Origin of the sequence: Aliivibrio sifiae (assembly GCF_002954705.1) — a bacterium.
GTDB classification, from domain to species: Bacteria; Pseudomonadota; Gammaproteobacteria; order Enterobacterales; family Vibrionaceae; genus Aliivibrio; species Aliivibrio sifiae_A.
Genome location: NZ_MSCO01000001.1, coordinates 2,031,248 through 2,088,918, shown reverse-complemented (window position 1 = coordinate 2,088,918; position 57,671 = coordinate 2,031,248). Strand labels below are relative to the sequence as shown.

At 40.3% G+C, this 57,671-nt stretch carries 56 protein-coding genes and 2 pseudogenes; 50 read left to right on the top strand and 8 right to left on the bottom strand.

The features are described 5' to 3' along the window. The first annotated feature begins 127 nt into the window (after window positions 1–127). The 26 genes from BTO22_RS09290 (at window position 128) to flhB (ending at window position 26,025) form a co-directional block, all read left to right on the top strand. A complete protein-coding gene (locus tag BTO22_RS09290) occupies window positions 128–1,261 on the top strand; it encodes a flagellin (protein WP_105055231.1) in 1,134 nt (377 codons plus the stop codon). A gap of 347 nt (window positions 1,262–1,608) precedes the next feature. After that, window positions 1,609–2,742 (top strand): flagellin, encoded by a 1,134-nt coding sequence (locus tag BTO22_RS09285; RefSeq protein WP_105055230.1) that lies wholly within the window; start codon window positions 1,609–1,611, stop codon window positions 2,740–2,742. A gap of 400 nt (window positions 2,743–3,142) precedes the next feature. Further along, complete coding sequence (locus BTO22_RS09280; RefSeq protein ID WP_105055229.1) at window positions 3,143–4,270, top strand: flagellin; 1,128 nt, start codon at window positions 3,143–3,145, stop codon at window positions 4,268–4,270. A gap of 244 nt (window positions 4,271–4,514) precedes the next feature. Continuing rightward, window positions 4,515–5,651, top strand: coding sequence for a flagellin (locus BTO22_RS09275; RefSeq protein WP_060991574.1), 1,137 nt, complete (start codon window positions 4,515–4,517; stop codon window positions 5,649–5,651). A 124-nt stretch (window positions 5,652–5,775) separates the two neighbouring features. Beyond that, window positions 5,776–6,195 carry a flagellar protein FlaG gene (locus tag BTO22_RS09270; RefSeq protein WP_105055228.1) on the top strand — a complete coding sequence of 140 codons (420 nt, stop codon included), beginning with the start codon at window positions 5,776–5,778 and terminating at the stop codon, window positions 6,193–6,195. Between the two features lie 24 nt (window positions 6,196–6,219). Continuing rightward, window positions 6,220–8,190 carry a flagellar filament capping protein FliD gene (fliD, locus tag BTO22_RS09265; RefSeq protein ID WP_105055227.1) on the top strand — a complete coding sequence of 657 codons (1,971 nt, stop codon included), beginning with the start codon at window positions 6,220–6,222 and terminating at the stop codon, window positions 8,188–8,190. 60 nt (window positions 8,191–8,250) lie between these two features. Then, complete coding sequence (locus tag BTO22_RS09260) at window positions 8,251–8,541, top strand: hypothetical protein (protein ID WP_105055226.1); 291 nt, start codon at window positions 8,251–8,253, stop codon at window positions 8,539–8,541. Window positions 8,542–8,556: 15 nt separating this feature from the next. Further along, window positions 8,557–8,967 (top strand): flagellar export chaperone FliS, encoded by a 411-nt coding sequence (fliS, locus tag BTO22_RS09255; RefSeq protein WP_060991570.1) that lies wholly within the window; start codon window positions 8,557–8,559, stop codon window positions 8,965–8,967. Window positions 8,968–9,156: 189 nt separating this feature from the next. Beyond that, on the top strand, window positions 9,157–10,638 hold the full coding sequence (locus BTO22_RS09250; protein ID WP_105055225.1) for a sigma-54 dependent transcriptional regulator: 1,482 nt from the start codon (window positions 9,157–9,159) through the stop codon (window positions 10,636–10,638). Window positions 10,639–10,765: 127 nt separating this feature from the next. After that, entirely contained in the window at window positions 10,766–11,809 is a 1,044-nt protein-coding gene (locus BTO22_RS09245) for a sensor histidine kinase (RefSeq protein WP_105055224.1), read from the top strand. Window positions 11,810–11,811: 2 nt separating this feature from the next. After that, window positions 11,812–13,248, top strand: coding sequence for a sigma-54-dependent transcriptional regulator (locus tag BTO22_RS09240; protein ID WP_105055223.1), 1,437 nt, complete (start codon window positions 11,812–11,814; stop codon window positions 13,246–13,248). A gap of 100 nt (window positions 13,249–13,348) precedes the next feature. Beyond that, window positions 13,349–13,660 carry a flagellar hook-basal body complex protein FliE gene (gene fliE / locus BTO22_RS09235; RefSeq protein ID WP_060991566.1) on the top strand — a complete coding sequence of 104 codons (312 nt, stop codon included), beginning with the start codon at window positions 13,349–13,351 and terminating at the stop codon, window positions 13,658–13,660. A gap of 17 nt (window positions 13,661–13,677) precedes the next feature. Next, window positions 13,678–15,411: a flagellar basal-body MS-ring/collar protein FliF gene (gene fliF / locus BTO22_RS09230; protein WP_105055222.1), complete on the top strand. Its 1,734-nt coding sequence runs from the start codon at window positions 13,678–13,680 to the stop codon at window positions 15,409–15,411. Beyond that, complete coding sequence (gene fliG, locus BTO22_RS09225; RefSeq protein ID WP_060991564.1) at window positions 15,404–16,456, top strand: flagellar motor switch protein FliG; 1,053 nt, start codon at window positions 15,404–15,406, stop codon at window positions 16,454–16,456. The genes fliF and fliG overlap by 8 nt, the downstream gene beginning before the upstream one ends. A gap of 118 nt (window positions 16,457–16,574) precedes the next feature. Further along, window positions 16,575–17,372, top strand: a complete 798-nt coding sequence (gene fliH / locus BTO22_RS09220) for a flagellar assembly protein FliH (protein ID WP_105055586.1) — start codon at window positions 16,575–16,577, stop codon at window positions 17,370–17,372. Beyond that, window positions 17,372–18,691, top strand: a complete 1,320-nt coding sequence (gene fliI, locus BTO22_RS09215; protein ID WP_105055221.1) for a flagellar protein export ATPase FliI — start codon at window positions 17,372–17,374, stop codon at window positions 18,689–18,691. The genes fliH and fliI overlap by 1 nt, the downstream gene beginning before the upstream one ends. Window positions 18,692–18,719: 28 nt before the next feature. Next, on the top strand, window positions 18,720–19,160 hold the full coding sequence (fliJ, locus tag BTO22_RS09210; RefSeq protein WP_105055220.1) for a flagellar export protein FliJ: 441 nt from the start codon (window positions 18,720–18,722) through the stop codon (window positions 19,158–19,160). A 129-nt stretch (window positions 19,161–19,289) separates the two neighbouring features. Then, complete coding sequence (locus BTO22_RS09205; protein WP_105055219.1) at window positions 19,290–20,525, top strand: flagellar hook-length control protein FliK; 1,236 nt, start codon at window positions 19,290–19,292, stop codon at window positions 20,523–20,525. A gap of 40 nt (window positions 20,526–20,565) precedes the next feature. Continuing rightward, a complete protein-coding gene (fliL, locus tag BTO22_RS09200; RefSeq protein WP_105055218.1) occupies window positions 20,566–21,048 on the top strand; it encodes a flagellar basal body-associated protein FliL in 483 nt (160 codons plus the stop codon). A gap of 7 nt (window positions 21,049–21,055) precedes the next feature. Continuing rightward, window positions 21,056–22,090: a flagellar motor switch protein FliM gene (gene fliM, locus BTO22_RS09195; RefSeq protein WP_105055217.1), complete on the top strand. Its 1,035-nt coding sequence runs from the start codon at window positions 21,056–21,058 to the stop codon at window positions 22,088–22,090. A gap of 21 nt (window positions 22,091–22,111) precedes the next feature. Next, the gene (gene fliN, locus BTO22_RS09190) at window positions 22,112–22,495 is read left to right on the top strand and encodes a flagellar motor switch protein FliN (protein ID WP_060991557.1); all 384 of its coding nucleotides are present in this window, start codon (window positions 22,112–22,114) and stop codon (window positions 22,493–22,495) included. A 42-nt stretch (window positions 22,496–22,537) separates the two neighbouring features. Further along, window positions 22,538–22,924: a flagellar biosynthetic protein FliO gene (gene fliO / locus BTO22_RS09185; protein ID WP_105055216.1), complete on the top strand. Its 387-nt coding sequence runs from the start codon at window positions 22,538–22,540 to the stop codon at window positions 22,922–22,924. A gap of 40 nt (window positions 22,925–22,964) precedes the next feature. Next, complete coding sequence (fliP, locus tag BTO22_RS09180) at window positions 22,965–23,780, top strand: flagellar type III secretion system pore protein FliP (RefSeq protein WP_374954015.1); 816 nt, start codon at window positions 22,965–22,967, stop codon at window positions 23,778–23,780. A gap of 9 nt (window positions 23,781–23,789) precedes the next feature. Next, window positions 23,790–24,059, top strand: coding sequence for a flagellar biosynthesis protein FliQ (fliQ, locus tag BTO22_RS09175; protein ID WP_105055214.1), 270 nt, complete (start codon window positions 23,790–23,792; stop codon window positions 24,057–24,059). A 22-nt stretch (window positions 24,060–24,081) separates the two neighbouring features. Beyond that, window positions 24,082–24,864 (top strand): flagellar biosynthetic protein FliR, encoded by a 783-nt coding sequence (fliR, locus tag BTO22_RS09170; protein ID WP_105055213.1) that lies wholly within the window; start codon window positions 24,082–24,084, stop codon window positions 24,862–24,864. 30 nt (window positions 24,865–24,894) lie between these two features. Next, window positions 24,895–26,025 carry a flagellar biosynthesis protein FlhB gene (flhB, locus tag BTO22_RS09165; protein ID WP_105055212.1) on the top strand — a complete coding sequence of 377 codons (1,131 nt, stop codon included), beginning with the start codon at window positions 24,895–24,897 and terminating at the stop codon, window positions 26,023–26,025. 28 nt (window positions 26,026–26,053) lie between these two features. Here the strand turns inward: flhB and BTO22_RS09160 are convergent, their stop codons facing one another. Further along, window positions 26,054–26,725: a flagellar brake protein gene (locus tag BTO22_RS09160; RefSeq protein WP_105055211.1), complete on the bottom strand. Its 672-nt coding sequence runs from the start codon at window positions 26,723–26,725 to the stop codon at window positions 26,054–26,056. Window positions 26,726–26,989: 264 nt separating this feature from the next. Here BTO22_RS09160 and flhA point away from each other — a divergent pair, with 264 nt between their 5' ends. Genes flhA through BTO22_RS09100 form a run of 12 tightly spaced genes read left to right on the top strand, consistent with a single transcriptional unit; the run spans window position 26,990 to window position 39,588 of the window. Beyond that, entirely contained in the window at window positions 26,990–29,086 is a 2,097-nt protein-coding gene (flhA, locus tag BTO22_RS09155) for a flagellar biosynthesis protein FlhA (RefSeq protein ID WP_105055210.1), read from the top strand. 34 nt (window positions 29,087–29,120) lie between these two features. After that, complete coding sequence (flhF, locus tag BTO22_RS09150) at window positions 29,121–30,605, top strand: flagellar biosynthesis protein FlhF (RefSeq protein ID WP_105055209.1); 1,485 nt, start codon at window positions 29,121–29,123, stop codon at window positions 30,603–30,605. Continuing rightward, the gene (locus BTO22_RS09145; protein ID WP_105055208.1) at window positions 30,602–31,492 is read left to right on the top strand and encodes a MinD/ParA family protein; all 891 of its coding nucleotides are present in this window, start codon (window positions 30,602–30,604) and stop codon (window positions 31,490–31,492) included. The genes flhF and BTO22_RS09145 overlap by 4 nt, the downstream gene beginning before the upstream one ends. Beyond that, window positions 31,485–32,216, top strand: a complete 732-nt coding sequence (locus BTO22_RS09140; RefSeq protein WP_105055207.1) for an RNA polymerase sigma factor FliA — start codon at window positions 31,485–31,487, stop codon at window positions 32,214–32,216. Before BTO22_RS09145 ends, BTO22_RS09140 begins: the two co-directional genes overlap by 8 nt. A 48-nt stretch (window positions 32,217–32,264) precedes the next feature. Beyond that, window positions 32,265–32,633, top strand: a complete 369-nt coding sequence (gene cheY, locus BTO22_RS09135) for a chemotaxis response regulator CheY (protein ID WP_011262352.1) — start codon at window positions 32,265–32,267, stop codon at window positions 32,631–32,633. Between the two features lie 33 nt (window positions 32,634–32,666). After that, entirely contained in the window at window positions 32,667–33,383 is a 717-nt protein-coding gene (locus BTO22_RS09130) for a protein phosphatase CheZ (protein ID WP_105055206.1), read from the top strand. Window positions 33,384–33,392: 9 nt separating this feature from the next. Next, complete coding sequence (locus tag BTO22_RS09125; protein WP_105055205.1) at window positions 33,393–35,579, top strand: chemotaxis protein CheA; 2,187 nt, start codon at window positions 33,393–33,395, stop codon at window positions 35,577–35,579. A gap of 15 nt (window positions 35,580–35,594) precedes the next feature. Beyond that, window positions 35,595–36,704, top strand: coding sequence for a protein-glutamate methylesterase/protein-glutamine glutaminase (locus BTO22_RS09120; protein ID WP_105055204.1), 1,110 nt, complete (start codon window positions 35,595–35,597; stop codon window positions 36,702–36,704). Between the two features lie 10 nt (window positions 36,705–36,714). After that, a complete protein-coding gene (locus tag BTO22_RS09115) occupies window positions 36,715–37,482 on the top strand; it encodes a ParA family protein (protein WP_105055203.1) in 768 nt (255 codons plus the stop codon). Then, window positions 37,482–38,603 carry a chemotaxis protein CheW gene (locus tag BTO22_RS09110; protein ID WP_105055202.1) on the top strand — a complete coding sequence of 374 codons (1,122 nt, stop codon included), beginning with the start codon at window positions 37,482–37,484 and terminating at the stop codon, window positions 38,601–38,603. Before BTO22_RS09115 ends, BTO22_RS09110 begins: the two co-directional genes overlap by 1 nt. A 29-nt stretch (window positions 38,604–38,632) precedes the next feature. Beyond that, window positions 38,633–39,127 (top strand): chemotaxis protein CheW, encoded by a 495-nt coding sequence (locus BTO22_RS09105; protein ID WP_060991541.1) that lies wholly within the window; start codon window positions 38,633–38,635, stop codon window positions 39,125–39,127. Continuing rightward, window positions 39,127–39,588, top strand: coding sequence for a DUF2802 domain-containing protein (locus tag BTO22_RS09100; protein ID WP_105055201.1), 462 nt, complete (start codon window positions 39,127–39,129; stop codon window positions 39,586–39,588). The genes BTO22_RS09105 and BTO22_RS09100 overlap by 1 nt, the downstream gene beginning before the upstream one ends. A gap of 171 nt (window positions 39,589–39,759) precedes the next feature. Here BTO22_RS09100 and BTO22_RS09095 read toward each other — a convergent pair. Together BTO22_RS09095 and BTO22_RS09090 are read right to left on the bottom strand one after the other, a co-directional pair. Further along, window positions 39,760–40,778, bottom strand: a pseudogene (locus tag BTO22_RS09095) (IS630 family transposase). 26 nt (window positions 40,779–40,804) lie between these two features. Beyond that, window positions 40,805–41,541: pseudogene (locus tag BTO22_RS09090) on the bottom strand (IS6 family transposase). Between the two features lie 196 nt (window positions 41,542–41,737). On the opposite strand from BTO22_RS09090, the gene BTO22_RS09085 reads away from it, so the two are divergent. The 12 genes from BTO22_RS09085 to BTO22_RS09035 all read left to right on the top strand — a co-directional run bounded on the left by BTO22_RS09085 (window position 41,738) and on the right by BTO22_RS09035 (window position 52,828). Beyond that, on the top strand, window positions 41,738–43,339 hold the full coding sequence (locus tag BTO22_RS09085) for a methyl-accepting chemotaxis protein (RefSeq protein ID WP_258132518.1): 1,602 nt from the start codon (window positions 41,738–41,740) through the stop codon (window positions 43,337–43,339). Between the two features lie 193 nt (window positions 43,340–43,532). Further along, the gene (locus tag BTO22_RS20175) at window positions 43,533–44,072 is read left to right on the top strand and encodes a transposase (RefSeq protein ID WP_258132517.1); all 540 of its coding nucleotides are present in this window, start codon (window positions 43,533–43,535) and stop codon (window positions 44,070–44,072) included. A gap of 868 nt (window positions 44,073–44,940) precedes the next feature. Further along, window positions 44,941–45,555, top strand: a complete 615-nt coding sequence (ccmA, locus tag BTO22_RS19950) for a cytochrome c biogenesis heme-transporting ATPase CcmA (protein ID WP_181044585.1) — start codon at window positions 44,941–44,943, stop codon at window positions 45,553–45,555. Further along, complete coding sequence (gene ccmB / locus BTO22_RS19945; protein WP_060991538.1) at window positions 45,556–46,224, top strand: heme exporter protein CcmB; 669 nt, start codon at window positions 45,556–45,558, stop codon at window positions 46,222–46,224. A 42-nt stretch (window positions 46,225–46,266) separates the two neighbouring features. Continuing rightward, on the top strand, window positions 46,267–47,013 hold the full coding sequence (locus BTO22_RS09070; RefSeq protein ID WP_105055200.1) for a heme ABC transporter permease: 747 nt from the start codon (window positions 46,267–46,269) through the stop codon (window positions 47,011–47,013). Beyond that, window positions 47,013–47,219, top strand: coding sequence for a heme exporter protein CcmD (gene ccmD / locus BTO22_RS09065; protein ID WP_005420294.1), 207 nt, complete (start codon window positions 47,013–47,015; stop codon window positions 47,217–47,219). Before BTO22_RS09070 ends, ccmD begins: the two co-directional genes overlap by 1 nt. After that, complete coding sequence (gene ccmE / locus BTO22_RS09060) at window positions 47,216–47,701, top strand: cytochrome c maturation protein CcmE (protein WP_060991535.1); 486 nt, start codon at window positions 47,216–47,218, stop codon at window positions 47,699–47,701. Before ccmD ends, ccmE begins: the two co-directional genes overlap by 4 nt. Next, complete coding sequence (locus BTO22_RS09055) at window positions 47,698–49,656, top strand: heme lyase CcmF/NrfE family subunit (protein ID WP_105055199.1); 1,959 nt, start codon at window positions 47,698–47,700, stop codon at window positions 49,654–49,656. Before ccmE ends, BTO22_RS09055 begins: the two co-directional genes overlap by 4 nt. A gap of 3 nt (window positions 49,657–49,659) precedes the next feature. Next, entirely contained in the window at window positions 49,660–50,211 is a 552-nt protein-coding gene (locus BTO22_RS09050; protein WP_105055198.1) for a DsbE family thiol:disulfide interchange protein, read from the top strand. After that, window positions 50,211–50,726, top strand: a complete 516-nt coding sequence (locus BTO22_RS09045) for a cytochrome c-type biogenesis protein (RefSeq protein WP_105055197.1) — start codon at window positions 50,211–50,213, stop codon at window positions 50,724–50,726. The genes BTO22_RS09050 and BTO22_RS09045 overlap by 1 nt, the downstream gene beginning before the upstream one ends. Then, the gene (gene ccmI / locus BTO22_RS09040) at window positions 50,723–51,937 is read left to right on the top strand and encodes a c-type cytochrome biogenesis protein CcmI (RefSeq protein ID WP_105055196.1); all 1,215 of its coding nucleotides are present in this window, start codon (window positions 50,723–50,725) and stop codon (window positions 51,935–51,937) included. The genes BTO22_RS09045 and ccmI overlap by 4 nt, the downstream gene beginning before the upstream one ends. A gap of 105 nt (window positions 51,938–52,042) precedes the next feature. Further along, window positions 52,043–52,828, top strand: a complete 786-nt coding sequence (locus BTO22_RS09035) for an MlaA family lipoprotein (RefSeq protein ID WP_105055195.1) — start codon at window positions 52,043–52,045, stop codon at window positions 52,826–52,828. A 68-nt stretch (window positions 52,829–52,896) separates the two neighbouring features. Here BTO22_RS09035 and BTO22_RS09030 read toward each other — a convergent pair whose 3' ends face one another. The 5 genes from BTO22_RS09030 to BTO22_RS09010 form a co-directional block, all read right to left on the bottom strand. Beyond that, window positions 52,897–53,496, bottom strand: a complete 600-nt coding sequence (locus tag BTO22_RS09030; RefSeq protein WP_105055194.1) for a DUF2238 domain-containing protein — start codon at window positions 53,494–53,496, stop codon at window positions 52,897–52,899. A 439-nt stretch (window positions 53,497–53,935) separates the two neighbouring features. Then, the gene (locus BTO22_RS09025; RefSeq protein ID WP_105055193.1) at window positions 53,936–54,862 is read right to left on the bottom strand and encodes a N(4)-(beta-N-acetylglucosaminyl)-L-asparaginase; all 927 of its coding nucleotides are present in this window, start codon (window positions 54,860–54,862) and stop codon (window positions 53,936–53,938) included. Window positions 54,863–54,899: 37 nt separating this feature from the next. After that, the gene (locus tag BTO22_RS09020) at window positions 54,900–56,273 is read right to left on the bottom strand and encodes a M17 family metallopeptidase (RefSeq protein ID WP_105055192.1); all 1,374 of its coding nucleotides are present in this window, start codon (window positions 56,271–56,273) and stop codon (window positions 54,900–54,902) included. A gap of 15 nt (window positions 56,274–56,288) precedes the next feature. Then, on the bottom strand, window positions 56,289–57,281 hold the full coding sequence (locus tag BTO22_RS09015; RefSeq protein ID WP_105055191.1) for an ABC transporter ATP-binding protein: 993 nt from the start codon (window positions 57,279–57,281) through the stop codon (window positions 56,289–56,291). After that, window positions 57,281–57,671: oligopeptide/dipeptide ABC transporter ATP-binding protein (locus BTO22_RS09010; RefSeq protein WP_146107532.1), on the bottom strand; the 391-nt coding region annotated here is incomplete at its 5' end. The genes BTO22_RS09010 and BTO22_RS09015, both read right to left, overlap by 1 nt.

Below are 57,671 nucleotides of genomic sequence, written 5' to 3'. Positions count from 1 at the left end.
CTTTTCTACTTACCTCTCAAGTATTGTCTATCCTTTTTCTCTTAAGTTTATTTTTTTTATGCCGATAAAGCGTTATAAGAGTCTGCTTTGCTATATCAGCAAAGAGCTATTTTATTGAGAGGTCATTATGACAGTGACAGTAAACACCAATGTGTCTGCCATGACGGCACAGCGATATTTGAATCAAGCGACGGAGCATTTAAACCAGTCAATGGAACGCCTTTCTTCGGGTAAGCGTATTAATAGCGCGAAAGATGATGCGGCAGGGTTACAAATATCCAATCGACTGCAAGCTCAAATGAGCGGTTTAAATGTTGCTGTCCGTAATGCCAATGATGGGATCTCTATTGCTCAAACGGCGGAAGGGGCGATGAACGAATCGACTAACATCCTTCAGCGTATGCGCGATTTAGCCTTGCAGTCATCTAATGGTTCAAATTCCTTGCAAGATAGACAAGCGATCCAAGAAGAAGCTGATGCTTTAAATGATGAATTAAATCGCATTGCAGAAACAACTTCTTTTGGTGGCCGTCGTTTATTGAATGGCCAATTTGGGACATCAACCTTCCAGATAGGTGCTAATGCAGGTGAAGCGGTTCAACTTACTTTAGGTAGTATGCGCTCTGATACCTTAGCGATGGGTGGTTTTCATTACACCTCACAAAATCAGCTTAATAAAGGTTGGACTGTACCTGAAGGTGAGCAAACTTTAACAATGTCATTTGCTGATGAAAATGGAAAAGCTCAAGAGATTACGATAGAAGCGAAAGCTGGCGATGATATTGAAGAGTTAGCCACTTACATCAATGGACAGAATGATACCGTTCAAGCATCCGTAGATGAAAAAGGTCAGTTGCAGTTATTTACTGCCGGAGATCTAGTCTCAAGTGCAGTGACCTTTGGTGGCTCTTTATCAGCAGAACTTGCTATTGGTGGGGCGGTATTTGATACAGTTAATGATTTAGATTTAACCAGTGTTGGTGGTTCTCAAAAAGCCATTGCAACGTTAGATGCGGCAATGGGGTTTGTTGATAAAGAACGTGCTACTTTAGGTGCTTTTCAAAATCGTTTTGGTCATGCGATTAATAATCTAAATAATATTAATGAGAACATCTCGGCATCGAACAGTCGTATTGAAGATACTGATTTTGCTAAAGAAACAGTTGAAATGATGAAAGCTCAGATATTACAACAAGTGAGTTCAACAATATTGGCTCAAGCTAAGCAAGCACCTGATGTCGCTTTAAAGCTGCTTGGGTAGTTTTAGTTCTTTACGTATAAAAAACCAGCGTTTGCTGGTTTTTTTTCATCTGTAAAAAGGTATTTATTAATGAGAACTTGAGTAGATTTCTTTTATATCAATAGCTTAAGGGGTTTTAATGATAAACATAAAACTTTAGCTATTTTTCTGTCAAATTTAAAAAACTTTGAAGCACGATCATAGTTCATAAAGTAATCGATAATTTTATAAGAAAATCAATAAAGGTTTATTTTTAACCGTCGTTACATTAAGTATCAGGCGCTAATGGCAACATTGTTAGTTCCAAATAATGAAGCTCAGTTTTCCGAAAACGGAAAACAATCGGAAAACTAAACGGAGATACAACTATGTCAATTACAGTAAATACTAACGTATCGGCAATGACAGCTCAGCGTTACCTGAATAGTGCAACGGATGGCGTAAATAAATCAATGGAACGCTTATCTTCTGGCTATAAAATTAACAGTGCAAAAGACGATGCGGCAGGTTTACAAATCTCAAACCGTTTAACGTCACAATCTCGTGGTTTAGATGTAGCAGTACGTAATGCAAACGACGGTATTTCAATTGCACAAACAGCTGAAGGTGCGATGAATGAATCGACAAACATCCTTCAACGTATGCGTGATTTATCTCTTCAATCTTCAAATGGTTCAAATACTTCAGCTGATCGTGAAGCGATTCAACAAGAGGTTGGCGCATTAAATGATGAGTTAAACCGTATCGCAGAAACAACGTCGTTTGGTGGCTCTCGCCTTCTAAATGGTCAATTTGGTACAAAGTCATTCCAAATCGGTGCTGATTCTGGTGAAGGGGTAATGCTTAGTTTAAATAACATGCGTTCAGACTCGGCATCAATGGGCGGAACAAGTTATAAAGCAGAAACAGAGCTGGGCGCTGATTGGTCAGTAAATGCTGAGAAATCAGAACTAACTGTGTCGTTTTTAAACAACGCGGGTGAAGAGAAAGAACTAACGATTAATGCGAAAGCTGGCGATGATATCGAACAAGTAGCGACGTATATTAATGGTCAAACAGATTCAATTAATGCCTCTGTATCAGAAAAGGGTGAGCTTCAAATTGTTACCTCTAATGATAAAGTTCAAGGGGAGGTGAGCTTCGGTGGTTCTCTTGCTGGCGAATTAAATATGGGTACAGCTCAAGCTGAAACCGTAAAAAGCATTGATGTAACGACTGTTGGTGGTTCACAAAAGGCCGTTGCTATTCTAGATGCGGCAATGCAGTTTGTCGATTCTAACCGAGCAGATCTTGGTGCATTTCAAAACCGCTTTAATCACGCAATTTCAAACTTAGATAGCATTAATGAAAATGTATCTGCATCAAATAGTCGTATTAAAGACGTCGATTTTGCTAAAGAAACGACAGAAATGACAAAAGCTCAAATTCTTCAACAGGCAAGTTCATCTATTTTAGCTCAAGCTAAGCAAGCACCTAATGCTGCACTTGGTTTACTGAGATAATTAGCTCGTTAAGAATAATTACTTACTTCTAAGGTAATAGTGCTCTCACACTATACCAAAGCCGGGGCTTGCCTCGGCTTTTTTTGTTTGTAAAACCATCAATAAATATTTATTTCTCTCTAAAGTAAGTGATTTCCCTCACATTTAACCTGATATTTAAATTATTTTCGATTTTTTTGCATTTTTCTCTAAAGAGTTTCCGAACGCGAGCGATAACTTAATTACAAGGCATGACGATTAAGAAAATCGCTTGAAAATTCTTTAAAAAGAAAAACTTAAAAAATTAAAAGTTTTTCTAAAGTAATTCAAAACGCGGTCGTTAAGTTAAGTATCAACGATGATTAATACGGTTTCCGGTCCAGGAGCGGAGTGATTCGGAACCAAAGTGGAGAAATAAATTATGGCTATCAATGTAAACACAAACGTATCAGCAATGACTGCACAGCGTTACTTAAACAGCGCAACGAATGACCTAAACAGCTCAATGGAGCGCTTGTCTTCTGGTCTTAAAATTAACAGTGCAAAAGATGATGCGGCTGGCCTACAAATTTCAAACCGTCTAACTTCTCAAGCTCGCGGCTTAGATGTGGCAGTTCGAAATGCAAATGATGGTATCTCAATGGCGCAAACTGCTGAAGGTGCGATGAACGAAACAACGAACATCCTTCAACGTATGCGTGATTTATCACTTCAATCTTCAAACGGTTCAAATACACATGCTGACCGTACTGCGATTCAAGAAGAAGTGGTCGCTTTGAATGACGAATTAAACCGTATTGCAGAAACAACATCGTTTGGTGGCTCTCGCCTACTAAATGGTCAGTTTGGTACTAAATCTTTCCAAATCGGTTCCGATTCAGGTGAAGCGGTAATGCTAACACTGAATAACATGCGTTCTGATACAACAGCGATGGGGGGACATACTTACTCAGCGACAGAAGGTAAAGATGCAAATTGGTCAGTAAGTGCAGAAAACACAGAATTAACAATGAACTTTGTCGATAAAGAAGGCAAAGAGCAAAATATCTCAATCAATGCAAAAGCAGGCGATGATATTGAAGAAGTAGCGACTTACATCAATGGTCAAAGCAACGCAATCAACGCATCTGTTACTGAAGATGGCAAGCTGCAAGTATTCGCAGCAGCAGAAGCAACAGACATTGAGTTTAGTGGTTCATTAAGCAATGAATTAGGTATGGGTAATAAAGTTGCCGATACAGTGAAAAGCATCGATGTAACTACCGTGGGTGGTTCACAAAAAGCGGTTGCTATTCTTGATTCAGCTATGGAATACGTTGACTCAAACCGTGCTGACCTAGGTGCTTTCCAAAACCGCTTTGGTCACGCTATCAACAACTTAGAAAATATTAATGAGAACGTTAATGCGTCTAACAGCCAAATCAAAGATGTTGATTTTGCTAAAGAAACGACAGCAATGACGAAAGCTCAAATCCTGCAACAAGCGAGCTCGTCTATCCTTGCTCAAGCTAAGCAGGCACCAAATGCAGCATTAGGCCTGTTGGGCTAATAAGCATAGTAAATACTTGTGAGAATGGGAATTTATGCGACACGCTGAGTTCCTTCCCAACAGGTCATAAGTGAGTCTGACTTACCTTTTAAAATTAACTTAGGCTATTCCGCATGTATTTTGTAGAGGTGAGAGTCTACAAAGTGCATAGAGATACGCTTTATAAATATATGTGAGAATCAATAGCTGGTTTGGAGGATGAGACCAAACCACTGTTGTACAATTTTCCTTAGGAGATCTATTTATGTCTATTACAGTAAATACTAACGTATCAGCAATGACTGCACAGCGTTACTTAAACAGCGCAACATCTGACGTTAACCAATCAATGGAGCGTCTGTCTTCTGGTAGCAAAATCAACAGTGCTAAAGATGATGCAGCTGGCCTACAAATCTCTAACCGTCTAAACACGCAAACTCGTGGTCTAGACGTAGCGGTTCGTAACGCAAACGACGGTATCTCTATGATGCAAACTGCTGAAGGCGCAATGAAAGAGACTTCAAACATCCTTTCTCGTGTACGTGATCTTGCACTGCAATCGTCAAATGGTTCAAACACTGATGCTGACCGTAGCGCGATCCAACAAGAAGTAACGGCTCTTTCTGATGAAATGAACCGTATCGCAGAAACAACTTCTTTTGGTGGCACACGTCTACTTAACGGTAACTTCGGTACTAAATCTTTCCAAGTTGGTGCAGATTCAGGTGAAGCAGTAATGCTTACTCTAAATAACCTACGTGCTGACGAAGCAAACATGGGTGGCCAATCTTTCACTGCTAAAGAAGGTGTTGCTGCTGGTTGGACTGCTGGTAAAGACGCAAACATGACTATTTCTTTCACAGACAAAGCGGGTGAAGAGCAATCTGTTTCTATCAACGCTAAAGCTGGCGACGATATCGAAGAAGTAGCAACATACATCAACGGCCAAACTGACAAAGTTAGCGCATCTGTTGGTGAAGATGGCAAACTGCAAGTATTTGCAGCTAAAGGTACAATCGAAGGCGAAATCGAATTCTCTGGTGCTCTAGCTAACGAAACTGGTATGTCTGACGCTGTTCAAGCTCAAAAAACAGTTGGTAACATCGACGTTACAACGGTCGCTGGTTCTCAAGACGCAGTAGCAGTTGTTGATGCAGCAATGAAATTTGTTGATAGCCACCGTTCTGAGCTAGGTGCTGCTCAAAACCGTATGGGTCATACAATCAACAACTTAGACAACATTAACGAAAACGTTTCTGCTGCTAAGAGCCAAATCAAAGACGTTGATTTCGCGAAAGAAACAACTGAAATGACTAAAGCACAAATCCTACAGCAAGCAAGCTCTTCTATCTTAGCTCAAGCTAAGCAAGCGCCTAACGCTGCTCTAGGTCTATTACGTTAATCTACACGATTAATTAATAATACCTAAATAGGTAGGTGGGCGGCTTCATCGTCAACCCACTTACTGAAATATGACAGCAGGGCCGCTCTCCTGCTGTCTTTTTTCGTATTAGGAGGAAAGAGTTATGAACCCCTCATTTGTATCTTCACCAGTCCTCACATCTTCACCTTCCAATAACGGCACGCAAATTGCTAGTTCTAATCAGCAACCGACATCATCTGTCAATACTATAAATAAAATAGCAGCAAGCGAATCGTTAGAAACATTGACGCCAAGCCAAGCGATTGTAGTAGAAGCAGAGCAAAAGCTTGAAACGAAAAAGAAAGAAGAAATTCATCATGCAGTAAAAGAGCTGAATGAATACGTTAAAAGCATGGGACGAGGATTATCATTTCATTTAGATAACGAATCAGGGCGGCAGGTTATTACCGTTCGTGAAATCAGCTCTGGTGAAATTATCCGTCAAATCCCCGATGACAAAATGTTGGAAGTTGCTAGAGAATTAGCTGCCAGTGCCTCTGGATTGATAGCTGAGAGGATATAAAACGTTAACTGAGGAAAATGCTTCATGAGTATGAGCCCGATGGGGATGGGTGGTGGCCTAGATATTAATTCTATGGTGGGTAAAATAGTTGAAAGCGAGCGCTTACCAAAGCAGCAGCGCATCGACCGTGAGCGCTCAGACATAGACACGAATATCAGTGGTTACGGCCGTCTGCAAGAATCGTTAGATACCATGAAAAATCTCATGTCGACTTTTCGCCAAGAGGATACTTTTGCATCTCGAACCATCTCAAGCAGTGATGATGAAGTCGTAAGTGCAACAGCGACTCCTGAAGCCTTGGCTGGTCGATACAGCATTGACGTTTTACAATTGGCTCAAGCTCAAAAATTAGCGTCATCCCCAATTCGTGATGGTGCTAAATTTGGTCCAGGTAAACTTGATATATCGTTAGGTGACAAAAGTTTCACTATCGATGTTATTGGTAAAAATAATAAAATTACCGATTTATTAAGACAAATTAATAGCGCGCCATCTAACCCTGGAGTGCAAGCTTCTATCGTAAAAGACGATGGTGGTTCTCGTCTTATCTTAGCATCAGATAAGCCTGGAGAAAGTCATAAAGTAAAAATTGAAGTTGATGCGGAGTATAACGATCAACTTCATCGTCTTGCCTTTAATCCAAATTTTGATCCTACAGTATCAACTAAGTTCGATATTCCAACACTTCTTCAATACCAAAATACCCCTGAAATAGCGGCGCAACAAGCGGGAGAACCGTTAACTCAAGAACAAGTTCCTGAACTGAGTGATGAAGAAAAATACGCTTATTTTAAACCGTTAATTGATGTTGCGAATAGAGATCTTGCGCGTGAAGAAAAAGCAGCTAAAGAAATCATGATGCAGCAAGAAGCAACAGCGGCATTAGCGACGTTAGAAGATCCAACCGATCCAACATCTGGCATGTCAGGATGGAGTGAGCGTACTGCAGGAACACTGCAAGCGGCACTTCCAAATGAAGATGAAAAGATTGAATTAGCTAAAGCGGCAAAGCAAGGCGATCAAGACGCTGCAGAAGCGCTTGCAGAAATTGGACAAACGCCAGATACGGTGTTCCAAGCTGCTGGCATTACTTACGAAGCGCCTCAGCAAGAAGCACCGAAAAAAGAAATTGTTGATATAGCAAAAGAAAAAGTAGAAAAACTGCCACCAACAATTAAAGAAATAGCAAAAGAAAAATTAGAACCGATTGAAAAGGTTGTAGAGACCATTAAACCTGAAGGTCCACGCAAACCTTTATATTCTGGTCTTCAAGAAGTTCAATCGGCAAGCAGTGCAAAAGTGGTCTTGGATGGTGTTGCAAGAATAAGCAGTGACACCAATGTTATTCAAGATGCGGTTCAAGGTGTTGATATCACTTTAAAAGGTACAACAGCAGAAGCAAGCAAGCATATCGATTTAGACGTGCAATTTGATAGAGATACCGTAAAATCTGCTATCGAACAATTTGTTAATACTTACAATCAGTTCTATGAAACCACCAAAGCATTGAGTGGTTTTGATCCGGCAACAGGTCAAAGTGGTCCACTTGCGGGAGACAGTGTCGTCCGTTCGGCTGAGTCTCGCTTAAAATCTGTATTTGTCGCGCCAGTCGAATCGGCTCCTACAGGAATAAAAACTCTGATAGAGCTTGGTATTTCAACAACTCGGCAAGGCACACTTGAAATAAACCAATCTATGTTAGATCGTCAATTGAATGAAAATTTCAGTCAGTTGCATACTTTCTTTGATGGTTCAAAAGGCTTTGCTAAGAAAGTTGAAGATGTTATTCAAAGCATGACAGGGGTGAGTGGTCCAATTCGTACACGAATGAATACGATGCGAGATCAAAACTATCGCCTTAATGATCAGCAGGTTGACTTAGACCGTCGAATGGATAGCTTACAAGAACGTACTCGTAATAAGTTTGCCAACATGCAAGATGTGACAGGAAAAATGAAAGCCCAGTTGTCAGGCATGAAGAATGCGTTAGGTTAATTAATGCGATTAAGAAAAAATAAACCGATAAATAGCTGTCTTTAATAATAGGTATCTTTGATGGTGTTATTACAACAATTAGCAAAATTAGATCGAGAGCTACAGATCTCATATCGATGTGATGATATTAATTTTGAGCAAGTGGCGGTTTTTTTATCAGATCGGGAACAACTCTTGCATCAATGCATGAAAGTGTCAGAAATAGTGCATTCTACTGAATGGCAAGCTGCAATTGAAAGAACTCAACTAATTATCAATGAGATGAATGGTTTAGGACAACAATTTGCTTTAGATTATCAAAAACTGAACCATGCAAAAAAATCGGTTCAGTTATATAGAAAATTTCAATAAAACTGAGGAAATACGATGAGAGGTTCACTACAAGCATATAAGAAGGTATCAATTGATAGCCAATTAAGTGCTGCATCACCTCATAAGGTCATTCAAATGCTAATGGCTGGCGCTATCGAGCGCTTAATCCAAGGAAAAGCAGCAATGCAGCAAGGCAATACAGCTGTAAAAGGCGAACGTCTTGGTAAAGCATTGGATATCGTGATCAGCTTGCGTTCATGTCTTTCAATGGATGATGGTGGTGATATCGCAAACAATCTTGATTCTTTGTATGACTTTATGATCCGTCAAATTTCACAAGCAAACCAAAATAATGAATCTCAGCCGATTGATGATGTCGTTGATATGTTGCGTGAAATTAAATCCGCTTGGGACCAGATTCCTGCAGAGTTTCATAACCTTACCGCTGATAAAGTTGGCATATAATAAAATATATTTTATAAATCAAATTTATTTTCTGATTTTTATATTAACCTCTCATTTACGGTATGACTGTCTATTAGTTGACAGTCATAGTTGCCTTATTTTTCTTATGCTATAATATGGTTAAATAACTTCGGTGTTGTCCAAGATATAGACCAATTAAATCAAAGAATTAAGGCGCATAACACTTCTATGAAAGGTTTAGCAAAGACTCTAATTATTGAAGATGATGAGCAGAACCGACATAATCTCAAGGTTATTCTTGAGTTTATCGGTGAGCATTGTCATGCTATTTCAACTTCAGAACTGTCTACTTTTGAGTGGAGTGCTCCTTGGAGTGCTTGTTTTTTAGGCCAAGCAACTAATGAATCGCAGAAAGAGCTGATCAAAAAATCATTAATCGATCATAACCATATCCCTGTCGTAATTATGACTGGCGCTATGTACGATCTTGATGATCTTACCAATTATGTTGGTGAATTAAACCAACCTGTTAATTATCCTCAATTAACGGACGCCCTTCGTCATTGCCAAGAATTTATGGGACGTCGTGGTTTGGGGATTCCACACCTAGGTCGAAAAAATACGCTATTCCGTAGTATGGTTGGGCAAAGCTCAGCAATTAGCGCTGTTCGTCATTTAATTGAACAAGTCTCTGGTACCGAAGCAAGTGTTCTTGTTTTGGGGGAATCAGGCACAGGTAAGGAAGTGGTTGCACGAAACTTACATTACCACTCTCCACGTCGTAAGGGACCATTCGTACCTGTAAATTGTGGTGCTATTCCACCTGATCTTTTAGAGAGCGAGCTTTTTGGTCACGAAAAAGGGGCATTTACAGGAGCAATTACCGCTCGTAAAGGTCGTTTTGAACTGGCTCAAGGCGGCACTCTTTTCTTAGATGAAATTGGTGATATGCCAATGCCAATGCAAGTAAAGCTATTGCGTGTATTACAAGAGCGTTGTTTTGAGCGTGTTGGCGGAAATCAAAGTATTAAAGCGGATGTTCGTATTGTTGCCGCAACGCATCGAAACCTTGATTATATGATTGAGAAAGGCACATTTCGTGAAGATTTATATTATCGCTTAAATGTCTTCCCAATTGAAATGCCAGCACTACGTGAGCGTAAACAAGATATTCCTCTGTTATTGCAAGAATTACTTGCAAGAATGGAAGCTGAAGGGAGTATTCGTGTTCGTTTAACTCCTCGTGCAGTTAATTCCTTAATGGAGCATCATTGGCCTGGTAACGTTCGTGAATTAGCGAATTTAATTGAGCGATTGATGATCTTATTCCCTGGTGAATCTGTTGATGTAAATCATTTACCGACAAAATATCGTTATAGTGATATTCCAGAGTTTCAACCTGAGAATTACAACCAACAAACCATTGAAGAGCAAGAACAAGCAGCACTTGCTGATATGTTTGCAAACTTCAGTGACGGTGGCGTCCCGCAAGCGGCAACACCAAGCTTTGGTCCTGCATCAAATGATTTACCAGAAGATGGTTTAAATCTAAAAGAGATGCTGGCTGATGTTGAAGTTAATATGATATGCCAAGCACTTGAGGCGCAAAATGGCGTTGTTGCAAGAGCGGCTGATATGCTGGGCATGCGAAGAACGACATTAGTAGAGAAAATGCGTAAATATAATCTGAATAAAGATGATATTCGTTAATAAGGTCTACTGACAAATAATTGACTCGTCAAACTTGCACTTTGTTGTAAGTTGTTGATAATAATTAATAAAAGGGCTGGCATGTAAAATGCATTAGCCCTTTTGTTGTTTTGGCGGGAATAAAATTATGCAGGGTAATTTAGAGAGTGAGACCAACTCACCTCTTGGTACAGTAGAAGAACAAAATACACGTTATAAGCAAGTATTAGATGTAATGCCAGCAGGCGTAATATTATTGAATACTCAAGGCGTCGTGTGTGAAGTTAACCCAGAAGCGATCAGACTTCTTGGTCCTCCATTATTAGGTGAACGTTGGTTTGAAGTAATTCAACGATCATTTGACCCAAGAGAAGATGATGGCCATGAAATTTCGTTACGTAATGGGCGTAAGGTACGCTTAGCTATTTCTGCATCAGAAACGGGCCAGCTTATTCTTATTACGGATCTGACAGAAACTCGTCTACTGCAATCTAGAGTCAGTGATTTACAACGCTTGTCATCATTAGGAAAAATGGTGGCTTCCCTTGCACACCAAGTAAGAACACCACTATCAAGTGCAATGCTATACGCATCTAATCTGGGTTCTCCTAATTTACCTGCCGCGACACATAAACGTTTTCAAACTAAATTAGTTGACCGTCTTCATGATCTTGAAAAGCAAGTGAATGATATGCTGCTTTTTGCAAAAGGTGGTGATAACAAAGTTGTTAACTCCTTTACGATTGCTGATTTAGTTGCTGAATACCAACCCATGGTTGAAACCGCATTGCAGTCAAACCAAGTTGATTATGCTTTAGAGGTTGAAGAGGAAGATACATTACTCATGGGTAATGCAAACGCCATTGCGAGTGCGATCAGTAATTTGATCATGAATGCCATTCAAGTGATTGGTAAAGAGTGTCAAATCGACGTCTTCTTTAGACCGGTGAACGGATTTTTAAAAATATCGGTACAAGACAACGGTCCCGGTATTCCATTAGAACTACAAGATAAAATTATGGAACCATTTTTCACTACACGCTCTCAAGGCACAGGTCTTGGTTTAGCGGTAGTTCAAATGGTGTGTCGAGCACATAAAGGACAACTTGAATTGTATTCAGAACCGGATGATGGTGCGTGCTTCACCATGTCGATCCCGCTAACAGCAACCCAAACAGAATCTGGAGAATAACCATGGCGCAAAGTAAAGTACTGATCGTAGAAGATGATGAAGGCCTACGTGAAGCGTTGATCGACACCTTAGAATTAGCTGGTTATGAATGGATTGAAGCAGATAGTGCGGAAGCTGCTCTATTGATTTTGAAAAAAGAGCCTGTAGATATTGTTGTTTCAGATGTGCAAATGGCAGGTATGGGCGGCTTGGCATTATTACGTAGTATTAAGCTGAATTGGCCAAATTTGCCCGTTCTTCTAATGACAGCGTATGCCAATATTGAAGATGCGGTTTCAGCAATGAAAGAAGGCGCAATAGATTACATGGCGAAACCTTTTGCACCAGAAGTGCTTTTAAACATGGTAAGTCGCTATGCTCCAGTAAAAAATGAGCAAACGGGCGACGCCATTGTTGCTGATGAGAAAAGTCTTAAATTACTTAAATTGGCAGATAAAGTTGCTCGAACTGACGCAAACGTGATGGTGCTTGGCCCTAGTGGTTCAGGAAAAGAAGTGATGTCTCGTTATATTCATAACAATTCACAACGCAGTGAAGGGCCTTTTGTTGCAATTAACTGTGCCGCAATTCCTGACAACATGTTAGAAGCAACCCTATTTGGTTATGAAAAAGGCGCATTTACAGGCGCAGTTCAAGCGTGTCCGGGTAAATTTGAACAAGCGCAGGGCGGCACTATTTTACTGGATGAGATCAGTGAAATGGACCTTAACCTACAAGCGAAATTACTTCGTGTTCTACAAGAAAGAGAGGTTGAGCGTCTAGGTGGTCGTAAGAGTATTAAGCTTGATGTTCGTATTTTAGCGACAAGTAACCGTGATTTAAAAAAATACGTGGAAGAAGGTAATTTTAGAGAAGATTTATATTACCGTTTAAACGTATTCCCAATTGCATGGCCGCCATTAAAAGAGCGTAAAGGAGACATTAACCCTTTAGCGAAACATTTGATAGAGCGTCACTGTCAAAAACAAGGCTTACCTGTACCAACATTAACCGTTGATGCGATGGCTAAATTAGAGTCTTACCCTTGGCCTGGTAATGTGCGTGAGTTAGACAATGTTGTTCAACGAGCATTGATTTTGGCTGAAGGTAATCAGATCACTTCTGATGATGTATTACTTGAAGGTGTTGATTGGGCTGATGCTAGCAGTTTACAGCAAGTTGTAAGTGGCGAAGCTCCAACAATTAGACCTGAGCAGCAGATACCGTCAATAAATGAGCCATCAACTATTGAACTAGAAAGCACAAATGTTGATGCTATGAGTACATCGACAGGCTTAGGTGGTGAATTGCGTGAGCAAGAGTACATTATTATTCTAGAAACGATAAAAGCGTGTGATGGAAAGCGCAAAGATGTAGCCGAAAAACTAGGGATTAGCCCAAGAACACTGAGGTACAAACTTGCTAAGATGCGTGATGCTGGAATCGATATCCCAAGCTAAAACAGTTAGTTATAGTTATTGATATTTTGGTATGTAAATTGCTTTATATACTTCGGGTCGTAAAATTAAGTCAATTAGTTGACTGGGTCGGAGAATAGAAATGAAGATTGGTGGTTTACAGGACGAAATGCAAGCAATGATGCTTGACGCGTCAAATACAACGCGTCCAGCAACAGGTAAAGAGGTCGGTGCGGACTTCAGTGCTATGTTTGCAAAAGCAGTAAATAACGTGAATGGCTTACAACAAGCATCAAGTGATTTGGCTGTGCGTTTTGATCGTGGTGATGAAGGGGTTTCATTATCTGATGTAATGATTGCACGTAATAAATCAAGCGTAGCATTTGATGCGACAATTCAAGTGCGTAATAAGCTAGTTGATGCTTATAAAGCACTAATGAATATGCCTGTATAGTTTCTAGGAAGTAAAGCGTGTCAGAAGAAAATAAAAATACAGACTTAACGGTATCTGATGGAATGTCATCAGGCGGTGCAATGACACTGGATGGCTCCGTTGATGTACAAAATCCTGATGTAGATGAGCAAAGTTCTTCAAAATTAGATTCAGCGCTGGGTAATCTTGATCTATTGCGTCAAGTTATCTTAGTGTTATCTGTTTCTATTTGTGTAGCCTTAATTGTAATGCTCTTCTTTTGGGTGCAAGAACCTGAAATGCGACCGCTTGGTATGTATGAAACGGATGAATTAATCCAAGTTCTTGATCTCCTTGATGCGCAGAAAGCCGAATATAAACTAGATGGTAATACTATCTTAGTTCCTGCCTCTGAATTCAGTAAAATGAAATTAGATCTTTCTCGTGCTGGTTTAAATAAATCAGTTGATGAAGGTGATGAGATTCTATTGCAAGACATGGGCTTTGGTGTTTCACAGCGTTTAGAACAAGAGCGTCTAAAATTAAGCCGTGAACGTCAATTAGCCAGTACATTTGAGCAAATGCGTCCAATTCGTAAAGCACAAGTACTGCTTGCTATGCCAAAACAAAGTGTGTTTGTTCGTCATAACCAAGAAGCGTCAGCAACCGTATTTTTGACAATGCGTATGGGTGCTAGCCTAAAGCAAGAAGAAGTTGATTCTATTGTTGATATGGTTTCAAGTGCGGTTCCGGGAATGAAACCAACACGCGTTACCGTAACAGATCAGCATGGGCGTTTATTGAGTTCAGGCTCGCAAGATCCAATGGCAATGGCTCATCGTAAAGAGCAAGAATTAGAACGTAAGCAAGAGCAAACTCTGCGAGATAAAATTGACGCAATTTTAATTCCAGTATTAGGTTTAGGTAACTATACCGCTCAAGTTGATGTGTCTATGGACTTTAGTGCTGTTGAACAAACTCGCAAGAAGTTTGACCCACAAACGCCATCGACTCGAAGTGAATATACATTAGAGGATTATAATAACGGTAATGTTATTGCAGGGGTTCCTGGGGCGTTAAGTAATCAGCCTCCGGTTGATTCTGCTATCCCTCAAGACATTGCTGAGTTAAAAGACGGTTCAGTATTGGGTCAAGGTTCTGTACACAAGGAAGCAACACGAAACTTTGAGTTAGATACTATGATTAGCCATGAGCGTAAGCAAAGTGGCACCGTTGCTCGTCAAACTGTATCTGTTGCGATAAAAGAGCTTAAAAGTGTTAATCCTGATACAGGGGAAGTGACATATACTCCAATGTCAGCTGAACAAATTGATAAAATTCGTCAAATCATCATTGGTAGTGTTGGTCTTAATGAGCAACGTGGTGATTTATTGAACGTATTAAGTGTTAAGTTTGCTATTGAAGAACAGCCAATCGTCATTGATGTGCCTATTTGGGAAAATCCAAACTTTAATGATTGGATTAAATGGTTAGCTGGTGCTCTGGTTATTATTGCCGTGCTTCTTATCCTTGTTCGCCCAGCAATGAATAAATTGTTATTCCCTAACCAAGCAGAAGATGATGCGATGGCAAATGGCGAAGGTCATGCTGATGGTGAAATGGGCTTAATTGGTAGTGATTTGGATGGTGATGGATTTGAATTCGGCTCTGGTATCGACCTTCCAAACCTACATAAAGATGAAGACTTATTGAAAGCGGTTCGTGCTCTTGTAGCGAACGAACCAGAGCTTGCGGCGCAAGTCGTTAAAAACTGGGTATCTGAAAATGGCTAATGAGATTGTAGAAGCAGAAAAAAAAGATGAAGATAACCAAGAGTTTGATCTTTCATCACTCGCAGGCTCAGAGCGTGCAGCCATTTTGCTACTTAGTTTGAGTGAGGATGATGCCGCGAGCATTATCCGCCACTTAGAGCCAAAGCAAGTTCAGAAAGTGGGTGCAGCAATGGCAACGGTATCTGATTTAAATCAGGTTAAAGTGTCAGCTATTCACCGTGCTTTCTTAGAAGATATTCAGAAGTACACTAGTATCGGTATGGGTAGCGAAGACTTTATGCGTAATGCATTGGTTGCCGCTCTTGGTGAAGATAAGGCAAATAACCTTGTTGACCAGATTTTACTTGGTAGTGGTTCTAAAGGCTTGGATTCATTGAAATGGATGGACCCTCGTCAGGTGGCAAGCATCATAATGAATGAGCATCCACAGATCCAAACTATCGTATTGTCTTACCTAGACCCAGATCAATCGGCAGAGATTTTATCTCAATTCCCTGAACGTGTACGTCTTGATCTAATGATGCGAATTGCTCACCTTGAAGAAGTTCAGCCTTCAGCTCTGGCTGAACTGAACGAAATCATGGAGAAACAGTTTGCGGGTCAATCTGGTGCTCAAGCAGCCAAAATTGGCGGCCTGAAAGCAGCGGCAGAAATCATGAACTACCTAGATAACAGTATTGAAGGTATGTTGATGGATCAAATTCGTGACCAAGATGAAGAGACAGCAACGCAGATTCAAGATCTTATGTTTGTCTTTGAAAATCTTATTGATGTTCAAGATCAAGGCATTCAAATGCTATTGCGTGATGTTCCGCAAGAAGTGCTACAAAAAGCACTTAAAGGCGCAGATGATGCACTTAAAGAGAAGATGTTTAAGTGTATGTCAAAACGTGCAGCAGAGCTTATGCGTGATGACCTTGAAGCGATGGGACCAGTACGAGTTGCTGATGTTGAAGCTGCACAGAAAGAAATTCTGGCAGTGGCACGTCGAATGGCAGATTCTGGTGACCTAATGCTTTCTGGTGGTGCGGATGAATTCGTATAATACGTTTTCAGTGCGTTAAGTTATAATAAAACGGCTATTTCGGTTTGATATCAACATGATTGGTATTATTGAAATAGCCGTTGTGCTTTTTAAACTTCTAATTTTACGGATTATCATCATGAGTATCAGCAAAAAACGTGGCTTTATTCGCATTACCGATGAGAGTGAACTGCAACGAACTAATATTTGGGAATCTCCAGATTATTCTGATCCTGATAAACCAGCCCGTGAAACCGCATTAAATTACGATCCCAGTTGGGCACCTTCATTACCTAAAGAAGAAGAGCCTGAAGAGTTTGTACTTACTGATGAAATCATTGAGCAAATCAAACAAGGAGCTTATAACGAAGGTTTACTAGAAGGCCAAGAATTCGGCTACAAAGAAGGCTTAGAAAAGGGCCAAGTAGAAGGGTTCGAAGCGGGTAAGCCAGAGGGTTACCAAGTTGGTTATGACGAAGGTATCGCAGCAGGACAAGCTGAGATTCAAGAGCTAATTAAACAATTAATTGAAATGACGGATAAATTTTCAGCACCACTAGAATTAGTCGATTCTCAAGTAGAAAAACAGTTAGTAGATATGGTACTTGCTCTGACAAAAGAAGTAATTCATGTTGAGGTAAAAACCAATCCTCAAGTGCTTCTTGATACGGTTCGTGAGGCTGTCGAAACTCTACCTGTCACTGAACGAGAAATCACTATTTCGCTGAATCCAGAAGATCAACAACGCGTTATTGATGCTTATGGTGAAGAAACATTAGCTCAAAAGCAATGGACTCTTATTTCAGAACCGTCAATGAATGTCGGTGACATTAATATCCAAGCTTCCGATTCTAAAGTTAGCTACTTATTAGAAGAGCGCATCAAAAGCGTATTAGCTAAATTTTGTGGAGTTAACCGTCACCAAGGAAATCAGTAATGTTGCCATTATCTGAACGCCTTTCTCAATATCAAACAACGGGGCTAACTACTCGTGCGATTGCATCTGGTAAGTTAGTGCGTGTTGTTGGCTTAACGTTAGAAGCGACCGGTTGTCGAGCACCTATCGGAAGTTCTTGCTTAGTCGAAACTATTAACGGTGAAATTGAAGCAGAAGTCGTTGGTTTTTCTGGTGAAAATCTATTTTTAATGCCAAATGAACAAGTATCAGGTGTGTTGCCAGGTGCAAAAGTCACCCCAATAGTGGGCGGCAGTGGTATCTCTGTTGGTATGGAGCTGCTTGGACGAGTCGTGGATGGTGTTGGTAATCCTATTGATGATCTTGGTGAGTTATATACTGAAGAGACGGCATCATTTACTTCAGAGCCTATCAACCCATTAGCAAGAAAACCAATTTCAGAACCGCTTGATGTTGGTTTGAAAGCAATTAACGGTTTACTTACGGTTGGTAAAGGACAGCGTTTGGGTCTATTTGCCGGATCGGGTGTGGGTAAGTCGGTAACTCTTGGCATGATGACTCGTGGTACAACAGCGCAAGTGGTTGTTGTTGGTCTGATTGGTGAGCGTGGACGAGAAGTAAAAGAGTTCATCGAAGAGATTTTAGGTCCAGAAGGGCGACAACGATCAGTGGTTGTTGCAGCGCCTGCCGATTCATCAGCACTAATGCGATTAAAAGGCTGCCAGACCGCATTGACTATTGCTGAATACTTTCGCGATCAAGGTTTAGATGTTCTATTATTGATGGATTCATTGACGCGTTTTGCACAAGCTCAGCGTGAAATTGCACTGTCTGTTGGTGAACCACCAGCAACCAAAGGCTATCCGCCATCAGTATTTGCTAAGCTTCCTGCATTGGTAGAGCGAGCTGGTAATGGCAATGATGGCCAAGGCTCCATTACGGCATTCTTTACCGTGTTAACTGAAGGTGATGATTTACAAGATCCCATTGCGGATGCATCTCGAGCTATTCTTGATGGGCACATTGTACTTTCAAGAGAAATGGCAGATGCCGGTCACTATCCAGCGATTGATGTCGAGAAGTCAGTCAGTCGTGTTATGCCACAGATTACTGACGAAGAGCATATGCTCATGTCGAAAGCGGTGAGACAAGTACTGTCTATCTGTCGTAAAAACCAAGATTTGGTTTCGATTGGTGCATATAAGCCAGGAACAGATCCTGCGATAGATCAAGCCTTTACGTTGAAGCCGCGTTTAGATGAGTATTTACAACAGCGAATGAAAGAAAGTGTTCCATTTGACATGTGTAAAAGTATGCTAAAAATGTTGCTGAGTGGCTAAATGGCAATAATGAAAAAAGAGAAAGATCATGAGTACTACGTTTGATTTCTTATTAGAACAATCTCAAGAAAGAGAGAATCAAGCAGTAATGGCATTAAATACAGCCAAAGCCGAGCTTGATGATTTCTACGAGCAGGTAAAGCAGATAGAAAAATATCGTCTTGATTACTGTAATCAATTATTGCAGCGTGGCCAGCAAGGACTTACTGCGAGTCAATATGGCCACTTAAATAAGTTTTTAGTTCAACTTGATGAAACCTTAACCAAACAAAAGAGTGCGGAATCTCATTTCACTTCCCAAGTGGATAATTGCCAAACCTATTGGCAAGAAACTCGTAAACAGCGTCGTTCTTATGAATGGATGATCGATAAGAAAAAAACAGAACGTCAGAAAATGTTAGATAAACAAGAACAAAACATGATGGATGAATTTTCAACGTTACAGTTTTCTCGCCGTTCTCAATCTTAACGGTTCTGAGTATTTGTTTTTGATTTCCTTTCTATTATTAAAATTGGCTTAATATTTGCTTTAAAATATCAAACGTTGAGCCTCTATCGCTCTTGTCAAAAAATCCACACTCAATGTAGAGAACATACTATGAGCAGTCATGACTTATCATTAAACAGTATCAATAAAAATGTGCCTATAAAGCCTGATACGAAAACGGCTGCCGTAGAACAAACAGAATCTGAAGGCTTTGTTGAAGAGCTAAAAGAATTGATGGGATTAAGTGAAAAAGAAGACGCCAAAAAAGCAGCGGTTGAAGAAAAATCAGCCGCTGAGAAAGCAAGACAGGCTGAGAAAAAAGAAAAAGCCGACGAGTTAGAAAAAAAAGAAGACAGCGTAGAAGACAAAGTTGGTGAAGGCTCTGAGTTATTATCTCGTCTTGATCAAGCGAATGGTACGCTTGTGGATAGTAAGAAAAGCAAAGAAGATGCAGATAAAACGTCAGGATCTAGTGGGGAAGAGTTAGATCAGGAAGACGGAAAAGAAGCTATACTTACTCAAGCAACGGTTGGTGCCGCTGCTGGTAAAGAAAGCAGTAAAACCGTTGGTGATGAGTCAGACCCTACCCAAGAAATTCAATGGGGTAAGCAATCTAAAGCTGTGAGTGGCGAAGCTCAAACCAAAGGCGAAGCTTCTGGCAACAAAGAATCAACTAAGGAGCTGTTAACTTCAACGGCTCTTATCGGAAAAGCAGAAGCTGAGTCTGGTAAATTAGCCGATGCACAAAAAGCTAAACTGGATATATCAGCGTTAGGAATGACACAGGTCGTTAACGGTGACGCAGTTAATTTAACCGAATCAAAAACAACAGACTCTTTTGCTCAGCAATTAGCAACGGCATCAGGGACGACAGCAACACAACAAGCGGCAGCAGCTCAAGCGCAACGAACAGATCCGATGAATGTGCCTTTAAATATCCGTCAAGAAATGGCCAGTGATGAAGTTGCAGAGCGCATCAATATGATGATGGCAAAAAACTTAAAGCATGTTGATATTCGATTGGATCCACCAGAAATGGGACGCATGCATATTCGTTTGAATATGGGGGCTGATAGTGCTGGAGTTCAGTTTACAGTATCGAATCAACATGCTCGTGATGCTATAGAGCAAAGTTTACCGCGTTTACGTGAAATGTTTGCTCAACAAGGCATTCAATTGGCCGATACATCAGTACAGCAACAAAGCTCTGGCGATTCTTCACAATATGGCTATCAAAAAGAAGAGTCTTCTCGTCAAGGTTCTGGTTTTAGTGAAATGTCTTCTGAAGAGCATGAAGTCAGTGTTCAAGTATCAAAACCAAATGACGGCATTAGTTTTTACGCCTAATTTAGAATAATAATTTACGATTTATCCAAAAGGAAAAACAATGGCTGATCAAGGTGCCTCATTTAAAAATAAAAAGAAACTGATCATTCTCATCGCATTGATTGTATTATTACTTATTGGTGGTGCAGGGGCTTGGTTCTTTATGTCGAGTGAACCAAAAGCAGAACCAACAGAGCAAGATATTGCTGCACTAGAAGCAAAAATGCCGGCGTTATATTTAAACCTACCTCAACCATTTATTTTCAATGTGACAGGTGATAAACGAGATCGTCTAGTACAATTGAAAGTTCAAGTTGTAATGCGAGGTACAGATAATGAAGCGGTTGCAATACAACATACTCCTTTAATTGAAAGTGCCTTATTATCTACTTTTGCCGCAGCTTCAGTTGAGCAATTAAGAGAGCCTCGTGGTCGTATTGATCTTCGAGAGCAGGCAACGCGTGATATTCAAGATGCCTTTACCAAAATTACAGCTAAACCTGTAATTGAAAAAGTATTATTTACTGACTTTGTAATGCAATAGGTTCAATGTGACAGATCTATTATCTCAAGATGAAATTGATGCTCTACTCCACGGTGTAGATGACATCGAAGATGAAGTGCCTGGTGGTGATGAAAACGTAGGTTCAATGAAGAACTTTGATTTCTCATCGCAGGACCGCATCGTTCGTGGTCGAATGCCAACACTGGAATTGATTAATGAGCGTTTTGCTCGTCATATGCGTATTAGCTTGTTTAATATGCTAAGAAAGACGGCAGAAGTGTCAATCAACGGTGTATCAATGGTGAAATTTGGTGAATACCAAAATACACTTTATGTACCAACCAGTTTAAATATGGTGCGTTTCCGTCCGTTAAAAGGAACGGCACTAGTGACTATGGAAGCGCGTTTAGTTTTCATTCTAGTAGAAAACTTCTTTGGTGGTGATGGTCGATTCCATGCCAAGATTGAAGGTCGTGAATTTACACCAACAGAGCGACGCATTATTCAATTACTACTAAAAGTCGTTTTTGAAGATTATAAAGAAGCTTGGTCTCCAGTGATGGGGGTTGAATTTGAATATTTAGATTCAGAAGTTAACCCAACCATGGCAAACATTGTGAGCCCAACAGAGGTTATCGTAGTCAGTTCATTTCATATTGAAGTGGATGGCGGTGGTGGTGATTTCCACGTAGTGTTTCCATATTCAATGGTTGAACCAATTCGTGAATTGCTTGATGCCGGTGTTCAAAGTGACAAGATGGACACTGATGTTCGTTGGAGCAAGGCGCTGCGTGATGAAATCATGGATGTGCCTGTTGAAATGAAGGTTAATCTATTAGAAAGCCAAATTTCATTACGAGACTTAATGGATTTAGAAGCGGGCGATATAATCCCTGTTGAGATGCCAGAGGCTGCAACTGTATTTGTAGAAGAACTGCCAACCTATCGCGGTAAAGTAGGGAAATCTAACGATAAATTAGCGGTACAGATCACTGAGAAAATCAAACGCCCTGATATGGTGAAAACGGATTTAGCCTTCTTAGGCAAAGACGTATTGTTTGATCTAGATGACGAAGAATAAGATAAAAGAAGGTAATGGATCATGGATTCAAATGAACAACAAATGGCTGACGAATGGGCAGCAGCGTTAAGTGAAAGTGCAGAAGCGGTATCAGCACCTTTAGAAGATTTAGAAGAAAAAGCGCCGGCGTTTAACGAAGATGAACGTCGCAAGCTTGATACAATTCTAGATATTCCAGTAACTATTTCTATGGAAGTAGGGCGCTCACATATTAGTATTCGTAACCTATTACAACTTAACCAAGGTTCAGTTGTTGAGCTCGACCGTATCGCTGGTGAATCACTGGATGTTATGGTTAATGGTACGCTGATTGCTCACGGTGAAGTTGTTGTCGTGAATGATAAATTTGGTATTCGTCTAACAGACGTTATTAGCCAAACTGAACGTATCAAAAAGCTACGTTAATTTACCTACTTAGCTAAGTACTTGAACAAAAAGGAAAGGAATATGAGACAGCTATGGTTATTGGCCTTCGTGCCCTTTCCTTTGTTCGCTGCAAGCGGTACCAATGTTGATTTAGCTGCAACTTTGGGGTCACTCATTTTTGTTATCGCACTCATCTTATTTTTTGCATGGTTGCTAAAACGAATGAGAGTTCCGGGAGTTACAGGGGGTTCCGGCAGTGCAATGAGCATTGTAAAACAACTTCCTGTTGGAACTAAAGAGCGTATTGCTGTCGTTCAAGTTGGAGAAGAGCAATTCCTTATCGGGATAACTTCTCAAAATATCAATATGCTGAGCAAACTTGAAAAACCGCTAGAGATGACAGAAAGCACACTGACGCCATTTTCAACACAACTAAGCCAACTGATGAAAAAAAATGTTAAAAACTAAATTAATTGCCGCCACTTTGGCGGTTTTTTCACTCTTATTCATGGCATCTTCTGTATGGGCGGCTGATGATCTAGCAAGCTCTATTCCTGCCACTGCCGCCAGCGGTGAAAGCATGACAGTGACTGCGATGGAAAAAGATTCAGGCGCCGCGAAAACCATCGCAAAAGGCAGCTCCTCTGGTAGTGGTATTCCTGCTTTTACCATGACAACCAATGCGAATGGTGGAGAAGATTATTCGGTTAACCTTCAGATATTAGGTTTAATGACCATGCTAGGCTTCTTGCCAGCCATGGTTATTTTGATGACATCATTTACTCGTATTGTTGTGGTTATGTCGATCCTCCGACAAGCTATGGGTCTACAGCAAACACCATCAAATCAAGTGATTATAGGTATCGCTATGTTTTTGACTTTTTTCATCATGGCACCCGTGTTTGATAAAGTGAATGACACCGCGATTCAGCCTTATATCAATGAAGAAATTAGTGCTCGTGAAGCATTTGATGTTGCTCAAGTACCAATGAAAGAATTCATGTTGGCACAAACTCGCGTTAAAGATTTAGAAACGTTTGTTAATATGTCAGGCGTTGAAGCGGAAAATCCTGAAGATGTTCCTATTACCGTTATCATTCCTGCATTTATTACTTCAGAGCTCAAAACGGCATTCCAAATTGGTTTTATGCTTTTCTTACCGTTCTTAATTATCGACTTAGTGGTGGCTTCAGTCTTGATGGCCATGGGTATGATGATGCTTTCACCTATGATCGTATCGTTACCGTTTAAATTGATGTTGTTTGTATTGGTTGATGGTTGGAATTTAATTCTTTCAACTCTCGCTGGTAGCTTTACAACTTAAGGAGCCAACATGACCCCTGAAATGGCGATAGAGCTATTCCGCGGTGCACTGTACATGGTGCTTATCATGGTGTGTGCTATTATCATCCCAAGTTTATTGATTGGTTTAGTGGTTGCTGTTTTCCAAGCGGCAACCTCAATCAATGAGCAAACGTTGAGTTTTTTACCGCGTTTAATCATCACGTTATTAGCATTAATGCTGTTTGGGCATTGGATGACCAGAATGCTAATGGAGTATTTTTACGAGTTGATCGCGCGAATGCCGACGGTTTTGTATTAACGAATAACGCTGAGCTGATGTTATGGAATATCCAACTCAAATAGTTTTAGATTTTATAGCGACCTATTTTTGGCCCTATACTCGCATCTCTGCCATGTTAATGGTGATGTCTGTATTTGGGGCGCGATTTGTGTCACCAAGAATTCGACTCTATTTGGGCTTAAGCATTACTTTGGCTGTCATGCCTGTAATCCCAGCGATGCCACCTGAAATTCAACTGGTTTCTTTTCAGGGGTTTATGACCACAGCTGAGCAAATCATTATTGGTGTAGCGATGGGAATGGTGACAGTTTTTGTTACTCAAACCTTTGTCTTACTTGGGCAAATTCTGGGTATGCAATCGAGTCTCGGTTTCGCTTCCATGGTCGATCCTGCGAATGGACAAAATACTCCCTTACTTGGTCAATTATTTATGTTTCTGTCTATCCTATTTTTCTTGGGAACAGACGGGCATTTAAAAATGATTAACTTTGTTGTGATGAGTTTTACTACGTTACCTGTAGGCGTAGGAAAGTTAACTAGTGTTGATTTTCAATCATTAGCAGGTTGGCTTGGAATAATGATGAAAGCAGGCTTAAGTATGTCTCTTTCTGGAATTATTGCCTTATTAACGGTTAATTTATCGTTTGGTGTAATGACTCGTGCTGCTCCTCAGTTGAACATATTCTCATTAGGTTTTGCGTTTGCATTACTTGTGGGGTTATTACTGACTTCTTATATTATCCTTGGTTTATTTACTCATTATGATTTGCATTGGGGACGAGCAGAAGAACAAATATGCAGCATGATAAGGTTGGATTGCTAATGGCTGAATTAAGATCATTGGAGGTCAGTCATGGCAGAAAGTGACGGCCAAGAACGTACCGAAGACGCCACGTCCAAACGCTTGCAACAAGCCAAAGATAAAGGGCAGGTTGCAAGGTCAAAAGAATTGGCGTCAGTATCGGTACTCGTATGTGGTTCAGTAGCGCTAATGTGGTTCGGTGAAGATGTTGCTAAAGCGCTTTTCTCTATTATGGAGCGTTTATTTTCCCTTTCACGCGAAGAGATTTTTGACACCAATAAATTATTAGAAATTGTTGGTGGTGCATTGGGGGCATTAGTTTTCCCAGTATTATTGATATTGGTTACCTTATTTGTTGCAGCATTAATTGGTGCGGCAGGGCTTGGGGGGATCAGCTTTTCAGCAGAAGCGGCTATGCCGAAACCATCGAAGATGAACCCTATGTCAGGTATTAAACGTATGTTTGGTATGCAGAGTTGGGTGGAGCTTTTAAAGTCGATATTAAAAGTGTCACTGGTTGGAGGAACGGCTTATTATTTGATAGATAAAAGTAAAGAGGATTTATTTCAACTGAGTTTAGATACTTATCCATCTAATATCTTTCATTCTCTTGATATTTTATTGAATTTTATCTTATTGATAAGTTGTACTTTATTGATTGTGGTTGCTATCGATATTCCTTTTCAAATTTGGCAACATGCTAATCAATTGAAGATGACGAAACAAGAAATAAAAGATGAATATAAAGAAACAGAGGGTAAGCCTGAAGTCAAAGGGCGTATTCGTATGCTTCAACGAGAAATGACTCAGCGACGAATGATGGCGGATGTACCCTCAGCTGATGTTATTGTTACTAACCCAGAGCACTATTCTGTGGCTTTACGTTATGATCAAAGTAAAGACTCCGCGCCGATAGTTGTCGCCAAAGGTATTGATCATGTAGCAATGAAAATTCGAGAAATTGCGCGTGAGCATAATATCGATATTTTACCAGCACCACCGTTAGCTCGTGCGCTATACCATTCAACGGAAGTAGAGCAGCAAATTCCAGATGGATTATTTGCCGCTGTAGCGCAGATTTTAGCGTATATATTTCAGATGAAACAATACAAGAAAAAGGGTGGAACCAAGCCAGAGCTTGATGAAGATACCCTGACCATTCCAGATGAGCTAAAGAAATAGGAATAACAAGGTCATTCCTATTTCTTTATTAACTCCAACCTTTAAGAATGCATTGGTGATGAAGAGTTTGAAGATCTGATTCACTCATATTGCCGGAATCAAACATCACTCCAAGCTTTGATTGCTTTTCTTTTGCGTCGACATTTTTTATCTCACCGGTAACCGTGATTGGCGCAATCGTTTCTAATTCAATGGAAACACTGACTTTTTGATTAAGTAGGTTATTTGAATTCAACTTCGCAGGGAGTGAAACCGCGCACCCTCCAACCGAAAAATCCGTCATTACGCCCGTTAGATTATGACTTCGAATTGCTAAATTACAGGAAAATTGAGTTTTAAGGCGTTGATGAGTTCGGATTTGTCTCATTGAAATGCTTTTAGGCGCATGAAGACAAATCATCTCCATTGGACGGTAAATAACGGAGTGGACTTGTGTTCTAAACGCGATGACGTCGCGATGTGTTGTATTGGTAATGGAGCGAAAGGTAACTTCCGCGCCCTCTAAATAGATTTTGTTAAATTCTAAAGGAGGTGAAATAGGATAATCGATGAAAATGTATTGGCCTTTTTTAAATCCAACTAATGTTGAACTTGCTTGAGCTGATTGGCCATTTGGTGAAGTAATTTCGATAATGACTCTAGCACCAATATCCATTTTATTAAGCACGTTTTGATCCGTACTAAGTGATACGTCAGTCATACAAACACCAAATCAAAGAAGAAGCCTATAATTATACAAAGGACGTCATGATTTTCAATCTTGTTCGGTCTTTTTCCTTAGGAATTAAATGGTTAATTCAAAGTTTGTGATTATTGTTATATCTGTCAGAAAAGTGGAGTAGCAAAGCCAAAAAAGTGACATTAATCTGGCTCGAAACTTGCTTTATTTGGGAAGTAATCATGTTATCAGTTATTTATTATTGATAATTTTCAATAATAACGTCGAGTATAAGAAGCAGAAGTAATGAAATTTCAAATGCCCCTTCCAAATAAGCTGTCTGCCTTAAAAGGTACAAAACTACCGCCTATAGGTGCACCAGTATTAGTACTGTCCACTCTAGCGATGGTGATACTGCCAATACCAGCATTTTTACTCGACTTAATGTTTACCTTCAATATCGCTTTGGCAATGGTGGTGCTATTAGTCACCATCTATACTCGTAGACCGCTTGATTTTGCAGCTTTTCCTACCATTCTTTTAGTTTCTACCTTGCTTCGTTTAGCATTGAACGTTGCCTCAACTCGTGTGGTATTACTGCATGGTCATGAAGGGCCTGGGGCTGCGGGTAACGTAATTGATGCGTTTGGTAACGTAGTTATCGGGGGGAACTATGCGGTGGGTTTAATCGTATTTATTATCTTGATGATCATTAACTTTATGGTTGTAACCAAAGGTGCTGGTCGTATTTCAGAAGTAAGTGCGCGTTTTACTTTGGATGCATTACCGGGCAAACAAATGGCGATTGATGCCGATTTGAATGCAGGGCTTATTGACCAAGAACAAGCAAGAACTCGTCGCTTTGAAGTAACCAAAGAAGCAGATTTCTACGGCTCAATGGATGGTGCGTCTAAATTCGTAAAAGGGGATGCCATTGCAGGTATTCTTATTCTGTTCATCAATATCATTGGCGGCCTTATTATCGGTATGGCGCAATTTAATTTAGGTTTTGGTGAAGCGATTCAAATATATACATTGCTGACGATTGGTGATGGTCTGGTTGCTCAGATCCCATCGCTATTATTATCTATCGGTGCTGCGATCATGGTTACTCGTCAAAATACCGATGAAGACATGGGTGAGCAACTTGTATTTCAATTAGTAGATAACCCAAAAGCATTAATGGTGACTGCTGGAATCATGTTTGTGATGGGTATTGTCCCTGGAATGCCTCATTTCCCATTTATCCTACTTGCGCTTCTTGCGAGTGGCTGGGCGTATTATTTGACCAAGAAGAAAGGTCAAGAGAACGAAGACAAGAAAGCGGCGCCTCCTATGGAGATGTCATCGTCACAACAACCTAAAGAATTGTCATGGGATGATGTACAACCTGTTGATGTTATCGGACTTGAAGTGGGCTATCGTTTAATTCCAATGGTAGACAAAGAACAAGGCGGTGAACTGCTTGATCGTGTTAAAGGCGTTCGTAAGAAACTATCACAAGATTTTGGTTTCCTTGTTCCTGCTGTGCACATTCGAGATAACTTAGAGTTACCACCAAACGTATATCGAATTACCTTAATGGGTGTGGCAGGCGGTGAAGCTGAAATTCGTCCTGATAAAGAACTTGCGATTAATCCAGGGCAAGTTTATGGGTCAATTGAAGGTGAACCAACATTCGACCCAGCTTTTGGTTTAGAAGCGGTTTGGATTAATGGCGAGCAAAGAGAACATGCTCAAGCTCTGGGCTATACTGTAGTGGATGCTGCTACAGTGTTAGCAACACATTTAAGTCAATTATTAACCAATAATGCGGCGCAGTTATTAGGTCATGAAGAAGTTCAAAACTTATTAGAGTTGCTTTCACAAAGCTCACCTAAATTGGTTGAAGGTTTAGTGCCAGATCAGCTACCGTTAGGTGCGGTAGTTAAAGTGCTTCAGAATTTATTAAATGAAGCAATTCCGGTTCGTGATATTAGAACCATTGTCCAAACTTTGTCGGAATATGCGCCTAAGAGTCAAGAACCTGACATTTTGACGGCAGCAGTTCGAATTGCTCTAAAACGATTAATTATCCAGGAAATCAATGGTATAGAGGCAGAAATGCCTGTTATTACATTAATTCCTGAGTTGGAACAAATATTGCATCAAACAATGCAGGCATCGGGTGGTGAGACCACAGGTATTGAACCAGGGCTAGCTGAACGCTTACAGACTTCTTTAACTTTAGCGACTCAAGAGCAAGAGTTAAAAGGAGAGGCGGCAGTCTTATTGACCTCTGGGGTATTACGTTCGACATTAGCCAAGTTTGTTAAGAATACGATTCCTAACTTACGAGTGCTTTCTTATCAAGAAATACCAGATGAGAAGCAAATTAGAATAGTTCAAGCTGTTGGTAACTAACCGCGTCGACTTAATTTAGCGCAGGAATACGATATTGAAAATTAAACGATTTTTTGCAAAAGACATGCGTTCAGCTCTAGTTCAAGTAAAAGAAGAATTAGGCGTTGATGCAGTCATTATGTCAAATAAAAAAGTAACCGGTGGTATTGAGATCGTTGCAGCTATTGACCCTAATTCTCAGCAGGGCTCACTTTCTACGCCTGCATCTCGTCGAATTGAAGAAGATAAAGTAAGCGTTGGAAAGGGGTCAATGACTCGACGCTTTGCTAACATGGTCAAACAATATGGTTCTAATAGCGACTCGGCTGATCAAGAACCAGAACTGGTTAAAATAGAAAGAGAAGAAGACAGTTTAGCGGCATTACTAAAGCGCCAATCTAAGTTTCAAGGCCAGCCGTCAAACTCTTATCAATCAATGAAGGCTCAAGCTCCTAAGCTTGATACATCTGAAATGACTCGTGCGATTCAAAGTAATCCTAATTTAGCGCACCTTATTTCAGATGAACCAATGAGACAGCAAAGTCAGCCAGCACAACCAAGGTTAGATCCTTCTCGTTATGAGAAAGGAAGACGTTCAACGCATGACTCTAATGAAGACTTAGAACACATGCGTTCAGAAATGTCGTCTATTCGCCGTTTATTAGAGCATCAAGTTTCAGGTTTAATGTGGCAAGAAGTTGAGCGACGTGAACCGTTGCGAGCTATGTTGATTAAACGATTAGAAAAGATGGGTTTGTCAGCAGAACTTGCTGATCAACTTGCTTGTTATATTCCAGAAGATACAGCACCAAAAGATGCGTGGCCTGCATTACTTAAATTATTAGCAGAGCAAATACCAACAGCAAAAGTTGATACTTTATCGCGAGGCGGTATTGTTGCGTTATTAGGGCCAACGGGGGTTGGTAAAACAACAACTATTGCTAAATTAGCGGCAAGAGCTGCAATGGAGTATGGACCAGATCAAGTCGCATTAGTAACTACTGATACATTCCGAATTGGGGCTCAGGAGCAACTTGCTATTTATGGTCGTATTATGGGATGTCCAGTACGTATTGCTAAAGGCGCAGATGAACTGGCTTCGGTATTATACCAATTACGTAATCGCCGCCTTGTTCTTGTTGACACCGCGGGAATGGGTCAACGTGATATTCGTTTAACAGAGCAGCTTGATACACTAATGGAAAATAGTGGTTCACAAATTAGCAGCTATTTAGTGATGCCAGCGACAGCGCAGCGCAGAGTATTACAAGAAACAATCGACCACTTCAAACGTATCCCATTATCTGGATGTATTTTGAGTAAGATCGATGAATCGTTAAGTTTAGGTGAGTTAATTAGCGTAACAATTGAGAATGGATTGCCAATAGCTTATATAGCAAATGGGCAGAGAGTACCTGAAGACATTGTACTCGCTCAACCAAAATATTTAGTAGCAAAAGCAAACGAATTACTAGAAAAAACGACGGAAAAGGACCCTCATTTCTGGAATAGCGACATGCCAGAGGCAGACAATTTATGATTGATAATAATATATACGATCAGGCTAGTGGATTACGACGACTGACCAAACCTACGCTGACCAAAGTGGTTGCCGTAACGGGTGGTAAAGGTGGTGTAGGTAAAACAAACGTAACATTAAATTTAGCATTATCACTTGCTCAGCAGGGAAAGAAAGTGATGGTATTAGATGGTGACCTTGGCTTAGCAAATATTGATATTATGCTGGGAGTTCGAACACATAAGAACTTAGGCCATGTTCTGGATGGTGAATGCGATCTTGCAGACATTATTGTTGAAGGTCCCTATGGCGTTAAATTAATTCCAGCGACATCAGGTTCTAAATCGATGGCAGAATTAAACCCAGCACAACATGTAGGATTAATTCGAGCTTTCAGTAGTTTAGAAGATGATATTGATGTACTTCTTATTGATACTGCAGCAGGGATATCGGACATGGTAACGAGTTTTTCTCGTGCCGCTCAAGATGTACTTGTTGTTGTTTGTGATGAACCGACGTCAATAACAGATGCGTACGCTTTAATTAAACTATTAAGCCGTGAGCACAACGTTCAGCGCTTTAAAATTGTGGCTAACATGGTGAGAAGTTACCGTGAAGGTCGTGAGCTGTTTGCTAAGTTAACATTAGTAACTGACCGCTTTTTATCTGCAAATATGGAATTAGTAGCTTGTATTCCATTAGATGAAAAAGTACGTTTATCTGTTAGAAAACAGAAAGTAGTTGTTGATGCTTATCCTCGCTCTCCAGCAGCGTTAGCGATGAAATCATTGGCGAATAAAGTAGTCACTTGGCCAGTACCAAAAGCGCCAAGCGGTCACTTGGAATTCTTCGTAGAAAAACTACTGCGAGGAGAAAAAGCAAGTGAGGTAGAGGACGATTATGTCTGATGGGCTAACTTACGATCATAAGGGTAACGTTAACAGTCAAAAGGCGTTTTTAGAGCGCTATTCTGATTTAGTGAAACGAATTGCTCACCATTTAATGGCAAGGTTACCTGCGAGCGTGCTAGTTGATGATCTTATTCAGTCTGGCATGATCGGTCTGTTAGAAGCTCAGCAGAATTACGATGGTAGTAAAGGCGCAAGCTTTGAAACTTACGCAGGGATCCGTATTCGGGGTTCAATGTTGGATGAAATCCGACGTGGTGATTGGGTTCCTCGTTCTGTTCATAAAAACAGTCGTATGATTAATTCTGCAATTAAAGCTCTTGAAGCTAAACTTTCTCGTGAACCGGTCGATAAAGAGATAGCAGAATATTTAGAGTTACCGTTAGATCAATATTATCAGATACTTAATGATGTAAATTGCGGTAAACTAGTCGGCATGGAAGATTTAGGTGTTTCTGATGATGTTATTACAATAGAAGATAATGCTGACGATAATACTCCATTTCAAGGTGTTGCCGATGAACACTTTAGAGTAGCTCTTGTGGAAGCGATTAAAACGCTTCCTGAAAGAGAAGCTCTGGTTTTATCTCTTTATTATGATGAAGAGTTAAACCTTAAAGAAATTGGTGCGGTTATTGGTGTCAGCGAATCTCGTGTCAGCCAAATCCACAGCCAATCAATGCAACGACTACGGGCCAAGTTATCAACTTGGACAGTAGAATAATTAAATCCCGTTACTTTGCCCTCACTGGAGGCGATTTTGAATAAAAACATGAAGATCCTTATTGTTGACGACTTCTCAACAATGCGCCGTATTGTAAAAAACTTATTACGTGACCTAGGTTTTAACAACACCCAAGAAGCGGATGATGGCTTAACAGCATTACCACTGCTTAAAAAAGGTGGTTTTGATTTTGTTGTAACCGATTGGAACATGCCAGGTATGCAAGGGATCGACTTGCTAAAAACGATTCGTGCCGATGACGAATTAAAACATTTACCAGTATTAATGATTACTGCTGAAGCAAAACGTGAGCAAATCATTGAAGCCGCTCAAGCTGGTGTAAATGGTTATATTGTTAAGCCATTCACGGCTGCAACATTAAAAGAAAAATTAGACAAAATTTTTGAACGTTTATAAGTAAATGTTGCGCGGTAAAGGATTAGCAATAAGATGATTTCATTAACTGATGCCAAAGAGCTTGTTGCTTTATTAGAAGCAGGCAAGCAAGAAGAAGCAGATCAAATCGTCGCTTCATTAGCGGCCGTTAGCGAGCCTCCAATGCTTCAAGAAATTGGTTCTTTAACTCGTGATCTTCATGAGTCATTAAAGAACTTCAAGCTTGATCATCGAGTTGTTGCTATTGCTAATGATGAGATCCCGGATGCACGTGATCGTTTGCAATATGTGATTGATAAAACTGAAATGGCAGCCAATAAAACAATGGATGCTGTTGACCGTTCATTTCCTATTGCTGACGAGTTGCACGAGGGGCTACTTCAAGTACGTCCTCAATGGAACAGCTTAATGAAAGGCAGAATTGAGCTTACTCAATTTAAAGCGTTATGTCACAACATTGATGGTCTACTTACTCAAGTTGAAGGGAATAGCTCAGAACTACGCAATGAGCTAACTAACATCTTGATGGCGCAAGATTTTCAAGACCTTACCGGTCAAATTATTAAACGAGTAATTACGTTAGTTCAAGAAGTTGAAGACCGATTGGTTGATATTTTGACTTTGTTTAAAGTAGAAGAGCGACTTGGTGAACAAGACGAACTTAATAAACCTTCTCAACCTGAAGGTCCTATTTTAAACCCACATGAACGTGAAGATGCAGTTGCATCTCAAGATGACGTTGATGACCTATTAGCCAGTCTAGGATTTTAGAGGAATATTATGAGCTTTGAAATGGATGAAGACATCCTACAAGATTTCTTAATTGAAGCAGGAGAAATTCTTGAGCTACTTTCTGAACAATTAGTTGAATTAGAACAACGTCCTGACGATTCTGATTTATTAAATGCTATTTTCCGTGGTTTCCATACTGTAAAAGGGGGCGCAGGCTTCCTTTCATTAACAGAACTGGTTGATGCGTGTCATGGTGCTGAAAATGTGTTTGATATTCTTAGAACAGGTAAACGTAAAGTTACCTCTGAGTTAATGGACACCATTTTAGAAACTCTTGATAGCGTAAACGTAATGTTCAGCGCGGTTCAAAATGGTGAAGCAGTTGAACCTGCCGAACAGCGCTTATTGGATCTGCTTCATCATTTAAGCAAACCAGCAACTGAAGATGAAATTGCAGCAGCAACAACAGAAGTTGCGGCTCCAGTCGTTGAAGCTGTTATTCCTCAAGAGCCTGTTATTGAAAGTAATATTCATGATTCAGTGGACGATATTACTGAAGATGAATTTGAAAAATTATTAGATGAATTGCACGGCAAAGGTGCAGCTCCATCAAGTACTTCTTCTACTCCTGCACCAATAGAACCAGTGACCCCAGTAGTGGCTGCTGCTGATGGAGATATCACTGACGATGAGTTTGAACGTCTACTTGATGAACTTCATGGCTCAGGTAAAAGTCCAACGAATTCATCGACAGTACAAGCATCAGTGGCTCCAACTGTTAATACTCAATCTGTTGATGAAGTATTAGCGGGTGACTCTGATCTAATGAGTGATGACGAGTTTGAAAAACTGTTAGATCAACTGCATGGTTCAGGTAAAGGACCAACAGATGAAGAGCTTGATCAAGCAGTGAAACCAGCGGTAGCAATGGCTCCAGCTACTCCAGCTCCTGTAGTGCAAGAAGCGCCAACACGAACGACTGCTCCAGCACCAACAAGAACTCAAGCACCAGAAGAGAAGCCTGTAGCAAAAGCCCCTGCTAAGCCACAGTCTAAACCTCAAGCTGAAAGTACAGTTCGTGTTGATACATCAACGCTTGATAACATCATGAATATGGTGGGTGAGCTAGTTCTTGTTCGTAACCGTTTAGTCAGTCTAGGTTTGAATAGCAATGACGAAGAAATGTCAAAAGCGGTTTCAAATCTTGATGTCGTTACTGCTGATATCCAAGGCGCAGTAATGAAAACTCGTATGCAACCGATCAAGAAAGTATTTGGTCGTTTCCCACGAGTTGTACGTGATTTAGCACGTACATTGAAAAAAGACATCGTGCTAGAAATGCGCGGTGAAGAGACAGATTTAGATAAAAACTTGGTTGAAGCGCTTGCCGATCCATTGATTCACTTAGTGCGAAACTCTGTGGACCATGGTATCGAAATGCCGGATGTTCGAGCAAAAACAGGTAAAGATCGCACAGGTAAAGTTATCTTGTCGGCTTCTCAAGAAGGTGATCACATTCTATTAAGCATCATTGATGATGGTGGTGGTATGGATGCAGATAAACTTCGTGGTATTGCGGTTACTCGTGGTTTGATGGACAGTGATGCAGCGTCTCGTTTAACCAATAAAGAATGTTATAACCTCATTTTTGCACCTGGCTTCTCTACCAAAACTGAAATTTCAGATATTTCAGGTCGTGGTGTCGGTATGGACGTAGTAAAAACTGCGATCAACCAATTAAACGGTTCAATCGATATTGACTCAAGCATGGGTGAAGGCACAAAAATTGTTATTAAAGTGCCGCTAACATTAGCGATACTCCCAACCTTAATGGTCGGTGTTGCTAATCAGCCTTTTGCCTTGCCATTAGCAAGTGTTAATGAAATTTTCCATCTTGATTTGTCTAAGACAAACATGGTTGATGGACAATTGACTACGATCGTGCGTGAAAAGTCGATCCCACTGTTCTTCTTACAAGATTGGTTAGTTCCTGGTTCTCGTCAAACAGAACGTACGGGATTAGGTCATGTGGTTATTATTCAATTAGGTGCTCAACGAGTTGGTTTTGTTGTAGATACATTAATTGGTCAAGAGGAAGTCGTTATTAAACCGCTTGATGAATTATTGCAAGGAACGCCAGGAATGGCGGGCGCAACCATTACTTCAGATGGTCATATTGCATTGATCCTTGATGTTCCCAATTTGCTTAAGCGTTACGCTGTTCGCATGCGTTAATGCACAAGGATTGACATGGCAATAAAAGTATTAGTTGTAGATGATTCTAGTTTTTTCCGTCGTAGAGTAAGTGAAATCATTAATGCAGATCCTCGTCTTGAAGTTATCGACGTGGCGGTTAACGGTAAAGAAGCGGTAGAAAAAGCAAAATTATTAAAACCAGATGTCATTACTATGGATATTGAGATGCCAGTCATGGACGGTATCTCAGCAGTAAGAGAAATCATGAAGGCTTGCCCAACGCCAACCTTGATGTTTTCTTCTCTTACCCATGATGGTGCAAAAGCAACACTGGATGCATTAGACGCAGGAGCTTTAGATTTCTTACCGAAGAAGTTTGAAGATATCGCTCGTAATAGAGAGGAAGCCGTTAGTTTATTGCAAAAACGTATTGCTGAAATTGCTCGTAAGAAATTGTTTATGCGTCGCCCATCAGTGGCAACGGAAACAACAACTTCGACGATTCGTTCAACCGTTCGTGCTACTGCAGCGCCTGCTAAAAGTGCTCCTGTTGCACCACTCGCACAGCGCTTTAAAGCAACCGGTAAAAAATATCAATTAACTGCTATTGGGACTTCAACGGGAGGTCCTGTTGCATTACAAAAGATATTAACGGCAATTCCAGCTAATTACCCACATCCGATTATTTTGGTGCAACACATGCCTGCGACATTTACAGCAGCGTTTGCGGCTCGTTTGAATAATTTGTGTAAGATCCAAGTAAAAGAAGCAGAAGATGGTGATGTGCTGAAACCAGGTTGTGCTTACCTTGCTCCGGGTGGTTTGCAAATGATGATTGATGGTCGCCCAGGAGCTTCACGTTTGAAGATCTTAGATGGTGGCGAACGCATGAATTATAAACCTTGTGTTGATGTGACGTTTGGGTCTGCTGCAAAAGTATATGGCGATAAAGTACTTTCAATGATCTTAACTGGTATGGGGGCTGATGGCCGTGAAGGCTGTCGTATGCTTAAAGCTGCTGGAGCAACCATTTGGTCTCAAGACGAGCAAAGTTGTGTTGTTTATGGCATGCCTCAAGCGATTGATAAAGCGGGTCTGTCATCAGAAAGTTTACCTCTTGAACGTGTTGCAGAAAGAATTCTGATCGAAGTTGGATTGAAGTAGGAAAATACGAATGATTGTCTGGAGCATAGCGAACCAGAAAGGCGGCGTCGGTAAAACAACCACAACAATCACGCTCGCTGGTTTATTAAATCAGCGAGGTAAGCGTGTGCTAATGGTTGATACTGATCCTCATGGTTCTTTAACAACCTATCTGGGGTATGACTCAGACAATTTGTCGTGCAGCTTATTTGAATTATTTCAATTGCCTACGCTAAATAAAGCAACGGTAACGCCGTTTGTTTTAAAAAGTGATATCCCAGGGTTGGATATTATTCCTGCTCACATGTCTCTTGCGACACTTGATCGTGTTATGGGAAACCGTAATGGGATGGGGCTAGTATTAAAGCGAGCATTGAAAGCGTTAGAAGGTGACTATGATTACGTATTAATTGATTGCCCTCCTATTTTAGGAGTCATGATGGTTAATGCGTTAGCAGCAAGCACGCGAATCCTTATTCCAGTACAGACCGAATTCTTGGCTATGAAAGGCTTAGAAAGAATGATGAGAACACTTAATATTATGCAGAGAAATAAACCCTCTTTGTTTGATGTAACCATCATTCCGACCATGTACGACAAACGAACAAATGCTTCATTACAAACATTAATGGAGCTGAAATCGACGTATTCTGAACAGGTATGGGCATCAGCCGTTCCTATTGATACTAAGTTTAGAGACGCAAGTTTGAAAAGAATGCCACCTTCATTTGTTTCCCCAAATAGCCGTGGTGTTTTTGCTTATAAAACATTATTGAATTATTTAGAGAGATTAGCTTAATGGCTAATTTTAAAACATTTACCAGTGAAGAAGCACTTGATGACTATTTTTCATCACTGTTAGATGAAGAGATCATAGAGCTTGACTCTAAGCCTGAAGACATCATTCTGCCAGAGCCAGAGCCAGAGCCAGAGCCAGAGCCAGAGCCAGAGCCAGAGCCAGAGCCAGAGCCAGAGCCAGAGCCAGAAATTACTTGGCATTCAAGTTCTGTCACTGTTGAAGCGCCAGAACCACAATACCAACCACAATTTTCAGCAAGTGTGGATGACGATGATGATTATCCGTTTGAATTGCCTCAATTAGAGGATGTTCAACGTTTACTGAGTCAATTAGAAAGTTCTCAGCTTGAAGCTCAAATAGAGATAGATGCATTAATATTAGAGGATGCAGAGTTCAACGTTAATATTGAACCACCCCCAGTATTAGTAGCAGAAGAAACTAAGAGTGAGAGTGAAGACGTATTAGAAGAAGACCTTGATCTATCTGCATGGGATTTGTCAGATAAAGTCACTGTAACGTCTTCTTCTGAGACAGTTATTGATGATACTCAAACGGTTGAAAATAGTCTTGATGCAATTGATGAAAATCAAGATGACAAGACAGAATCTCAATTAGAAACCAAAGCAGGTAAAGCACCTCCGCCAAGTGGTTTAGATTGGAAAAACGTTGAACATGATAACGAATTTCAGGTTCTATTTTTTGAAGTGATGGGAGTGACTTTTGCCGTTCCATTAGCTCAATTAGGTGGCATTCATCAAATTACAGAATTGAGTCACTTAATTGGTCGTCCTGATTGGTATCTTGGCTTGCAAAATAGCCGAGAAACTAAAATCGATGCGCTTGATACCGCTAAGTGGGTGATGCCACAAAGTATCAAAGACGACAGTTACAAAGAAGGTTACCAATATCTTGTTATGCTTGGAGAAAGCAAATGGGGTTTAGCGTGTAATGCGTTAGCCGGTACTGAAACCATCACTAGTGATCGAATTCGTTGGCGTGAAACCGCAGGAAAGCGACCATGGTTATCAGGAATGGTAAAAGAGAAGATGTGTGCCTTGATTCACGTTGAGGCGATGATTACGATGCTTAATGCCGGTCTCGACATTAAGGGAATAGAGTAAGATAACTCTAAAGAGGATGAGGAAAGAAGATGTCTCAGATTAATGAAGTAGAGATCCGTAAAGATCAAGTTAATGATGAAGTATTACAGTGGGTAACGTTTCAACTAGAAGAAGAAACTTACGGCATCAATGTAATGCAAGTACGTGAGGTATTGCGTCATACAGAAATTGCTCCAGTACCAGGTGCTCCAGACTACGTTCTAGGTATTATTAATCTTCGTGGTAACGTAGTAACAGTTATTGATACTCGTTCACGTTTTGGCCTAATGCAAGGTGAGATTACTGACAATACACGTATTATCGTTATTGAGTCTGAGCGTCAAGTTATCGGTATCCTTGTTGATAGCGTAGCAGAAGTTGTATACTTACGTTCATCAGAGATTGACACTACGCCAAGTGTTGGTACGGAAGAAAGCGCTAAGTTCATCCAAGGCGTTAGCAACCGTGACGGCAAGTTACTTATCTTGGTAGACCTTAACAAACTTTTGTCTGAAGACGAATGGGATGACATGGCAAGCCTATAATGGTTGATATATTAACTCAGCTCTCAGAGCTATTCGCAGCAACAGCAATGATCTTAGTTCTTGTGGTTTTCTTTATTTTAAATCGCAAAAACAACAAGTTAGTGGAAGAACTAGCGCTAGCTCAAAAGCAAAATAAACATCTTCAAGATGAGCAACAAAAGCTGTATAAGCAATTTGTTGAGTTTCGTACGGGTTCGATTAATTTAGGGCAGCAAGTCGCGGAAATGACTCAATTAAGTCAACATTTTGATGATCGTTTGAATGAGTTAGAAAATACAGATGTAGACAGCCGTTTGTATTCGAGAGCCAACAAATTGGTTCAGTTAGGTGCTGGCATTAATGAATTGATGGAAGAGTGTGAATTGCCAAAAGCAGAAGCCGAGTTAATGATGTCTTTACAGACAAAAATTGCAGCTGGTAAAGGTTCAATTCCACGATTGCGCTTAGAAGACGAAGATTAATTCTCGTTTTTAATAGCAAAAAATTATTAAGCTCCTCATATTGAGTAATGCCGATCGTTTAGCTACTTGAACGATCCTCCAGATGCCTCATAATCGGTCGTAACCTAAGTTACGGCCGATTTTTTATGTCTGAATTTTCAAAAGAGTTACAAGTTATACCAATCTGGAAAATTAACTGGTCAGGTTAATCCAGTCCCTCGTGCACATTTTAGTGACCCTATCTGTACTCTCCAAGAATCGATTCCATGCTGTGCATACTTTCGAAACAATATCTTCATAGCCGGTAAAGCTCTGATTGGAAAGATAGTGTTGTCTAAGCCAACTCACACTTGTTCTATTGGGTTTAGCTCTGGTGAATATGGCGGGAGTTTGATGATACTTATATTGCTAAACTGCTCTGCAATGTCATTTGTATGCCAACCTGCACCATCCATGATGATCACCGCATGGCGGCCTTTCTCAGTCACCTTGGAGATCTGCTCAAGGTGCTCAACCATAATATCTTGGTTAACCCAAGGAACGACCATTGCTTCGCCAATACCTCTAGAAGGACATACTGAGCCAAACAAATATGCATATTCAAACTGCTGTTGTTTTACTGCTCTTGGTCTAGAACCACGTTCAGCCCAAAGTCGAGTTGTCGTGTTTTGTTGACCAAACCTCGCTTCATCTTGAAACCAGACATCAACGTTATCAAGACTCATGTGACCGGGGATCTTAAGGATCGTTTCAATTTTGAATTTTTTTAAAATCGTCTTGATTTTGCTGGGATTGTTTAGGATGTTTGGAGCGTGAAGTTATCAAAGAGAAGCCCATTTGATTAAGCAGATAGTAGATAGAATCTGGGTGATAATGTTTACCAAACTCTTTCACGATATAAGCATGAATATCAGTACCAGTTAATCTGCCTCCCGATGAATCTTCGGCACATGATTTTATGAACTGGCTTAGCTGTCTGCGTTGTTGAGTACTGCTGGGCGACCTGTTCTTGGTTTTTCGTGGAGTCCTTCAAGCCCTTCAGCAAGGAATGTTTGTACCCACTTATTTACACTTGTCCTGCTTACTTTGAGGAACTTAGCGATTTGGGTTCGGGAGTAGCCATCTTTAAAGTGAGCTAATGCGAGTAATCGCATTTTCATTTGAATAGATTTTTGTTGGCTGGCAAGTTTTTTGAAATCAATATTATCTATGCTGTCCATAGGGTCTTTTTCAAGAATTAGGTAACAACCTCAACATTGAATAAGCGATTCATGAAGGCGGATCTCTCCCGTACTACGGTTTCACGTTTATCATTACGTAACCAGAAATCAAACTGTCCCTTATTCAACATTCGCAAAGATTCAAATCCTTGAATGGTTGACTAGGCTAGCTTCCTCAGTTTGAAACCACCGGCGGCCACGATCAACTTCTTAATGGGGGCATGATCGGACTCATGCCATTATTGAGGCATTTAACTTGCCGCTGTTCCACATCCTCTCGTAGTCGTCCTTCCTTCTTCAATCGGGCAATAGCATTCGCGTATGAAGAATGTTTATCTGTATTTAACGTTTTGGGATGTTGTTCTTGGTCATAATATCTCAAGCAACGTTTAAGGAGTTGATAAGCCGCTTCTTTATTTCTCTTGTGAGAGAAATAAAAGTCTAAAGTTTCCCCCTGCTTGTTGATGGCTCGGTACAGATAGTTCCATTTCCCCTTTACTTTCACGTAAGTTTCATCAAGTTGCCAGGATGAGTCGGTTTTAATGAATTGATAATTACGACGTAATTTTTTTCGTAATTTAGGGGAATACTCAATAAACCAACGGTAAATAGTGGAGCGATTAACCGATATGCCTCGCTCTGCGAGCATATCACTGAGATTTGCGTAGCTCATTGGTGTTGAACCATACCAACGTAAACACCAAAGTATAATTTCTGGTGCAAAGTGTTTCCATTTAAATTCAGAATTGGTCATTAACTACGAAATGATATGAAAGATTGTGGGATCTTGGCGTTAAACTGAATTTTTTGCAATAACCCCGCGATATTTACATTCCAATGACGGTTATATTGAGTGTTTAAGTTAATGTTCTCTCTATCCCTGCTCTGTCTTACTATGGATAGGGCTTATTTATGTGAAGGTCTATACTGTGCTTAAAAGAATAATAATAATGTTGGTGTTTTTGTGTGTTGCTCTTTCTGTGATTTTGGTTTCGTATGGTGCCTTTTCTTCATTTAACTTATTGTCTGAGCAAAATAAAGTTAGAGTTGAACAAATTTTAAATATACAAGGTCAAGTAGTCTCTAAACTAGAGCAGTTAACGCAAAGTGGTTATTTGTCCGAGTCACAAGCTAAACATATTGCTTTAGAGATCTTGATGGGGATTGATTATTCGGATGTTGAGTATGTTTGGATTGCGTCGAGAGGGGATGATGAATCGTTACGTTTTCTCTCAACGCCTAATGATCCTCAATTTCAAGGTAAGCTATTTGCTGATATTTCAGGTCAGGAAACTGAGAGTGCCTTGATATCTAACCTTTCTAACAAGAGAGGCTCTGACGTAATAAATTATACATGGGAACTTACTACTAATGGCTTGGTGGAAGACGTTAACAGTGTTGCATTAAAAACGAGTGGATGGGGCTGGTTCATGGGTAATGGTATTAAAACTAAAGACATAAGAAAAGAAATCGAAGGTAGCGTGTGGCGTTCTTTGATGGGAGTTGTCTTGTTTTGTGTTTTATTTGTTTTTGTTATGATCTTTATTATGAGGAGAGAGTTTCGAAATTTACCCTTAATTTTGAATTGGATTAACTCTCTTTCTGAAGGGGATTTATCTCAAGTTAAACTGAAAAAAAGTAATAATGAATTAGATACAATTTCTGAATCATTATCTAGTTTAGCTTTGAAACTGAACGCTACCTTATCTCAAGTTAATTCCAATATGTGGACGATTAATCAAAAGCAAGAACAGTCTATTGGTCTCATTGATATCAGTCAGGCTAACGCTTTAAATGAATTGTCGTATGCTGAGCAGATTGCAACCGCTTCTACAGAAATATCTTTAACGGCAAGAGACGTTGCCGACAACGCTCAAAGAGCTGAGCAATTAGCAATGGAAGCAAACGGTATTATACAGGTGAGTCAGACCTCTCTTAAAAAGTCCACCGACACCACCGAGCAGATATCTAAATCAATATCAGAAACACAGACGATTGTTAGTTTACTTAGAGCTCATTCGGAGAGTATTAGTAGTGTCGTGGATGTGATTAATAATATCTCAGAGCAAACCAACCTATTGGCTCTTAATGCTGCGATAGAGGCGGCTAGAGCCGGTGAGCAAGGACGAGGTTTTGCTGTTGTCGCTGATGAGGTTAGAGCGTTGGCGGGGAAAACTCAACAATCAACGGTTGATATTCAAGAAATAATTACACAGCTTCAAGACCAATCAAAGCAAGCGGATGAATCAATGGGCCGAAATGTGGATTTGATGAGCTTAACTCAGTCCACGACAGACCAACTCATTCAATCGTTTTACGCTATATCCGAAAAGGTATCGATCATTTCGGATGTGAACTCTATCTTAGTTACTGCTTCAGAAGAGCAGAGTACTGTAACCGCTGATATCTCTAATCAACTTGAAAATATTAGTGTATTGGTTCAGCAGAATATTGAAGGAGTTGACAACTTAGTTAAAGCCAACGAATCGGTAGTCGAAGTGACGAAAGAGCTTAATGCTGAATTGGGATTTTTTAAGGTGGATAAATCATAGTCCCCATTGTAAGGGGGGGGGGGGCATTTTTTCGTTGATTTAACGTAACGACACTTAGTACTAATTTACCATAACAGCCGTAGTCAGAATTAAAAAGGCCGCTAAAAAATTAGTAATGCCGATCGTTTAGCTACTTGAACGATCCTCCAGAGGCCTCATAATCGGTCGTAACGTAAGTTACGGCCGATTTTTTATGTCTGAATTTTCAAAAGAGTTACAAATTACCGCAGAGTTTTGCCACGAACGTCCAATCGATGTGTTCAGTAAACATATTCCTTTAGATGTCGATGGCACACATTTCAAAACTCATAATACAGAAGAAAATCAACACTTCGGCTTTGCTCAAAAAGGGGCATCGCTTCCGAGTGTGCTGGCGGTAACATTGATGTCAACACGCAGCCATCTTGTCTCTGATGCTGCTTTTGGGCCTGTGACAAATAGTGAAATATCCTATGCTCAACAACTAGTGGGCTCAGCCCCTGATGATTCATTAACACTCTTTGATAGAGGGTTCACTTCTGCAGAGCTATTTACCACCTGGCGTGGCGCAAGCAGTAACACTCCTTGGTTAACACCAATCAAGGCTAAGATGCGTTATGACATCGTTGAGAGTTATACTGAACATGATCATCTCATTGATATGCCCGTTTCACCACAAGCTCAAAAGCTTGCTCCTTATCTTGATAAAAAGTGGCAGGCTCGACTTATTTCTTATCCCAACGCCTACGGGTGAAATCAAAGGCTTTATTACTTCTTGCCTATGCCCGGAACGCTACCCATTTGATACATTGGTTAAAGTGTATTGGGAGCGTTGGGAAATCGAGCGCAGTTACGGAGAGCTCAAGCAGTAAAAAAGTTGGCGTATATCAGGAGTTATGGGGAATATTAACCAGCTACAACATCGTAAGGCTGAAATGGCTAAACAGCACGAAGTTGAGCCCCTGCGGATCAGCTTTATCAATGCACTATTTTTAATTATGGACGAGATGATTTGGGCGAGTGATACACGAAGCCCAGGAGCGATACCAAAAAACTTAAAGGCTCTCAGGGGAAAGTGGGAAACGGCTTATTCTCCCCAAGAAACGGAATAGGAAACCATATCCCCGAGCAGTTTTTAAAAAGGCAGTCAAATATCCTAATAAACATGGCACTCGCCCTTAAGCGAGTGGCATTACTCATATTGAGGGGCTTTTTTATGTCCAGAGAAAAGCAGTTTGTTTTTAAATTATTAAAATAATACCAATCACAGTAAGTAAGTGGCCAGAAATAGCGAAGGAAAAATGCTTGAGAACAAGGCGTTGCTTTTAAACAAATAGTTTTGATAAATAGTTATTCTACAATCAAAAACTTCAACGCAGTTATCGAGCATTTTAACCTGCTAGGATGAACAGTTATTTACTACGATTGATATAGCCATAAAGTAGTATGCGCTTATCTTTTCAGTAACCATTTGATACCCTTATAGATTACAAGGTATTAAAAAAATGAAACGAAAGGACATACTTATTTACTTATCTATCTAAATAGATTTGTTTTATATCTAAGTTTCATGGTTTTTGCTGTGCTAGAATGCCGATAATATTTTTTAACAATAGACAGTTATGCTAGAAATTCGCAACGTAACCTGTATTCGAGATGAACGTGTTTTATTTGAAAAACTAAGTTTTACCATATCTAGTGGTGAGCTGATTCAAATTGAAGGACAAAATGGTGCAGGTAAAACAACCTTACTTCGTATTATTGCAGGGTTAGGTTATGCGGATGAAGGAGATATCTATTGGAATGGCGAATTAACTAAGCAGCACAGAGAAGAGTTTCATTCTGATTTACTTTTTCTTGGGCATCATACTGGAGTTAAGCGAGAGCTAACTGCATTTGAGAATTTAGCCTTCTATCAATCAATGCATAATAATTACGATGAACCCGCAATTTGGGATGCATTAGCTCGTGTTGGTTTAGCAGGAAGAGAAGATGTTGCCGCTGGACAGTTATCAGCAGGGCAGCAACGTCGTGTTGCATTGGCTCGATTGTGGTTAAGTAATCACAAATTATGGATTTTAGATGAGCCACTAACCGCGATTGATAAACAGGGCGTGAAAGTGCTTGAGCAATTATTCATGGACCATGCAAAACAAGGCGGTATCGTTTTATTGACCACTCACCAAGATTTATTCACCGACAGTGATGAATTGAAAAAAATTAGGTTAGGTGAGTAGATGCTGACTTCAATGACAACAATTATTCGACGTGAATTATTAATAGCGTTTCGTCGTAAGGCCGATGTTCTTAACCCGTTGTGGTTTTTTATCATCGTTATTACGCTTTTTCCATTAAGTATTGGCCCAGAACCGATGCTTTTAGCACGTATAGCAGCAGGGATTGTGTGGGTTGCCGCACTTTTATCCGCATTGCTTTCTTTAGAACGATTATTCAGAGATGATTTTTCTGATGGGTCATTAGAACAGATGATGCTGATGCCGACACCGTTGTCAGTATTAGTTTTGGCTAAGGTTTTTGCTCATTGGGTGCTAACTGGCTTGCCATTGATCATTATTAGCCCATTGCTTGCTATTTTATTATCTTTGGATTTTGATTCTTGGTTAGCAATTGTTTTAACACTATTACTGGGAACACCAACATTGAGCTTTCTTGGAGCTGTTGGCGTTGCTTTAACTGTAGGATTACAAAAAGGTGGCGTTTTACTAAGCTTATTGATTCTACCTTTATATATCCCGGTTCTAATCTTTGCGACATCAGCGATTGATGCTGCAGGCCTAGGGATGGCTTATAATGGCCAACTAGCTATTTTAGGTGCTCTTTTTATGGGCTCCGCAACCTTAACGCCATTTGCAATTAGTTCAGCTTTGCGTGTTAGTGTCCAATAAACATAATTATAATTTTTATATTTGAGTAAGTGAGATAAACCAATGTGGAAATGGCTACATCCTTACGCTAAACCAGAAAAAGCGTATCAATTAAGTACCACACTGTTGCCATGGTTTGCGGTGATTTCGATCATTAGTCTAATCGTTGGAACTATCTGGGGTTTAGCGTTTGCACCGTCTGATTATCAGCAAGGTGACAGCTTTAGAATTATTTATATTCATGTACCTTCCGCTATTTTGTCTATGGGCGCTTATATGTCGATGGCAATTGCGGCATTTATTGGTCTAGTATGGCAATTAAAATTGTCTGATATGGCTGCAGCGGCAATGGCTCCAATTGGTGCTGTCTTCACGTTCATTGCTTTACTAACCGGTGCTGTTTGGGGTAAACCAATGTGGGGCGCATGGTGGGTATGGGATGCACGTTTAACTTCTGAGCTTATTCTTCTTTTCTTATACCTAGGTGTTATGGCGCTTTATAGTGCATTTGATGATCAACGCACTGCAGCTCGTGCTGCGGGTATTCTTGCGATTGTAGGAGTAATTAACCTGCCAATTATTCATTTCTCTGTAGAGTGGTGGAATACACTTCATCAAGGTGCAAGTATTACTAAGTTTGATAAACCTTCCATTTCTGCCGATATGTTGTGGCCTTTATTATTAAATATCATTGGCTTTGCAACTTTCTTCGGTTCTGTGACTCTTATTCGCTTTAGGAATGAAATTTTAGCAAAAGAGAGCCATCGTCCTTGGGTTAGAGCGTTAGTTGAGAAAAAGGAATTATTGTAATGCATTTTGATACATTCAGTGATTTTTTAGCCATGGGTGGATACGCCACTTATGTGTGGGGCGCATTCGGCGCCACTTTTCTCTCATTATTCTGGATTTTGTTTTCTAGCTTAGGCAAGCGTCGCCAATTGCTAAAAGAGATAGAGCAGAAAATGGCACGAGAAGAACGAATTAAAAAAGCAAAAACTATGGAGAACACACTATGAATCCAAGACGTAAAAAGCGCCTGGGATTGATCCTTGCTCTATTCTTTGGGGTCAGTGCAACGATTGGTTTAATGTTATATGCATTGAATCAAAATATGGACTTATTCTATACACCAACAGAACTTGTTAATGGTAAGCCAGACGGTACTAAACCAGAGGTAGGTCAGCGTCTTCGTATTGGTGGTATGGTTGTCGCGGGTACTGTTAAACGTGATAGCGAGTCTCTTGAAGTGTCATTTAAAGTTGCTGATATTGGTCCTGAAGTGACGGTTATTTATAACGGCATTCTTCCTGATTTATTCCGTGAAGGCCAAGGTATTGTTGCACAAGGTGTTCTTGTTGATGCAACCACAGTAAAGGCTCACGAAGTATTAGCTAAGCATGATGAAGAGTACATGCCACCTGAAATTGCAGAAGCAATGAAGAAAACGCATGAACCACTTCAATACACAGAACAACAAAAACAAGGAACAGGTCAATGATCGCAGAACTCGGTCATTTTGCCTTAATTGCTTCTTTAGGACTTTCGATCCTACTGAGTATATTGCCTATGTACGGTGCAAGCCGTGGCAATAAAGCATTAATGCAAAGTGCAAGACCATTGTCGTGGGGTATGTTCTTACTCCTCAGCTTATCATTCGGAATTTTAATGTGGGCGTTCTACATTAATGATTTCACCTTGCAATACGTAGCAAGTAACTCAAACAGTTTACTTCCTTGGTATTACCGTTTAACCGCAGTTTGGGGGGCTCATGAAGGCTCACTATTACTTTGGGTTCTGATTCAAGCAGGTTGGACTGTTGCCGTTGCTACCTTTAGCCGCGGCATGCCACAAGAATCAGTTGCACGAGTTTTGGCTGTAATGGGGTGGATTAACGTCGGTTTCTTACTGTTCATTATTCTTACATCAAACCCATTCTTGCGTACGCTACCATTCTTCCCTATTGATGGTCGTGATTTAAACCCGTTGCTACAAGATCCGGGTTTAATTATTCATCCGCCAATGCTATACATGGGTTATGTTGGTTTCTCGGTTGCTTTCTCTTTCGCTATCGCATCATTAATGGCTGGTCGTTTAGATACTGCATGGGCTCGTTGGTCTCGTCCTTGGACTATCGCTGCGTGGTCATTCTTAACGGTAGGTATCGCTCTAGGTTCATGGTGGGCATATTATGAACTTGGCTGGGGTGGCTGGTGGTTCTGGGATCCAGTAGAAAACGCCTCATTCATGCCTTGGCTAGCTGGTACCGCATTAATGCACTCATTAGCGGTAACAGAGAAGCGCGGTACGTTTAAAGCGTGGACAGTATTACTCGCAATTTTAGCGTTCTCATTAAGTTTATTAGGCACATTCCTTGTACGTTCAGGCATCTTAGTATCGGTTCATGCTTTTGCTTCAGATCCAGCGCGAGGCATGTTTATACTTGGTTTCCTTGTTATGGTGATAGGCGGTTCATTACTGTTGTTTGCATTAAAAGGAGCATCAGTAAGAGTGCGCGGTAATTTCTCTCTGTTTTCGCGCGAGAATGCGCTATTAGCGAATAACATTCTTCTCATGACAGCATTGGTTGTCGTGCTTGTTGGTACCTTATTACCCCTTGTTCACAAACAACTTGGTTTAGGTTCAGTTTCCATTGGTGCACCATTCTTTGATATGTTGTTTGCATGGCTAATGATCCCGTTCGCTTTCTTAATGGGTATTGGTCCTCTGATCCGTTGGAAGCGCGATAACTTAAGTCATTTAGCAAAACGCATGATAATTACTGGTGCGATTACGATCCCACTAGCGGCAATTTTCATGGTTATCTTTGCCGATAGATTCCAATTCATGCCATACCTTGGCTGGATGATGTCTATTTGGATTGTGATTTTACACGGTTTTGAATTGTACGAGCGTGCAACTCATCGCCATTCATTCTCTGTAGGTATTACGAAACTAGGTCGCAGCCATTGGGCGATGATGTTCGCGCACATTGGTCTAGCTGTAACTATTATTGGTATTGCCATGGTACAAAACTACAGCATTGAAAAAGATGTTCGTTTAGCGCCAGGTGAGCACATTGAAATGAACGGTTACCAATTCTACTTTGCAGGCGTTCGTGATACTGATGGCCCTAACTATGATGGTTATACGGCTGACTTTGATATCACGCTAGATGGTAAAGCAATTAACACGCTTCATGCTGAAAAACGTTTTTATGAAACAGCGGGTTCAATGATGACAGAAGCAGCGATTGATCGTGGCTTTACTCGTGATTTATACATCGCAATGGGTGAGCGCTTGGATGATAACCGTTCATGGGCTGTGCGTATTTATTACAAACCATTTGTGCGTTGGATTTGGGCTGGTTCATTATTTATGGCGATAGGCGGCATGTTAGCTTTATCTGATAAACGTTACCGTTTTCGTAAAACAGACAAAAAACAGGAAGCTTAAATTATGAATAAGAATTTTTTATTTGCACCCTTAGCTCTGTTTTTAATTTTGGTTGCTGTGTTTGCTACTCAGTTAACACGTAATTCAAATGGTGATGATCCAACGAAACTGGAATCAGTTCTCGTTGGTAAACACGTACCAGAGTTCCGTTTAGAAGATTTAGCAGAAGAAGGCAAACTGTACGATCAAAGTATCTTTAAAGGCGAGCCTCTACTACTAAATGTATGGGCGACTTGGTGTCCAACGTGTTATGCCGAGCATCAATACCTAAATACCCTTGCAACTGAAGGTGTTAAAATTATTGGAATGAACTATAAAGATGAGCGAGCAGGTGCAATCCAATGGCTAAAAGAGTTGGGTAACCCTTACTTGATCACGTTGTTTGATGGTGATGGCATGCTTGGTATGGATTTAGGCGTGTATGGCGCTCCTGAAACCTTCCTGATTGATAGTAATGGTATTGTTCGCTATCGACATGTTGGTGATGTGAATGATCGTAATTGGAATGAAGTATTAAAACCAATGTATGATCAACTTGTTGCGGAGGCTAAATAATGAATAGTCGTTTACGTAAATGGGGTCTTCGCAGTTTTGCAGCAATTGCATTGAGTTTCTTTGCTGTACAAGCAAGCTATGCCACGATTGATTTATATAAATTTGATTCGCCAGAACAAGAACAGCAATTTAAAGAATTAGGACAAACACTGCGTTGTCCTAAGTGTCAGAACAACAATATTGCTGATTCAAGTGCAGAGCTTGCACAAGACATGCGCCATAAAGTGTATGAAATGACCAAATCTGGGAAAACGGATGAAGAAATCGTAGCTTATATGATTGATCGTTATGGTAATTTTGTAACTTACGATCCACCATTAACGGCTGGTACATTAGTTTTATGGTTAGGTCCATTAGGTGTACTTGTGTTTGGTTTCGGTTTTATTGTTCTGCGTAGCAAAAAGAGTAAAACAACGGTAGAAGCAAATTCAGAAGAGTGGGATAACGAACATGAAGAACGTTTGAACGCTTTATTAGATGAGAATAACAATGAAGATGGGAAGGTAAACAAATGATTTTGTTTTGGATTTCAACCTTAGCCCTAATTTTTGTTGGTGTGGTATTTATCATTCTTCCTTTATGGAAAGCAAGAGAGCAAGATGATGAAGCCCGCCGAGATGAATTGAATAAAGCTTTCTATAAAGATCGCTTAGCTGAACTGAAAGAAGAAGATGCTGAAGGCCTTGTTAATAACCAAGATGAGTTAATCACAGAGCTAAAGCAATCATTACTTGATGATATTCCAGCGAAAGAGAAAGCAGAGCAAGATAACTTAAATGCACGACTGTTTATTTTACCTTCTATCATTATCTTTATCGCAATTTCTTATGGTTTGTATTTTAAGTTTGGTAATATCGATAAGATTGAAAAGTGGCAAGAAGTAAGCGCACGCTTGCCTGAGCTATCTAAGCAATTAATGAATCCTGAGGGAGTTTCTCTTAGCGATTCAGAAATGACAAACTTAACATTGGCATTACGTACTAAATTACATAATGAGCCAAAAGACGCAATGGGCTGGTTCCTATTAGGTCGTATTGGTATGTCGAATCGAGATATCGATACTTCTATTGGAGCAATGAAAAAAGCGTATGTATTAGAACCAACGAATGTTGATATTAAGTTAGGCTATGCGCAATCGCTTATGCTTTCTGGTGATGATGCAAAAGCTGAACAAGCTAAGAAAATGCTAAAACAAGTGCTTCGTGGTGATGCCACTAATTTACGTGCTTTATCATTATTAGCCTTCAGCTCGTTTGAGCGTCAAGATTATAAAGGCGCAGTATCGGCTTGGAAAGCAATGCAAATGCTGATTGGTCCTGATGATTCTCGCTATGAAATGCTAACTCGTAGTATTGAGCGTGCTCAATCTAAGATTAACCCTGAAGCGAATCTAGATAAGCAAGTTCCGATCACGGTTAACCTAGGCAGTAATGTAACGCTACCTTCTCAAGGTGTCGTGATTGTTTCTATTCACCCAGCAGATGGTTCACCAATGCCAATAGCGGCTGCTCGTGTACCTTTGAGTCGCTTTCCGCTTAAAATCATGATGTCTGATGACAACAATATGATTGAGCAACGTAAATTGTCAGATATGCCAAACTTTATTGTTCGAGCACGTATCGATCAAGACGGTAATGTATCGACAAAAGAGGGCGATTGGTACGGTGAAAGTTCAATAAGTACACTTGGTAAAAATGTATCAGTTGAGATTGATAAGCAATATTAATATCTCTTAACAAGTGGCATACTACGGCGGGTAGAGGCATTAAGCTTCTACCCGTTTTTTTATATAAACTATAATAATATTAATAAAGTTAGGCGAAGGTGTGTTGTGCTTAAAAGAATATGGATCTCTTGTTCGTTACTGTTTTTTATTGCTGGGTGTTCTCAAACCCCAGAGCAAGAAAATAATGAATTAGAAACAACCGAGATTGTAGAGGTTGATTATGATGACTCTCATAGTGGTGATCCCCTAGAGGGTTTTAATCGTGTCATGTGGGACCTGAATTACGATATTCTAGACCCTTATTTAGTTCGCCCAGTTTCTGTTGCTTATGTTGATTACACGCCAACCCCTATTCGTATGGGAATAGCAAACTTTTTAGCGAATTTAGATGAACCATCGAGCATGATAAACAATATATTCATGGGCAATGGTGAAATGGCAATGGTGCATTTCAACCGATTTTGGTTGAACACGACATTAGGTCTAGTCGGCTTAATTGATATTGCTAGCGCTGCTGAGATACAAAAACCAGACAGTAAATCCTTTGGTGACGCATTAGGTCATTATGGTGTCGGTAATGGCCCTTACTTTATGTTGCCAGGATATGGGCCATGGACATTACGAGAAGCGGGAGACTTTGTAGATGGTTTATATATGCCGCTATCTTACTTAAACTTCTGGCAAGGTTTAGGTAAATGGGGTTTAGAGGGCATGGAGTCTCGCGTTCAGCTTATCTCTCAAGAGCCTATATTAGAAGCATCACCAGATCCATACGTATTAACGCGTGATGTTTATCTACAACGCCAAGATTTTAAGGCAGAAGTTGAACCGGAAGTCGATTTAGACGCTGAAGACGATCTTGATGATTATTTAGATGAAATAGATGAGTAAGAATTAACAATAGCATCTCAGGTTTCAGGAACTATCCTCTCCTGAAACCTGAAACCTGAAACCTGAAACTAGCCGCGTTTACGTTGGGTTACCATTAGTAATAAGGCCATTAACGCTCCAGAGGTATCGCACAGCATGTCTTTCTGTGCATCCCAAATATCCCCTTGAGACCCTAAAAAAGCAATTCCTTCGTCACCACCAGCCGTCGCGGCATACCACCATTCAATGATTTCATACCCTGCTGCTACACTCATTAATGTAAATAAACCAAACGCCATAGCGAGTGGTGCAGAGCATTTTTTTGTTTTAATAAGGTATTCGGCAATAGGGTAGGCGTAAAACCCAATAGAGAAATGAGCGACGCGGTCATAATTATTACGTTCAGAACCAATTAAATTATTAAACCAATCAAAGGGTACATCGGCAAACGTATATTTAGCACCTATGGTATGTAAAACAAGCCAGATAAACATTAATGCATACGCTGTTTTACTAAACTCAAAATGAGCTGCCATGTAAAGAATACCTGCAAGAATTAATAATGCAGGTAAGATTTCTGCTACCCAAACGGCGCGTGATATTGGATTAAAAGCAGTGAAGAGAAAAACGCATGAATAAAGTAAAGTGAGGATGGCGAGGAAGGGTTGTGTTCTAAGTGATGAAAACATGGTGAGTTCCTTAGATAAGCTCAATAAGAGTCATTTTAATATCAATCTGAGCAAGAAGTTAATCAAATGATTTTAATAAGTAAAAGTGAATAAGTACTTAGTTAAATTAATATTAGATCCTATCATGCAAAAAAACACAGTAAAAACACATTTTCGAGTATGTTTATCTAATAAATGGAAGCAAAGTGAAAATTGACGGAGTAATAGATCGTTTACATAATAATACCAATCGTAGTAAGTAACTGATCATCCTAGCTGGTTAAAATGCTCGATAACTGCGTTGAAATTTTTGATTGTAGAATAACTACTTATCGAAAAATTTTGCCTTGTTCTCAAGCATTTCCCCTGCACTATTTCTGATCGCCTACTCACTGTGATTGGTATAAAAAACCAGAGACAATTTCTCTGGCTTTGTTGAATGGCTACGATTAATTTTATGTTATTTTGTCATGATGACTTCTGCTTGGCGTTCTTCTGGTTTATCCATACCTGACTCCCAGAACCAATAGGTGATATTTCCCGGACAATTTAAGCTAACGACTTTATGATTACCTTTGTTATCAATAGCGTGAATTGTAACGCCTTCTGTATAGCCATCTTTAAGATAAGTCAGATCATTAATTGCTTCGTAAACTGCCTCGTTTAATGACATCCCCATTTTCATATATAGCACAACAGAATGAGCGGTAGCACAACGGATACTCATTTCACCTGTATGAGTACAAGCACAAGCACCATAGCGACTGTCGGCGTAAGATCCTGCTCCAATAATAGGGCTGTCACCTAAACGACCTGGATACTTCCAAGCCCAACCGGATGTAGAGGTAGCAGCACTGATTTTTCCCTGATGATCAGAAGATAAAAACACCGTAGTATCCCGAACGCGCTCTGGATCTGTTGCATTATTAGATAGTGGCGCTAAAGGGACGTTAGGAAACGCTTTTTGCTCCTCATCTGTCATGGCCAGAGCCAGCTTTTCCCACCATACTTGTTTAGAATCTTCAATTAAGTTATTACCGGCAACGGCGTTTACTTCATTTGCAAAAATAGCTGCACCTTCACCGACCAAAATTTCATGATTCAGCTTTTGCATTACTTGGTAGGCAACATCAACTGGGTGCATATAACCTTTTAACGCACCGACAGCACCAGTGCGTAAACTATTGCCATCCATCACGGATGCGTCTAATTCCATTTCACCAAGTACATTAGGCCAACCACCGTAACCTACAGTACGAACTCTAGGGTCTAATTCTACAATTTTTATGCCTTCAATCAGTGACAATAGGCCATCTTCTTTTGCTTGTAGACGGCGAGCTGATTCTTCAATTCCAGGGAATGCTTCGGAGTTAGCGAGTAGGATCATATCGTGATTACCTTATTATAATTTTAAATAAAGAGAATTATTGCTGAGCAATATGCTGACAAATTTGAGAAAGTAATAAAACGCCAAAACCACTGGTTGCACTAGGGTGAATATGACGATGGGTCATTCCTAATGACATCGATGCCGAATCAATGTGAATCCATTTTTGTGTCGGTGCGATAAAGTGTTCTAAGAAAGTCGCAGCGACACACGCGCTGCCATCAGGATCTTCGCTGCCATGGCGTAAATCGGCGAAATCACTTTTTAATGTTGTTTCATATAAGCCGCCTGTTGGCATCTGCCATACCGCTTCAGCACATGACTTTCCGGCTTCTTTAGCGATAGAAAGTAATGAATTATCATTGCCCATTAATGACGCGTATTCTTTTCCTAATGCAATTCCTGTTGCGCCAGTTAAGGTTGCAATATCGATAAGATAATCAGGTTGATAAGTGTCTTGTGCATAATGAAGTACATCAGCTAACACCATGCGTCCTTCTGCATCCGTGGTAATAATCTCAACACTGGTTTTTGAAAGCATAGTAACAACATCACCGGGTTTAACGGCATTGCCCGAAGGCATATTTTCAACTAAACCACATAACCCAACCACTCGTATTGGTAGGTTTTGTTCTGCAATCGCATTAAGGGCACCAACGACGGCAGCGGCACCACCCATGTCAACTTTCATTGTACTCATGTAGCGAGGTTGCTTAATGCTGATACCACCTGAATCAAACGTAACGCCTTTACCTACAAGCACTACGGTTGATTGAACCTTTTCAGGATGATAGTCCAAGCATAACAGTCGAGCATCTTTATCGCTGCCTTGGGCTATTCCCATTAGTCCGCCAAAGCCTTGGGTTAACATATCTTCTCCAGAAAGAGAGGAAAGGGAAATGTTCTTAATGGCAAGATCTTCAACGGCATGAACAAAACTTTCAGGGTAAAGGATATTGCCTGGTTTATTCATTAACTCGCGTGAGATTAATTGGCTTTTCGCTAAGGATTGCCCTTGCGCAAAGGCAGATAAAAGTGAAAGCGATGAACTATTTAACGCAAATAAAGCCAATGTTGGTACTAATTGCAGACTGTTGCTGTGTTTATAGTTATAAACAGAGAGTGATAAACCAAAAGAAAGCCATTTTACCCATAGTTCGGGTTGGAACAGAGAGATAGCATCGTCACTTAAGAATACATTCAGTTCTGTTGCGGTTTTAAAGGTCGTCGCAATAAGATGACCAATATCTTGAATGTTAGCGATGGTATAAGTACTTAATGTAATGAGTCCATCACATTCTAAGGTATCACGGTCAATTTCAAGTTGTTTGGTCGAACCAAAAATGATCTGTATATTTTTTACAACGCGATGTTCATAATCCGTTGTGCGCATGAATGTAAAATGCTGCATGGAAAGTCCTTTTAATTATTCGTATAAATAACAACGTACAAAATGATTGTCTGACAGTTTAGTTACGCTAGGCATGTGTTCTTTACACTTTTTAGTTACGTGAGTACAACGACCTGCAAATGGGCAACCTGTTGATTCTGGTGTCCAAAGAGGGATCTCACCTTTGTTGCCTTTCAGTTTGGTATGAATCGATTTACTTGGGTCTGGCACCGCTGATACTAATAGTTGAGTATATGGATGTTGAGGAGCATGAATGATTTCATCGGTATCACCCCATTCAACCATGTGTCCTACGTACATGACCGCGAGATCTTCTGCGATATAACGAGCCGTTGCAATATCGTGAGTGATGTAAAGTAGAGACATTTCTTTCTCAAACTTCATCTCTTCCATTAGGTTAAGAACGCCCGCACGTATAGAGACATCAAGCATTGAGGTCGGTTCATCAGCAAGCACTACCTCTGCACCAACCGCTATATTTCGAGCAAGGTTGACACGTTGACGTTGGCCACCAGAAAGTTGGTGCGGGAATTTAGCCGCCGTTTCTTTTGGTGGGATCAACCCCACTTGTTCTAGAAGATCATAAACGCGATCCTCCAGCTCTTTTTGATTACCTGGAGTCACTTTCTTATGAATAAGAAGTGGTCTAGCAAGGTGATGAAAAATATTATGGGTTGGGTTTAAAGATCCAAACGGGTCTTGCCATACCATTTGTACGCCTTCACGATATTTCATGAGATCATTTTTCTTAACGATATCTTGAATATCACGGCCTTTGTATTCGATTACGCCGTCTGTCGGTGCGTACATTTTTGCGATCATTTTTGCTGTGGTGGATTTACCTGAACCCGATTCACCAACAACAGAAAGACCACGACTTTTGTACATTTTGAATGACACATCGTTGATTGCTCGCATCATTGGGTTTTTAAGTGCGTTGCTACTAACAGGGAAATCTTTAACTAGATTTTTACCTTCAATCAGTAGTTTGCCAAATTTATTGTTCATCATGATTCCAAATACTGAAGTTGAGTAAATAAATGGCAATTCGAAAAGTGGCCAGTTTCAATTTGACGAAGTTGTGTAGGGATAGTTCGACATATCTCATGTGCATGATGGCAACGAGACTGGAAGCGACAACCTTGCGGTATTTCTAATAAATTAAGAGGATTCCCTGGGATACCTGTTAATTTTGTTTTTGGCCCCGTTAGTGGTGGGAATGAACTACCCAGCCCTTTTGTATATGGGTGGTAAGGAGAGGTTAAGATCTCTTTTGAAGAAGCAACCTCTATCAATTCACCTGAGTACATGATCCCAATGCGATCAGAAAACTCAACCATTAGTGATAAATCGTGCGTAATGAATAAGATTGAGAAACCAAACTCTTCTTTAAGCGCG

Bases quoted from the DNA above. Each gene is read 5' to 3' on its own strand.
- BTO22_RS09290 (WP_105055231.1), top strand. From the start codon at position 128: ATGACAGTGACAGTAAACACCAATGTGTCTGCCATGACGGCACAGCGA.
- BTO22_RS09285 (WP_105055230.1), top strand. From the start codon at position 1,609: ATGTCAATTACAGTAAATACTAACGTATCGGCAATGACAGCTCAGCGT.
- BTO22_RS09280 (WP_105055229.1), top strand. From the start codon at position 3,143: ATGGCTATCAATGTAAACACAAACGTATCAGCAATGACTGCACAGCGT.
- BTO22_RS09275 (WP_060991574.1), top strand. From the start codon at position 4,515: ATGTCTATTACAGTAAATACTAACGTATCAGCAATGACTGCACAGCGT.
- BTO22_RS09270 (WP_105055228.1), top strand. From the start codon at position 5,776: ATGAACCCCTCATTTGTATCTTCACCAGTCCTCACATCTTCACCTTCC.
- fliD (WP_105055227.1), top strand. From the start codon at position 6,220: ATGAGTATGAGCCCGATGGGGATGGGTGGTGGCCTAGATATTAATTCT.
- BTO22_RS09260 (WP_105055226.1), top strand. From the start codon at position 8,251: ATGGTGTTATTACAACAATTAGCAAAATTAGATCGAGAGCTACAGATC.
- fliS (WP_060991570.1), top strand. From the start codon at position 8,557: ATGAGAGGTTCACTACAAGCATATAAGAAGGTATCAATTGATAGCCAA.
- BTO22_RS09250 (WP_105055225.1), top strand. From the start codon at position 9,157: ATGAAAGGTTTAGCAAAGACTCTAATTATTGAAGATGATGAGCAGAAC.
- BTO22_RS09245 (WP_105055224.1), top strand. From the start codon at position 10,766: ATGCAGGGTAATTTAGAGAGTGAGACCAACTCACCTCTTGGTACAGTA.
- BTO22_RS09240 (WP_105055223.1), top strand. From the start codon at position 11,812: ATGGCGCAAAGTAAAGTACTGATCGTAGAAGATGATGAAGGCCTACGT.
- fliE (WP_060991566.1), top strand. From the start codon at position 13,349: ATGAAGATTGGTGGTTTACAGGACGAAATGCAAGCAATGATGCTTGAC.
- fliG (WP_060991564.1), top strand. From the start codon at position 15,404: ATGGCTAATGAGATTGTAGAAGCAGAAAAAAAAGATGAAGATAACCAA.
- fliH (WP_105055586.1), top strand. From the start codon at position 16,575: ATGAGTATCAGCAAAAAACGTGGCTTTATTCGCATTACCGATGAGAGT.
- fliI (WP_105055221.1), top strand. From the start codon at position 17,372: ATGTTGCCATTATCTGAACGCCTTTCTCAATATCAAACAACGGGGCTA.
- fliJ (WP_105055220.1), top strand. From the start codon at position 18,720: ATGAGTACTACGTTTGATTTCTTATTAGAACAATCTCAAGAAAGAGAG.
- BTO22_RS09205 (WP_105055219.1), top strand. From the start codon at position 19,290: ATGAGCAGTCATGACTTATCATTAAACAGTATCAATAAAAATGTGCCT.
- fliL (WP_105055218.1), top strand. From the start codon at position 20,566: ATGGCTGATCAAGGTGCCTCATTTAAAAATAAAAAGAAACTGATCATT.
- fliN (WP_060991557.1), top strand. From the start codon at position 22,112: ATGGATTCAAATGAACAACAAATGGCTGACGAATGGGCAGCAGCGTTA.
- fliO (WP_105055216.1), top strand. From the start codon at position 22,538: ATGAGACAGCTATGGTTATTGGCCTTCGTGCCCTTTCCTTTGTTCGCT.
- fliP (WP_374954015.1), top strand. From the start codon at position 22,965: ATGGCATCTTCTGTATGGGCGGCTGATGATCTAGCAAGCTCTATTCCT.
- fliQ (WP_105055214.1), top strand. From the start codon at position 23,790: ATGACCCCTGAAATGGCGATAGAGCTATTCCGCGGTGCACTGTACATG.
- fliR (WP_105055213.1), top strand. From the start codon at position 24,082: ATGGAATATCCAACTCAAATAGTTTTAGATTTTATAGCGACCTATTTT.
- flhB (WP_105055212.1), top strand. From the start codon at position 24,895: ATGGCAGAAAGTGACGGCCAAGAACGTACCGAAGACGCCACGTCCAAA.
- BTO22_RS09160 (WP_105055211.1), bottom strand. From the start codon at position 26,725: ATGACTGACGTATCACTTAGTACGGATCAAAACGTGCTTAATAAAATG.
- flhA (WP_105055210.1), top strand. From the start codon at position 26,990: ATGAAATTTCAAATGCCCCTTCCAAATAAGCTGTCTGCCTTAAAAGGT.
- BTO22_RS09145 (WP_105055208.1), top strand. From the start codon at position 30,602: ATGATTGATAATAATATATACGATCAGGCTAGTGGATTACGACGACTG.
- BTO22_RS09140 (WP_105055207.1), top strand. From the start codon at position 31,485: ATGTCTGATGGGCTAACTTACGATCATAAGGGTAACGTTAACAGTCAA.
- cheY (WP_011262352.1), top strand. From the start codon at position 32,265: ATGAAGATCCTTATTGTTGACGACTTCTCAACAATGCGCCGTATTGTA.
- BTO22_RS09130 (WP_105055206.1), top strand. From the start codon at position 32,667: ATGATTTCATTAACTGATGCCAAAGAGCTTGTTGCTTTATTAGAAGCA.
- BTO22_RS09125 (WP_105055205.1), top strand. From the start codon at position 33,393: ATGAGCTTTGAAATGGATGAAGACATCCTACAAGATTTCTTAATTGAA.
- BTO22_RS09120 (WP_105055204.1), top strand. From the start codon at position 35,595: ATGGCAATAAAAGTATTAGTTGTAGATGATTCTAGTTTTTTCCGTCGT.
- BTO22_RS09115 (WP_105055203.1), top strand. From the start codon at position 36,715: ATGATTGTCTGGAGCATAGCGAACCAGAAAGGCGGCGTCGGTAAAACA.
- BTO22_RS09110 (WP_105055202.1), top strand. From the start codon at position 37,482: ATGGCTAATTTTAAAACATTTACCAGTGAAGAAGCACTTGATGACTAT.
- BTO22_RS09105 (WP_060991541.1), top strand. From the start codon at position 38,633: ATGTCTCAGATTAATGAAGTAGAGATCCGTAAAGATCAAGTTAATGAT.
- BTO22_RS09100 (WP_105055201.1), top strand. From the start codon at position 39,127: ATGGTTGATATATTAACTCAGCTCTCAGAGCTATTCGCAGCAACAGCA.
- BTO22_RS09085 (WP_258132518.1), top strand. From the start codon at position 41,738: ATGTTGGTGTTTTTGTGTGTTGCTCTTTCTGTGATTTTGGTTTCGTAT.
- BTO22_RS20175 (WP_258132517.1), top strand. From the start codon at position 43,533: ATGTCTGAATTTTCAAAAGAGTTACAAATTACCGCAGAGTTTTGCCAC.
- ccmA (WP_181044585.1), top strand. From the start codon at position 44,941: ATGCTAGAAATTCGCAACGTAACCTGTATTCGAGATGAACGTGTTTTA.
- ccmB (WP_060991538.1), top strand. From the start codon at position 45,556: ATGCTGACTTCAATGACAACAATTATTCGACGTGAATTATTAATAGCG.
- BTO22_RS09070 (WP_105055200.1), top strand. From the start codon at position 46,267: ATGTGGAAATGGCTACATCCTTACGCTAAACCAGAAAAAGCGTATCAA.
- ccmD (WP_005420294.1), top strand. From the start codon at position 47,013: ATGCATTTTGATACATTCAGTGATTTTTTAGCCATGGGTGGATACGCC.
- ccmE (WP_060991535.1), top strand. From the start codon at position 47,216: ATGAATCCAAGACGTAAAAAGCGCCTGGGATTGATCCTTGCTCTATTC.
- BTO22_RS09055 (WP_105055199.1), top strand. From the start codon at position 47,698: ATGATCGCAGAACTCGGTCATTTTGCCTTAATTGCTTCTTTAGGACTT.
- BTO22_RS09050 (WP_105055198.1), top strand. From the start codon at position 49,660: ATGAATAAGAATTTTTTATTTGCACCCTTAGCTCTGTTTTTAATTTTG.
- BTO22_RS09045 (WP_105055197.1), top strand. From the start codon at position 50,211: ATGAATAGTCGTTTACGTAAATGGGGTCTTCGCAGTTTTGCAGCAATT.
- ccmI (WP_105055196.1), top strand. From the start codon at position 50,723: ATGATTTTGTTTTGGATTTCAACCTTAGCCCTAATTTTTGTTGGTGTG.
- BTO22_RS09030 (WP_105055194.1), bottom strand. From the start codon at position 53,496: ATGTTTTCATCACTTAGAACACAACCCTTCCTCGCCATCCTCACTTTA.
- BTO22_RS09025 (WP_105055193.1), bottom strand. From the start codon at position 54,862: ATGATCCTACTCGCTAACTCCGAAGCATTCCCTGGAATTGAAGAATCA.
- BTO22_RS09020 (WP_105055192.1), bottom strand. From the start codon at position 56,273: ATGCAGCATTTTACATTCATGCGCACAACGGATTATGAACATCGCGTT.
- BTO22_RS09015 (WP_105055191.1), bottom strand. From the start codon at position 57,281: ATGAACAATAAATTTGGCAAACTACTGATTGAAGGTAAAAATCTAGTT.